We start from the raw sequence: 57671 nt of genomic DNA, 5'->3' as shown, positions 1-57671 counted from the left end.
GACATAGTCGCGCGAGTACAACTGCTTAACTCTTTAGGTTATAACGTGATGGTGTCAGACTATACTCGTTATTTCTCGTTACGAGCTTATTTCCGTCAATACACCAAGATGCAAATAGGCATTGTGGTGGGTATGGTAAATATCAAACAGATTTTTGATGAAGCCAGCTATAAAGGTGTTGAAGGCGGAATAATGGAAGGCTTCGGAAAACTGTTTCCGGACAATACCCGCATGTATATCTATCCAGAGATAGATGAAAATGGCGAACTCAATGACTTCACCTTGGTAAAAGTTCCAGAGCATCTACGCTTCCTTTATCGACATCTACTGGAAAATGGTTTCCTTGCCGGAATTGAATGCAGTGATAGCGAATTATTTTCAATCTATTCCCGAGATTTATTGAGGCAACTACCCTTAGGTCGCGGGGAGTGGGAAAGTGCAGTTCCCGAAAGTGTTGCTGAGGAAATTATAGCGAATAAGTTTTTTGGTTACCGTGAACGTTAAAGTTTTAATCATTTGATAGGCATAAAAATGGCAGTTAATCTGCCATTTTTCACTTTTACTCCCTTGCCAATTTAACCACAATTTTCAAGTTGGCAAAATATTGCGCAAGATCAATAAAGCTCAAATGTAAAAAAACTAAACTGCAATAACTAAATGATTATTGCGAATTACACCATGAACTCAAAACGATTCTTCGACCCCAATTTACTTGAAAAATACAACACAAATGGGCCACGTTATACCTCCTACCCTACGGCATTGTCCTTTAGTGAATCTTTTTACAATGATGATTTAATCAAAGCGGTAAAGACTTCACCGAATACGGATCTGTCACTTTATATTCATATCCCCTTTTGTCACAGTCTATGTTACTACTGTGGATGCAACAAAGTTGTCACCCGCCACCCAGAAAAGGCGGAGGATTATATGTTTCATTTACTGGCTGAAATTACTCAGCGTCAGGAGTTGTTTAAGAAGCACGTAGTTCGTCAAATTCATTTAGGAGGAGGTACCCCAAGTTTCTTAAGCAAACAACAGCTTTCAAACTTAATAGCGGTATTGAAAAGTCACTTCAAACTTAGCGAAGACGTAGAGATTGGTATAGAAATAGACCCTAGAAACTTAACCTTAGATTACATTGACCACCTTGCTAATATTGGTTTTAACCGACTCAGTATCGGTGTTCAAGATATTGATCCCCAGGTGCAAAAAGCTATAAATAGGGTGCAATCTACAGAATTGATCGAACAAATTGTTGAACGAGCAAATAAAATTGGCTTTAACTCAGTTAATTTAGATCTGATTTATGGGCTTCCCCATCAAACCCCAGAACGATTTGAACGCACTGTTGATAAAGTAATTCAAATGGGTGTGCAAAGAATATCTCTGTTTAGTTATGCCCATTTACCGGAACGCTTTCCTGCCCAACGAAAACTGCGTGATGAGTGGCTGCCTAATGCAAATCAAAAACTGGAACTGATGAAGTTAGCAATTGAACGTTTTCTAGATGCAGGTTATAACATGATTGGTATGGATCATTTTGCTAAACCAAATGACGAACTAGCCAAGGCGCAAAAGCAACAAAAACTGCACCGTAATTTTCAAGGCTACACCACCCACGCAGATTGTGATCTACTTGGTTTTGGAGTGTCCGCAATCAGCAATATCGGCGATTGTTTCAGTCAAAACTACAAACAATTAGGCGAGTATTATCAAGGATTAAATGAAACCCATAGTGCGGTTCACAAAGGCGTCAAATTAAACCTTGATGACCAAATAAGAGGCTTCGTTATTAGCCAATTAATGTGTAACTTCTCCCTAGATAAATCCCAAGTGGAAAACCTGTATGACATCCAGTTTGACCATTATTTCAAGCACAGTTTGCGTGCTTTACAGCCATTTGAGGAAGATAATCTAATTGAAAACTCAGCCACGAAAATTGTCGTTAAAGACAAAGCTAGGCTACTGATCCGTAATATTTGTATGAGCTTTGATGCCTATATTAAGAATCAGCAAATAGGTCGCTATTCTCGGGTGATATAAAGCAATATAATCAAGGTAAGTCTTACAGTAAACCGGCCTTCTTAATACTCAAATACGTGTTTAGCACATTGGGTGTTAGGTGGGAAGCTGGTGCATTGATACAAATCACGCCTTCTCGTTTTAGCCGTTGAACATTACGATCTATGGACTTTTTAATTTTATGGGCTGACGCATATACAATGGCGTCCTCGAAAGTTTCTACAGAGTGATCATCTATCTGTTTATAGATGGGTTCTTCGATACTGATCACCGCAACTAAATGCTTGCCTTTGAGTAATTCTACCGCTTTAAGTAAATCGTCAAAATCTTCATCTCGCAGACAACTAACTAAGAGTATCAATGCCCGCTTAGGTTGTTTGACTAACAACTCCTGTGCTGCGCTTAGGTAATCACTGGCAATCTTTTGAGGATATAGGTCATAAAAATGCTGCATAACTTTACTAACATTTTGCGCACCACGCACATGACTTAACCAACGAGATTCGCTACCAAAACTTTGCAAACTTAGGTTATCGCCATTTTTTAATGCGGTGTATGACAACATGATCAGTGAATTAAGGGCATGGTCAAAATAACTCAGATCATCATCCTGCACGTGCATACGTCGGCCAGAGTCGAGCATAATAATGACATGCTGATTTTTTTCTTCCTGATACTCCCGTGAAATCAGTTTGTTAAATCGACTAGTGGCGCGCCAGTCTATTTGCTTGATACTTTCGCCTTCACGGTAATCTCGCAATTGCAGAAAATCCATGCCACTGCCGCGCTTATTAAACTTCTTTAACCCAGCCTGAGTGAGATTCACACTTCCATGTAAACCTGCCAAGTCTGAAATGGCGGTGAAATTAGGAAAGACTTTGTGTTCGCTAACATGTTCTATCCAGTACACAAAATCCCAAAAGCCCAACCTAGATTCGACTTTAATTTCAGTGGCGCTAATTTGCGAAGGTCCCCTTCTGCTGGGTGTGACCTGATATTCAAACTCAGCGATTTGACCAGGCTCTAAATGGCAGCGGTGAAAATTATTAGAACAATGCCAATGTTCAGGGACAATTTCACTGCATTGCAAATTCAAATTCCGATACCCGCGGTTGGCCATGGCAATGCTTACATTTTGCGGCATGTGCACCGATAAATTGTTAGGCACTTCTCTTTTCACCGCCACTTGGGGAGCATGACGGCTGATGATTAAGTCGTATCCCACTAATGCAATTGCAACTAAAGCCAACGCCATTGGTAAGCCAGAAAACTGCCCTAAACCATTAAAATAGATGACAATTGGCAATACCAAACCGATAACGCACAGTGTAGCGACCCATTTAAGTAATCGCTTTGAAGGGGCTAGCCTGATCAGTTTCATTGCCTTGGAGATGCCGCCTGTTGAATAATTTCCGAAAGCACTTGTTCTGCCGAAGAACCAGATATTTCTCGCTCTGCAGATAAGATTATGCGGTGTCGTAAAACCGGTAACAGCATGGCTTTTATATGATCCGGCGTCACAAACCCTTGGCCTTCACAAAGGGCTTTCACCTTAGCAGCCTGTACTAATGCAATACTCGCTCGAATTCCTGCTCCGTGGACAATTCCATCCCATTCTCGGGTTGCCCGCACTAACCCAACAGCATAATCCACCACTTTGTCATCAATCAGCACCCGACTAACCAGTTCTTTAAGCTCTAGTACATCCTGCTTGCTCAATACACTTTGAATTGCCGCGTTAACAATACCGGTTTGGTTTTCGGTATTGAGTTTGGTTAAGGTGATCTCGTCGTGATGTTCAGGATAACTAACCAACACCTTCAACATAAAACGATCCAACTCTGCCTCAGGCAAAGGGTAAGTCCCTTCATTGTCGATGGGGTTTTGGGTAGCCAATACCATAAAAGGCGTTTCAAGGGGCATACTCTGACCATCAATGGTTATTTGATATTCTTGCATAACTTCTAACAAGGCAGCCTGAGTTTTGGCCGGTGCTCGGTTAATTTCATCGGCCAATAATAAATGCGTAAATGCAGGCCCTTTACGCAATGTAAATTTCCCTGAGGCCATGTCTAACATGGAATGACCAGTGACATCGGCGGGCATCAAATCCGGTGTAAATTGCACCCGCTTATAGTCAAGGTCAATACTCTTTGCTAATGCTCTTATTAATAAGGTTTTCCCGAGTCCTGGTACACCTTCAAGTAATACATGTCCACCCGCCAAAAACGCAATAATCACTTGCTCTACTACGTCATTTTGGCCAATCAATAAGCGCTGAACATTACTTTTTAAGCCGTTGATTTGTGCATAGGCTTGATTCAGTGTTTGCTGATCAATTAGTGATTCATTTTGCCCTTCAACTATGGCTGGTTGTGGGGAGATCTCTGGTGATTGATTGGGATCTAATTCAGCGTCATTCATAACATTTTCCTGAGAGTCTGTAGACTCGCTATTCTTTGGGTAAATTGTGTTTCATTCATTTGTGTTTGACTAAACATCAACGAATTAATCGTATCTGTTGGCCAACCGCTTAACTGGGTCAATTGTTCAAGTAATTGTTGTCTTTCGGCACTTTTAGTTGCTGGTCGTTTTTTGTGTAAGGCCACAATAACGGAGTGACGAATTTCTTCGATTAACGCCTGTTGACGTTTATGTCGCCAATAAAATTCGCCCGCGGCTTTGATGTGCAATGAAAACGGTGTGCTAGTATCTTCCGATGTTCGAAAAATAGGTCCAAAACGCATGGACCAATGCCACATACTTAAAGCAAGCAGAACCGCTGCAAACCAAATAAAGTAGGGAGCAAATTCGTATAACAGGCTGAACCAATGGGGTAATTCACGACTAGAAAAAATGTAGACCTTAGATGAAGTACCGCCTAATTGCGCCAATAACTCCACATTGTCTTCATCACCGATTTGATAATTATTCCAAATATAGACATCAGTAAGCATGGTTATGAGGCCATCGCCCATTTCCATCTGAGCAAAAGTAGGACCGTTTATATCCCCTGCGGTATAAAAAATATTGGGATCCTCAGGTAACACCAAGCGATAACTAGTTTCGAGATTGACCATTAAAGGTTGCTCGTCAGGATTGATTATCTCTGTTGCCACAAACTGATATTCTGTTTCTTCTGATAACCAGTAAACACTGAGGTTTAATTGTTGAATCAGTGAATTAGCGCGAAACACATCGGCGTCCTGACTGGCGTTAAGGGCGATAACTAAATGGCCGCCAGAATTTACCCAGTCGAGTAATTGCTCAGCGATACTACTAGATAGGGCGATTTCACCTTCTGATAAAACAATAGTGTCGTCAGTATTGGGAAAAATCGCAGCGTCAGTGTTGGCGTACAACAAACGATAATCTTCAAGTAATTGTACATCTGTTCCTTGTTGTTCGAGAAACAACTTGGCCGCTAAAAAGGGTTGTTTACGGGCTTCTTCATTAAAGCCGATATCCGTTACTTTTTCGTAAGTTTCAAAGCCCTTATATATATACACACTGGCAATCAAAATGATCAGTGCCGATAAAATCCTGACTGTCCAGGTTTGTTTAGCTTCTACTGGCTGCAAGTTTGCACTGCTCATGAGCTCACCTCAGTTTCAGCAAACAAGGTTTTCCACTTATCACATAACCATTGCATGGTGGTTTTTTCAGGCCATTCATGTGCCCAAGCTAAATGAACCCAAGTGTCCACCAGTCGCTGCATAAACTCACTGCGCTCACCAACAACAGAGGCTTTAATTACCTCAAGACACTCCCGTTCGGTCATAGACTTGGTCAAAGGTAAGGCCTGCTTTTTACTGATTTCCAATAAACTGGTTATCAACATTAACGACATCAATTTCCGATAAGCCTGAGCATCGAATAAAAGATCCATTTCTGAGGCAACATCATCAGGCAAGGTATCCCCTTGATAGGCCTGACTAAACAGAGGCATTTCTAATTCCTCTACGGGGGCTTGTTTGGGGGATTGTTTAAAAAACCCTTTAATATTGTCTTTGGTCAGATAGACCAACAATAGCAGCACAACGCCAAACGCTAACCACATTAAAACTTCGGCAAAATTTGCAAAAAACAATAAACCAGCAGTTAACCATGCGGGTAAATCAGTAGATGAGTTCTGACTTTCCTTTTCTGTCTCATCGTCGTCATCCCAGCCTACCCATCGATAACCCGTTTCGGTTTTTTGACCATTAAACGGCGGCGCGTCCAATATTGCTTGTACCTTTGCTTCACTTTCAAATTCAATATTCTGTTGGTTGGCCGGATCTGTGTCCTCGCGTTGTAATTCTTGTTCGCTCTCGAACTGGGGCACTGAAACTTCCTGAGGATCACCTTCTGCCCAAGTTTCTGATACCGGTGAAAAACATAACATCAAGGCTAAAATACAACTGGCTGCGGTTCCCATTGCAGGTTTGGCAACTTTGTTCACGGCGCGCTTAAAACCAATCTCAATATCCCAACCTTCTAAAATCACTCTGCGATTTAAATAAGCGGCAAAGCTACCGGCGATATAAATAGGCCCTATGAGCAAATAAGCCAAGTAAGAAAATAGGTTAAAGGTCAACTCTATCCCCCAAGCATCACTTGAGATGGCCTGCCAATAATCAAACTCAACGCCAGCCGGAACAACGTAACTAATCAGTGCCACTAAACCGAAAATAATGATCAATTCCCAGCCCAAACAGATAAATGTCCACCAAGCGGTATTATCATCCGTAGTACGATGTAAGATGTTTAGGCGTTTACTTCGCGCCACACCATCTAAGCCTTCCAATTGTTGAATGGCTAAATCAAAGCCACGAGTGGGCGATAACCTTCGCCAGGTAATACTGGCAAACCACTGTTTTTTTAGGAGTTGCGGCCAAGCTTTAATGGCCTCTTTGGCTGTCACCCTTTGGCCAAACACTTGACGACTTAATATATGTAACAAGCCTCTTTCATATAGCGGTTTTAACCACCAAAAAGCCACGACTCCCCAAACAATATCTATGGCGCAAGCTAATACGAAAATGGGTAAGGTTACCACCAGCCAGAAACTGACCAGTGACGAATACCAACGCAGCGCCATGCGACAACCTAAGTCGAAGGATCGCCAACTGTTGCGAGGGCGAATTTCCAAGGTCATATTATCAATATTCACGATGCTTTCCCGCCCTGACGAGGGGTTCGCGGGAAGGTGTAGAGTAACACCCACACCCAACACACTGTGCCCACTGTGTACTTCACAGCATTGGGAACTAAGGTACTACTTGACCAAAAGGCTTCAATAAATGCCGCCACTACTAACATTAAAAACGCCCCAAAGATAATCGGAAACGTCACTTTCCCCGCGTGTTTTAAGGCTGCGGTACGAGACAACTGTCCAGGTCGGATAATATGCATGCCAATAACCCCACCAGCCGCTGCCGACAACACTATGGCGGTTAATTCAAAAGAACCATGGGTGATCACAAAGGAAAAAAACGTACTGGAGAACCCTACATTGACAATGTGCGCGCTCACTGCGCCAAAAAATATGGCGTTGAACATCAGATAATAAAGGGTGCCAAAGCCTAATAAAAATCCCCCCACAAAACACTGAAAGGCAATGGAGATATTATTTTTTATATAAAATCCAAACATTAAAAAGTCGCTATCCGAGTCTCTTTCGTTGCGATAATTTCCGGTACTTTCATCTATTCTCGATGCGGGGTCGTACATCTGTTCTAACTCGGTTACCTGAGAGTTTGGCATCACATTCCGCACAAATTCCGGTTCGATGATAGTGGCTGAAAACGTAATTAAGGCCAAACCGTAAAATAAGATATGGGCCCAAATAACATAGGGACGAATAAGCCGTAACTGGGCGGGAAAATCATACTTCACAAATTGCCAAAACGGTGCCCAAACGCGGTTACTGGGTTTGTATAAGCATTGCTGACCTTGCAGCAGAAGATCATTTAAGCGGGAAATTAAAGCCGGACTGTAAAGACGACTTTTGGCCACCGCTAAATCATGGGTGAGTTGTCTAAATGCATGGGGAAGATCAATATCGTATTCATGCAATTTATTGGGATCTTTTACCGCTTCTGCAAACGCTTCCCACTGCTTTTGACGCAATTGTATAAAATCATGTTGCTTCATGCTTTACCCACCAAATTAGCTGCGATGGATTTAAGTTGACTAACGGCTTCAGGGCCTTGCACATTAAGAATGGGAGATAAAATATTGGCCAATTCTTGCTGTCGCTGAGCACTCAGGGTTTTACTGCGTTCGGCAAATGCAATTATCGATTTTTGCATGTCAGCATCGAGTGTTAGTTCTATATTTTTTTGTTTTTCAAAACTAAAATAGCTGAGCCTTTGGGGGGCTTCGTGATAAACCACCATAGTCCCGCCAATATAATCCCCCACCCGTTTGTTGCGCTTAGAGAGAAGCAAGCAAGCTCCCCCCAACAAATAAAATGACGGTAGAAAATCTATCGCTCTAAATAGATTACGGATCAGCGAACCAGCAAAATTGATCGGCAAACCATTGTCATACACCACCGTTAATCCAAAGGATTTTTTGCCTGGTGTTTGGCCTTTAATCACTTCAAATATCACTGGGTAAAACCACTCAACTAAAAACATCACGATAAGCATTATCCCCACGCCAAAGTTACCGGCAAAGGTTAATGGGATTATGGCGGCAAGTACAATAACAACACGGATAAGAAAATCATATATGAAGGCTAAGGTGCGCACTCCAAGACCTGCTGGCGTGAGCTGTATATCGATACCTTCTGGGGTTTCTAAATTAATTTGATTATCTATTTTCACCACATCGACTCTTGTTTACTGCCAAAGATAAGACATAAATATTCCCACAAACACAAATCCCCAGTAGACAATACCCAGTAAAATAAACCCCCAATTGAGCAAGCTTAATTGACTATTTTGTCTCCCTTGAGGATCGTCACACACTTGGTTAATGTGCCCTTGAACGTACCAAATAGGCAGTATTTGTAGAGCAACTGTGGCAAAAAAAACCAATACAAAGGGGGCAAGTTGCTCATCAGTGGGCTCCCATTGATTGCTAAAAACAGACACTAAAATGGATAACAAATAGAGTGTTGCCATATAACCAGAAGCTTTGCTTTGAACACTTTTTGACTGCAAAGCGTCATTAACCTGGGCATACAGAGAGTGAACAAAAAACAGATTGAAAATGGCCCGCAAAATAGGGATACAGGGAAAATTAGCGTTGTCTTTTTGTAACTTCCAATTACGATAAAACCAGAATATAAGATAAAGGTTAAAGGTACAAAACGATAAGGTAATTAATTTACTGGAGGAAACTACATAAAAGGCATTGCGTTCAATGGCATTATCCAAACCTGAGCTAGCCAATTCCGCTTGAGGGGGGGCATACAGGCTTCCTTCTATATTGTTTTCTAACAAATTTAAACTTCCTTGTACTAACGGCATGACCAACTGAGCACTCGCTCGCCTTGCTTTGAGTATGCCATAAACATCTCTCAAATCCAGCAATTTAAAATGGGCACCTTAGCCTCAAGTTAACTGAATATAATGGGTAAAACACTTATACAATTGTGTCCCACTTAACACTGAAGCTGAGGGAAAGTGCAAGATTGGAATGAGATCACAGGGGGCAAAAAGAGTTTCTGTTCCCCGTTCATTTTCTAGTTCGTCTACATTGAGCACTTTGGCCAATGGCTGCCCTTTTTTGACTTCCACCCCAGGTTTAGCCAAATATTCCACTATGCCTCCCTGATGGGTATATAAGATTTTGTAATTGTTTAATGTCACCGCCACTCGCTGCATCTCTTTGGGGCTGTATTTAGCATCCACTAGGCAACCTTTGGCATTTAAATAAGACAAAATGCTTTGAGCATCATACAAACCTTCATCAAAACTAATGACTTCTTGTGACCCCATTTCTAAGGTAAAAGCTTCAACCTCAAATTGAATGGCACTCGACCTTTTTGCAGACAATAAATCTTGTAAGGTCCACCAATGACAGAAGGTCGCTTCATCTAATGCCCCAGCAAATTGATTGGGGATCAAGATAACATGTGGAATATTAAATAAAGTCGCTGAAGCCTTAGCATATTCAGGCACATAGATATGCCGAGTAGAAACGGGGCCATTGTGCAAATCAATGACAATATCGGCATCAAAGGCCAGTTGTTGGAGTTTCAAGTTAAGCTGCTGCGCCAGCCCTAGACCCCAAGTATCCGTTAACTTTTCATCAATTTTCTGTTTAATGGCCTGACGAAAGCGTGATTTGATGGCGTTTAAGGGTTCATCTTCCGCCACCGTATCCACAAAGTCAGTTACCAAGTCTTGATCAAAATAGTACCCTCGATTCCAATTTGTTCCATTAATGGGGTCAAATCGTCCTAAGGTATATTCACCCGCTTTGATATTGGTGCCCACTGGATTGCAGTTTGGCACTAGGGTGATTTCCCCACAAATATCAAGGTTTTTCAGGGTCTGAATTAAATGATAAATCACCACATTGCCCTGTACCTCAGCGCCATGAATTGAACTTTGCACATAAACTTTAGGCCCTGCCTTGCTACCTTTAAATCGGTACAAAGGCACATTCATATTTCTGCCCGAGGCATTTTGTGCAACTACAAGGTACTCTTTGGAAAACTGGTTCATTGACTAACTCTAACTTTCTATACAACACGTGTGATTACGTTAATTGAATCGCAACCGTTGTACAAATTAATATGCGTAATTGCTGAGATCCATATTGGTCTAAAATGGGTATTAGTTACTTTACATTTTTTATTACAAAATAAGGACTTTGGCTTTGAGCAATCCAATTAGCATCATGTGGTTTCGCCAGGACCTTCGCCTCAGGGATAACCCTGCACTGCGCAAGGCTTGCCAAAATGGCGACGTGCTCCCCGTTTATATTTATGATAATTGTAATGCCGAAAGTTTTACTCCAGGGGCGGCCAGCAAATGGTGGCTTCACCATTCATTGCACAGCTTAAATAAGTCCTTAGATGGAAAGTTACATATTGCTTGCGGTGATCCCCTAGAGATATTGCAAAACTTGATATCTGAAACTGGAGCTGAACAACTGGTTTGGAATCGTTGTTACCAGCCATGGCAAATCCACCGTGATAAACAGATAAAACAACAGTTACAAGAAGACGGTGTCACTGTGAATAGCTTTAATGGTTCCTTGTTATGGGAGCCATGGACGATTATGAACCAAAGCGGTACACCCTATAAAGTGTTCACCCCGTTTTACCGCAAAGGATGCTTAAAAGCGCCCTCTCCCCGTTCCGTGGAGGCCGCACCGAAACAAGCAACATTTATTTATCACAAGACACTGGATGCAGGAATAGACAGCCTTGAACTCTTGCCCAAGATCAACTGGTACAAACAAATGCAACAACAGTGGCAGCCAGGAGAAGAAGGCGCGGGAGTTGCGCTGAGCGACTTTTTAAACGAACCAGTAAACGAATACAAACAAGCCCGTGATGTGCCTAGCCTTAATGGCACCTCACATCTTTCGCCACATTTGCACTTCGGTGAAATATCTCCTAACCAAATTTGGTATGCCACTTTGCATAAGTTTGACGGCAGCATGGAAGATCCTCATATGGATTGTTTTTTAAGTGAAATTGGCTGGCGCGAATTTAGCTATTATTTGTTGTATCACTTTCCTACATTACCCAGTGAAAACTACAATGGAAAATTTAATCAATACCAGTGGCGAGGACGCAACAACAATTTAGAGGCTTGGCAGCAAGGGCAAACAGGTGTGCCTATTGTGGATGCTGGCATGCGTGAACTTTGGCAAACCGGTTACATGCATAACCGTGTGCGCATGATAGTAGGCTCCTACCTAGTAAAAAACTTACGAACACATTGGCATCATGGTGAAAGTTGGTTTTGGGATTGTTTGTTAGATGCAGATCTCGCCGCTAATAGCGCAAGTTGGCAATGGGTTGCGGGTTCCGGCGCGGACGCTTCGCCATTTTTTAGAATTTTTAACCCCGTCACCCAAGGGGAAAAGTTTGATACCGAAGGCGAATACGTCCGTCATTATTGTCCTGAACTAAAAGACCTACCGAACAAATATATCCACAAACCTTGGGATGCACCTAAGGAAGTTTTATCTAAAGCAGGGATCCGTCTTGGAGAAGACTACCCTCATCCGTTAGTGGATTTAAAAGAGTCACGCCAACAAGCTTTAGACGCCTATGAAGCCGTCAAAAATGCCTAAATTACCGAATTGAGATCAAGAGCATGGCAAATACCCTTAGATTAATTCTTGCAGACCAGCTCAGCATGTCTTTAGCTAGTTTGCGGGATTGTGACAAAAACAACGATTTAATTTTACTGGCGGAAGTAAAAACGGAAGCCAGTTACGTAAAGCATCATAAAAAGAAAATCGCTTTTTTATTTTCTGCTATGCGCCATTTTGCGCAACAACTGACAGACTCAGGTTATCAAGTTCGATATATCAAGTATGACGATCCAGACAACCAAGGATCGTTATTTAAAGAAGTAAAACGTGTTCTAGAGAATAGCAAAATTAAACAAATTGCCCTCACTTTTCCAGGAGAATACCGAGTACTGCAAGATTTTAAAAGCTGGCAAGAAAAGTTAGATGCTCCCGTCTCAATCATGGATGATGACCGATTTTTGAGTCATATCGATGATTTTTCCCAGTGGGCAAAAGATAAAAAACAACTGCGGATGGAGTTTTTCTATCGGCAAATGCGTCAATCCACCATGACGTTAATGGAAGCAGATCAACCCAGTGGCGGAAAATGGAACTATGACAGTGCTAACCGCAATGCAATGGATAAAGATGTCGAAATTCCCAGCCACAGCCAATTTGAACCAGACCAGATCACCCAAGAAGTATTAAAATTGGTGGAAACTGAGTTTACCGATCATTTTGGCAATTTAGATAATTTCCATTTTGCCACCACACGACAACAAGCATTAATGATATTGAAAGATTTTGTGGCGGAAAGATTATCCAACTTTGGCCAATATCAAGATGCCATGGTGCAAGGCAAACCTTGGTTATTCCATTCCCATATTAGCTTTTATTTAAACTGCGGTTTACTGCTACCTAGAGAGGTCATCGAACTGGCCGAGAATGCTTATCATAATGGTGATGCGCCGCTGAACTCTGTTGAGGGTTTTATTCGGCAAGTACTTGGTTGGCGGGAGTATGTGAGAGGGATTTATTGGCTAAAAATGCCCGATTACAAAAAACAAAATGCCCTCCATGCACAGCGACAGTTACCGGAATTTTTTTGGAGTGCAGACACTGATATGAATTGTTTACAACAATGTATCAGTGAAACCCGAGACAACGCCTATGCCCATCATATTCAGCGATTAATGATTTTAGGAAACTTTTTGCTGTTAAGTGGTGTGCATCCGGATGATGTTAACCAATGGTATTTGATCGTTTACGCCGATGCCTATGAATGGGTGGAAATGCCCAATGTTAGCGGCATGATTTTATACGCCGATGGAGGTTTGTTAGCCAGTAAACCCTATGCGGCAAGTGGCAGTTATATCAATAAAATGTCCGATTACTGCCAACATTGCCATTATAACGTTAAGCAGAAAAACGGCCCACAAGCCTGCCCGTTTAATTACCTATATTGGGACTTTTTGGACCGTAACCGAGACAAGCTCGCCACCAACCCAAGGTTAGGCATGCCCTACGCCACCTTAAACAGAATGAAAGATGAAAAATTACGGCATATTCGTCAAGACAGCGAAATATTCTTCAAGGCATTAGATAACAACCAGCCCGTGTAGCATGGCATTTATGCCGTGGGGTTGTAGCACGGCATTTATGCCGTGGGTTGTTTATACGTGGAAATGAAACATGTTATGCCATGGAAACGATGCCATAAACACACCAACGTAAACTTAACACCTAAGGTCAACCTAGGCTATTACGCGGGATACACTCCCGCACTGAACTTGATTAACGTTTTTTGTTGGACTTACCCGCCGCTTTATTGTGGGGCTGATTATCACTAAAGCGGGTTAACCCTTGCTGAGATTTAGCTTTTCCTTTGCCTTTGGCAAACGCTTTATTCCGCGACCGTTTGGCATAGTTATTATGAGCCTTCCCACTTAATTCATCTTTGCTTTCTGCGGGTACTAGATGTTTAGCTCCGTTTCCGATCAGGTGGGCTTTACCCATTTCTTTTAATGCTTTGCGGATTACTGGCCAGTTTGCAGGATCGTGATAACGTAAAAATGCACGATGTAAACGGCGGTGGATCTCGCCTTTTGGCACTGTGACTTGCTCACTTTTGTGATTTACTTTATGTATCGGGTTTTTACCCGTGTGATACATAGTAGTCGCGTTAGCCATGGGCGAAGGATAGAAGTTTTGTACCTGATCCAATTTGAAATTGTGCTCTTTAAGCCACATGGCTAAGCTCACCATATCCATATCTTCTGTGCCCGGGTGAGCAGAAATAAAATACGGGATCAGATACTGAATTTTGCCCGCTTCTTTGGTGTACTTATCGAACATTTCTTTAAAACGTTCGTAAGTGCCCATGCCGGGTTTCATCATCTTATCCAGTGGCGCTTTCTCAGTATGTTCAGGGGCTATTTTTAGGTAGCCTCCCACATGATGGGTAACCAGTTCTTTGACATAATTGGGATCTTCAATGGCCAAGTCATAACGAACGCCAGAAGCAATTAAAACTTTCTTCACCCCTTCAACTTTGCGGGCTTTTTTATACAGCTCCACTGTGGGCGTTTGGTCGGTATCTAGGTGACCACAAATATCTGGCCACACACAGGAGAGACGACGGCAAGTTTGTTCAGCTTTGGCACTTTTACAACGCAATTTATACATATTGGCTGTAGGACCGCCTAAATCGGAGATTACCCCGGTAAAACCTGGTACTTTGTCGCGAATTTGCTCGATTTCACGAATAATCGAATCTTCAGAGCGACTTTGGATCACCCGTCCTTCATGCTCGGTAATAGAACAGAATGTACAACCACCAAAACAACCACGCATGATATTCACCGACGTTTTAATCATGTCGTAAGCAGGAATTTTGGCTTTGCCATAACTAGGATGAGGCACACGGGCATAGGGTAAATCAAACACCGCGTCCATCTCTTCGGTTTCCAATGGAAATGCCGGCGGATTTATCCAAATAATACGATCGCCATGACGCTGAGCCAACGCGCGAGCGCAACCTGGGTTGGTTTCTTGATGTAATATCCGTGATGTATGAGCATAATGAGTTTTCTCAGCTCGCACCACATCATAAGGTGGCAACATCACATAAGTCTTTTCCCAAGGTTTTCTGCGCTGGGTTTTAGAGGTAAATGGTTGCACCACCACAGGTTTGGCTTTTTGAGCATCATCAATGACTTTGTTTTGCTCATCTTCAGCCACAGCACACTTATCTTCAATGTATTCATAAGGGCTAGGAATAGGGTCAATTTTGCCAATTACATCTACGTGCGTTGAATCAACACCTTGCCACTCAGGCAATGGTTCTTTGCGTATCACCGCAGTGCCGCGAATATCCTGCATATCTGCGATAGTCTCGCCTGCGGCAAATCGATGGGCCATTTCTAACAAAGGGCGTTCGGCATTACCAAACATCAACATGTCGGCTTTAGAATCAAACAGCACTGAACGTTTAACTTTGTCTGACCAATAATCGTAATGGGCTATGCGGCGCAAACTTGCTTCGATACCACCAATGACTACTGGCTTTTTGTAGGCTTCTTTACAACGTTGGGTATACACAGTAACGGCTCTATCAGGACGTTTTCCACCTTCATTATTTGGCGTGTAAGCATCGTCGTGACGTAATTTTCGATCCGCTGTGTAGCGGTTGATCATAGAGTCCATATTGCCCGCAGTTACACCAAAAAATAAGTTTGGTTCACCTAGTTTCATGAAGTCTTTTTTGCTGGTCCAGTCTGGTTGAGAAATTATCCCCACTCGGAACCCTTGGGATTCGAGTACGCGGCCGATTACCGCCATTCCAAAACTAGGATGATCAACATAGGCATCCCCGGTCACAATAATAATGTCACAGCTATCCCAGCCTAATTGATCCATTTCCTTTCGAGACATAGGCAGAAACGGCGCTGGACCAAAACATTCGGCCCAATATTTAGGATAGGAAAATAGCCCTTTTTCAGCTTTCATTCGCTGAACAGGCTGTCGCATAACAGTCATGTATTGTACCAAGAAGTTAAGGGTTTAAAATTTTGCGGAGTATACCAGAAAAAGCCTTTAGACAAGAACATTATCACTATTAAGTGGGTTAACCGAACAAGACAAAGTGTCAACAATACTGCTCACTATTTGAACATTTTGTATGTTTATGTTGCACAGCTGACTTTATAAGCAACGGAATACTTTCCTTATTCGTCATACTCATTTACTCCCTAGCAGGTTACTCATCACCTCCCTTGCTACTTATTCGCATCACGCTTGCTTTCTACTCGTCATCTCGCTTGCTCTCTACTCGTCGTCTCGCTTGCTCTTTACTCGTCATCCCGCTTCGCGATCACCTCAATACCAAAGCCGTTATCAATGACTTGTAATTCAATGGGTTGGCAACATATTTGGCAGTCGACGATTTGCTGTTGGTTGATATCGTTGGCTTCGTCGATTTCTAAATCGTTGATTGTCATACAGTACGGACATTCAAATTTACTGGCGACTGTGAGGCTCATGGTGACTCCTTGAGTTGTTAAGATATTATGGTTTACGGAAAAAACACTGAAAAAGTTTGAAAAACCACCCAACACTGACTGGATATACAGTAGTTTTTAAAATACACTAAAATAGTGTCCAATCAATATGATTATATGCTTTGATGAAAGAGCTCCCGAGCAAATATTATTTAACCCATTTTCATGAGTTTCTTGGGTTTATTACTGGCCCCTGTGCACATTTGCTCTCTACTGAAGATAGTGCCTTTATTGATAAATTTCATGCTCTTTGTGAAGACGCCCAATGTTTGTACGTTCGTGGGCTCAATCGAAAATCTCCCATCATTAAACGTACTTCACTGTTTTACGAAGAAATTAACCATCACCAATTGCATTTAGACACACTAATAGCAGAAGGTTTTTACACAGAAGTGAACCAGTGCCACTTTGCAGAGTTAACCAATAACCTCACCAAACCAGAATTAGCGCAAGTATTGCGTAATGCAGATATCAGTTTTAAAACCTCCCAAAGTAAAGCCGATTATTTACAGTTAGTGCAAGAATATTGTCAATTTGAAGACTTCTCCCCGTTGCTCGAAAACAACACGGTTATACACCGAGGGAAAGACCAGCACATACACTATTTTTTATTTTTGTTTTTTGGGGATCTCAACAGTAACTTATCCAAATTTTCCATGCGCGACCTCGGAATTATGCCGACGCAGCGAGGAGTAAGTACTGATAATGCACGATTCGACTTCATCGACGAAGCTAAGAGTGCGTTTTTCTATGCGCATCAGCGCCGCCAAGTGTCCACCCTAACCGCTAGTCAACAAGTTTCACTTGCCCAGCAATTTACCTCTTTTCCAGTGCCCCAAGGTACCCTTGCCAACGAATATTGTGACCGCTTTTTATTAAAATTAGGTAAAGCCATTCTCCCCCAAGATGTCTCCCTAGGGATCAACTTATTGGCAGCCTCTGCCGAGCCCCTAGCGCAAGAAAAAGTGATTCGTGAAAAATACAAATTAGGGGAAACAGACTGGGTAAAAAACCGCTTAGAGAGAATTATTGAAGAGCCAGAGTCAGAAGCCTTATTAACCTTTGCTGAAGACTTTTTAGCCCGTAAATTTCAACAAAAACGTACCAGTAGCCTCACCGATATGTTGCGGGAGCAATCCACTAAAGTTTTGATTGATGAGATGTACATGGACTCGGTGGAGCAAGGGGTAAAACTGTATTATCAGAAGCAGAAAAAACAGGCCTTTCGCACTGAAAATAGGCTGTGGCGTGCATTGTTTGGTTTAGTGTTTTGGCATGAGCTTTTTGAAATGGATAGCAATGCATTGGTCACTGAATTCGATTACAAACCCCAAGCTATCAGTCAAAATAATTTCTATCACCTTTACGAGCAAGATATTGAGACGCGCCTTTACCGAATGACCAGTGCCCAACTCACCTTCAAACAATTATCCAAAGTTATGCTCGAAAAATACGGTCGTCCTAACGGTATTTTTCGTTGGCACAAATCCTTGCTTGAGGTGTTAGCGGTATTTTTTGATCATGTGGATATCGAAGGCTTTAAAGACCATCTAAGAATGATGGCAAAAGACTTTAAAAACTATGCTGATGGTTATCCAGATATCATGGTGGTGGATGATAACGGATTGCGCTTTGAAGAAATAAAGGCGCCAGGTGATCAATTACGTAAAAATCAGCTATTAACCATCAAACAGCTTAGAAAATCAGGGTTTAAGGTGGCAGTGACCCAAGTTGAGTGGTTTTTAGATCCCCAACAACCCTATGCTGTAGTTGATATCGAAACCACTGGCGGACGGGCAAATCAACATAGGATTACTGAAATTGGCATAGCCAAAGTTATCAACGGCAAGGTCATTGATAGTTGGCAAACTCTGGTCAATCCCCAGCGTCATATTCCACAAAAAATCACTCAATTAACCGGAATTGATGATGAAATGGTTAGCGATGCCCCTTTATTTGTGGAAATAGCAGAAAACTTACGCAGCTATTTGTCTGATTGTGTTTTTGTTGCCCATAACGTGAATTTTGATTATGGGTTTATCCGCGCAGAATTTGAACGCCTCGATCAAAATTTTCGTATGCCTAAACTGTGTACCGTCCGCGAGATGCGCAAAGCAGTGCCGGGGCTGCCATCATATTCATTAGCCAATCTAACCCGACATTTTGGGATTGATATGAGCAGACATCACAGAGCCCTTTCAGATGCACAAGCCGCAGCAGAGCTGTTATTTATCATCAACGAAGTTCGCCATCAAAAAGCCAGTGATAACCAATCGCGGGGCTAAAGCACCCGCCTACAAAATACATGTAGCATGGGCTTTAGCCCATGGAGTTTGCCCTCAAACATCCCATTCACGGCATAAATACCGTGCTACAAAACCCTGTAGCATGGGCTTTAGCCCATGGAGTTTGCCCTCAAACATCCCATTCACGGCATAAATACCGTGCTACAACAACCTGTAGCATGGGCTTTAGCCCATGGAGTTTGCCCTCAAACATCCCGTTCACGGCATAAATACCGTGCTACAAAACCCTGTAGCATGGGCTTTAGCCCATGGTGTTTGCCCTCAAACATCCCATTCACGGCATAAATACCGTGCTACAACAACCTGTAGCATGGGCTTCAGCCCATGGAGTTTGCCCTCAAACATCCCGTTCACGGCATAAATACCGTGCTACAACAACCTGCAGCATGGGCTTCAGCCCATGGAGTTTGCCCTCAAACATCCCGTTCACGGCATAAATACCGTGCTACAAAACCCCGTGCAATTGACACTTAACTTTATCCATGCGTAAATCTGCGGCAAGATTGTTTATTTAACCTAAGATTATGATTAAAAAGCTCTTTCGTTTATCGCGGTTTGTGCACAAATGGGCAGGATTGTTTCTAGCATTACAAATTTTGTTGTGGATTTTAGGTGGCGTGATAATGAGTGTCATCCCCTTAGAAAAAGTGCACGGGGATCACCTAGCCAGTAAAAAACTGCACCACGTTATCGACAATCAACAGTATCTTTATTCTTTAGATACCCTCCGACTTAAGATTGCAGATCCAATTAATAGAATTTCTTATACCACTGTTTTAGGTGAGCCCTACTATGCGTTTCAAACAGCCTCTGGCGAGCGATTATTCCATGGGTTTAGCGGTGAATTAATGGCGACTATCAATGCCGATGTAGCCGCTTTAATCGCTAAACAGCATTACCTTGGTGACGGCAAGTTAGTTGAACAAAAGTTATTAGATAAAGCCCCCATGGAAGCGTCGCGAAATAAAGGGAAAGTTTGGCAATTAATATTTGACGACACTTGGAACACCACCTTATATGTGTCACCAACAAATGGAAAACTCACCACCATCAGAAGCGATTTGTGGCGTATTTTTGATTTCTTTTGGATGTTACATATTATGGATTATGATGAACGAGAAGATTTTAATAATCCATTATTAATCACCTTTTCCATTTCCGCGCTTGTGTTCACCCTCACAGGTATCATTTTGTTGTTTAAAAGTTTTAACATCATAGGCATTAGCAGAAGAAAAACCAAAAACCCGTAGCATGGGCTTTAGCCCATGGAGTTTGCCCTCAAACATCCCGTTCACGGCATAAATACCGTGCTACAAGGTCCTTTTCGCCCATGGAAAAGGAGCAGAACTAAAACCGCTCGGCGTGGAGAAACGGCGCCATGGCTAAGGTTAATGCTTGGGTGTAATTGCCGCCACGGGTTTCAAGGCCATTGGTTAATAAGCCTATGGCGCCACCTTTTTGTTTGACGTTACTGGTACCAAATAGTTGGTCCATTAAGGGGCCGAGTTCCTCCCCTTGTTGTAACTGTTGAAAAACCGATTCTGGTATAGGCAGATTGGCACTTCTGCCCACTTGTAATTTAGCGTCAGTCGAGACTACCACAAAAGCAAATGTAGCTGGGCCGTATGTAAAATTGTCGACACCTCCTTCCATAGCGGCATAAAAATCCGCATCAAAATGAGACTGACAAAAGTTAACTCGGTTAAATGCCCCTTGGTAGGTTTCTTTTTCTGACATAGGCTGTTCAGACACCAAAGAAGGTGCATCAACGCCCCGACATTCAATTTGTTTATGGGGATAAATCCTAGCCAAGGTATCTTTAAACGCCTTAACTTTTACCGGATTTTTTGAGCCAACTACGGCGACAATTGTTTCTTTTTCAAATTCCATTCACAGGGCCTAAAGGTTAGTCTGAATGCAGGGCTTCGATGGGGTTGAGTTTTGATGCTTTAATCGCTGGAAACACCCCAAAACCCACACCTACAATCATACAAATTGACAAGGATAAAAATATTGCTGGCATAGACCAACTCACAGCCCATCCAGAATAAAAACCGATGATCTCTGAAAGCACTAAACCAAAAAATACGCCTAACAGCCCACCCAACACAGAAATTGTAAAGCTTTCAGCAAGAAACTGTTGTTTAATATCAATTTGGCGAGCGCCCACGGCTCTCAGTAGACCAATTTCGGTGGTTCTTTCCATGACGTTGGCCAACATAATATTCATAATACCAATGCCACCCACTAACAAAGAAATCCCAGCGACACAGGCCATAACTATGTTAAATATCTCTTGAGTTTGTTTTTGCTGCTCCAACAACGCCGCGGGAATGATCAATTCATAATCCTGAACGCCACCATGGCGCATCTGCATTAATTCAGCAACGGCTTTGGAAGCCACAATGGGATTTGTGTTTTTTGCGATACTCAGCTTAATACTATCTAGTTCACTGGCTAAATTTCCACTTTTTAGCTTTTGTTCTGCCGTGGAGATAGGAATAAAAATCCGATAGCGATCACCGCCTATTTTTACCCCTTGGAACTCGTTTTTATTGCCCTCTGGTGGGGACAAAACACCCACAACATGTAACCAAATATGGTTAACTTTGACGTATTTTCCAAGCGCTTGCTGTTTGGGAAACAACTCGTTAGCAACATCAATACCCAATACGGCCACTTGGGCTAAACTGTCATTGTCATGCTGATCGGTAAAGCGTCCTGAGGTTAAGTGCATATTAGCATGTTTGTAATAACTGCTAGAGACACCTAATAATTGTGCGTCGGATTTTCCATAATCACTATAAATATCATGCACTTTTATATTTTTACTGGCACTGTAATCATCAACAAAAGGTAAGGTTTTCAGAGCTGCGTGAACATCCCCCATGTTCAATCCAAGACTTTCTTCGCGGATCTCGACCAATTCATCTTTATCATAATTTACGCTTTGCACGATGATGTTGTTGACCCCCATGGAGTCGATTAACTTAAGCGCTTCGTTTTCAGCACCTTTGCCTATGTTGAGCATGGCAATCACCGCCCCGACCCCAAAGATCATACCTAAGAGTGTCAAAAACGTACGTAATTTTTGTGCCGACAATTCAGCTATGGCATCGCCAATTAAGCTTAAATAACGCTTCATGATGACAACTCCGGTAGACTCAAGGCGATGATATCCCCTTCTTCTAAACCGCTTTCAACTTCCACAAAATACAAATTCTTTTGTTTAGTGGTAATAAGCCGCTGTTTGAAGGTCTGACCCGACTTGAGGTAAACATAGCTTTTACCATGTTGATGATGAATAGCTTGTAAAGGCACCACTAAAGCAGGCTTGGCATCCTGTACCAATATTTCCGCTTTAAGTTTTCGACCTGGCTGCATTAAGCTAATATCTTGTTGAGTTAACTCAATAACCAATTCGTAATAAGTAACAGGGTTGCCTCTTTGTATTGATCTTGGGTAACCTGAAACACTTTGCACTTTGCCCATAAAGGTTTTGTTTGGGTAGGCATCTAAAGTAACGCTCACTGCAATGCCCGATTTTAAACTAATAGCGTCTTTAGCCAATACAAATACCCGAGCTTGCATGTTATTTAGATTGGGGATTTTGGCAATTGCGCGACCAGGAAAAACCGTTTGCCCCACTGACGGCTTTTCCCCCATACGATCCCTCTCGTAGGTTAGTAATCCATCGTTAGGTGCAAAAACTTGTAACTGCGACAAAGCTTGTTGATGACGTAAATATTTAAGTTCATGGCCTCTGCGTTTAATTTCTAGCACGCCAACATTACTGTTATTTTGCTGCTCAACACTGTCCTTTTTCCAATCTAAAAACTCATCTTTAGCACCTAAAAAGTCACGATTTTGAAAGGAATCTATAATTTCGAGTTTGGAATAAACACGCAAATCATCAATGGCAAATTTATCTGCAAAATCAAATTCATAGTCAACAAATTCCTGCTCGGAGAGTATGTCGTTTTGTTGTTGATAACGTTCGGCTTCACTTTGAATTATGTCTTGACTAAACAACGCCATTCGTAATTCTTCTTCTTGGCTATCAACCAATAATTGTTCTGCATCAAATCGGGCTATAATATCGCCCTTTTTCACTTGGGTATTTTCATCTGCTAACCATGAAAGAACCATAGGCCGCCTACCTGGAGAGACTATTTTTTGTGCTTGAACGGCTTCAATTTCACCAAAACCACCAAGGGTAATTGCAAAGGATTTTGCATGCACTTCGAAGGTGGGTATTTGCGTTACTTCCTCCTCGCAGCCTGTTAAAAACAGCACACTCAACATAGTAAAACAGAATAGGAATCTCTTCATGTACGCTCCTTAATAAGCAATTGCACATTGGCCTTCATGCCTGGCCGCATCATATCTAAATCGAGCTTTTCAAGTTTAACCCAAGCATCGAATACCACTTTTAGATTGTGTTGAGAGCGATTTCGATAGGCTTGCCCAAGGGACGTTATAGTGCCAGCAAAAGGCTTTTCCGGATGGGCGTCCAAAATGACTTTTACCTGCTGTCCTACTTTGACAATTGATGAGTCCGATTCGTCAAATTCAACTTTCACTGCTAGTTTATCTAATGATGGTAAGGTTACTATTGGCCGCCCCATATAGACGGTTTCACCTACGGCAGGTTTGTTGTCGTTGTTATCCACTTGATAAACCACTAAGCCGTTTTTAGGCGCTTTTACGATTAACTTATCCAAGCTGTCCTGAATATTTTTGACTCTTAGCTGTAATTTTTTAATTCGCCCATTTTGCACCTCGCCATTGATCACCATTCGCTCTTTATGCTGGGCTAACTTCTGTATAGATTGTTGATATAAAACACGGTTTATTTCATATTCTGACACTTGTTTTAAACGTTCAACTTCCGAACGTGATGCATCGGTAATCGCCACTTTACGCTGAGAAATTTCCATATTCATTTTAGCTTCAGCCATGTTTAACTCGAGATCTTTTTGAGTTGCTTGCTCCTTAAGTTTACGCTTCTCAGACTCTTTTATTGCCGCCTCTAAATCACTCTGTTTACTAACTAAATCTTCAGTTAGCTTATCCCCATCGAACTTAACAACTATTTCGCCTTTTGTAATCAACGCATTTTCTGGTGCTAAATATTCAATTTTAAATTGCCACATTCGGCGAATACTTGGAGGCCCTACAGGCGCATCTTGCAACGACACTAACTCAGCCGGGGCAATAATCCCTTCGTTGATCTCTTCACTATCATCGTCGGCAATAATGGCTTCGGAGCACCCCCACAAAGAATATACGCTTAGCCAAATGACACACCATATTAAACTTGAATTTTTCATACTATCGCTCATCAATCGCTGGTTGAGGAATGTCAATACGCACACTCATACCGGGCAGCAAAGTGAGGTCAGGAACATCCACAAATTGAAAAATAACGGGATAATAAACGCTGTTACTCCACTGCACTTTCTTTTCTGTTTGAGTCGACAGGAAGGTAAGCTTGCCTTTGAATTTTTTGCTGGGATAAGCATCTAACACTAGCTCAACATTTTTATTAGCCTTTACATGCTCAATATCGATTTCATGGACCCAACTTTCAATTTGGAAATCATCAGTGGCTTGCACATCAATAATGTTCCAAGAAGCACGAGCGTTCATTCCGGCCGCCATTTTCTCCCCCGTCCATGGATGAATAGCGTAGCTTATCGGTCCTTTAAAGTTGGCAGTAACACTCATTTTTTCCATTTGACTGCTTTGATAGCGTATTTCATCTTCGATTAAACGTATTTGAATTCGCTGCTTTTCAACGCCTGTTTGCAAAGCACTTTCAGCTAGTTTGAGATTCTCGTTAGCTTTAATAAGCTCCATCTCGGTCCTTTGCAAGGTTAACTCAAACTTACCTTTATCTAGCTGACTAACTTGTGACTCTGGCACATTGGCCTCAATTTTCGCTTGCTCCACCCGCATTTGAGCAATCGTTAACGCGCCTTTTGCTTCTAAATACCCCTGCTCTAATTCCATTTTTATTTGCGTCAATTCTAACTGTTCAGTTTCGAGTATCTCTTCATTGGCTTCCAATTGACTTTGAATTAAGGAACCATCAAACACTGCGATCAAATCACCGGCTTCCACAACCTTGCCTTCTTCTTCTAACCATTGGATCTGGATGTTCCAAGTCCGTCCCCGGGGTGCGGTAACAACTTGCTTTTTGGCCGAACTAATTTTACCCGTTAATAATAATGATTCACCCGATGCCAGAGCAAAGTGGTTAAACGACAATAGAATAAAAAAGCCCACAAATAGTTGAAAGTGGCTTAACTTAACAGCAAAAACAGACATATTAATCTTCATTAATGATCCGCCCATCTTTCATTCTGATCACCCGTTGAGCGTAAGTAGCAATATCCTCTTCATGGGTAACCATCACGATAGTTTGCCCAGCTTGATGTAACTCTGTCAGTAACGCCATAATTTCAAGGGAGGTTTTGCTATCTAAGTTTCCTGTAGGTTCATCAGCCAATATTACTTTAGGCTGATTGATCAGCGCACGGGCAATGGCTACTCGCTGTCTTTGACCACCAGACATTTCAAAGGGCTTGTGATGTTTTCGCTGACTTATCCCCACTCTGTCGATGAGAGATAACGCCCGTTGCATAGCTTCTTCTTCACTGGTATCAGCGTAGCGCAAAGGTAAGAGTACGTTTCCTATGGCATCTAATTTGGGGAGTAAGTGAAAGGTCTGAAAGATAAATCCGATGTGGCTATTGCGGATAGCTGATAATGTATCATCATCGAGCTTGGCAACGTCTTGTCCCGCTAGTAAGTATTGACCTTGATTGGGTGTATCTAAACACCCAAGCACATTCATTAAGGTAGATTTTCCTGAACCTGAACTGCCCATTACGGCCACAAATTCATTTTCCTTAATCGTCAGGGATACTCCATCTAGGGCGGTGACGATCTCCTCTCCGTTTTGAAACTGTCTTTTAACATCAATGAGTTGCAACATTGTTTAGTTTGGTTCCTAGTAATGTGCTAGTGATTAAGTCACTTAGGCTAAATTAAAGTGAAAATTGGCGTATTTTCACTTTAACTGCATTCATATCTCATCATTTAATAATAGCTATTGGCTAACTAACCAGTTGTAATTCAGCGAATTGTCGATAAACACTGTTACCTTGCATCAATTCCTGATGGCTACCTATAGCTACCACTTCGCCTCTATCCATGACCACAATCCGGTCGGCATTTACCACTGTAGATAATCGATGGGCGATAATCAAAGTCGTTTTACCATCCATTAATTTATCCAGAGCAAGTTTGACCAATTGTTCGTTGCTGGCGTCCAACGCACTAGTGGCTTCATCGAGTAGTAATATAGGCCGATCAGCGAGAATGGCTCTGGCAATAGCAATACGCTGTTTTTGCCCACCTGATAATCTAACACCTCTTTCTCCTAAATCCGTAAAATATCCGTCTTGTAACTCACTAATGAATTTATCTGCCCTTGCCGCTTTTGCAGCCTCAATCACCTCTTCCATACTCGCATTAGGCCGTCCGTAACGAATATTCTCTAGGGCATTGGTCGCGAATATAACGGACTCTTGGGACACTAACGCAAATTGTTTACGTAAAACGTCAGGTGATAACATCTGACTATTAATTCCGTCAATTTGAATACTGCCACTGTTTATATCGTAGAACCTAAGTAAAAGTTGGAACAAGGTAGACTTCCCAGCGCCACTTGGGCCAACTAAGGCTACCCGCTCTCCCGCTTGAATGCGTAAATTCAGCTGTTTAAGAACCGGCAGCTGTTGCGCAGTTGGGTAAGCAAAATTAACATCTAAAATATCTAAGCGTCCGCTAATTACCTCAGGCAGTATCTCTGGATTCGCAGGCGCTTCAACCAAAGGACGGGTACTTAACAACTCTAACAAACGCTCACTGGCCCCAGCTGCTTTTTGAATCTCTCCTATCACTTCACTAATAGTAGCAACGGCACCACCGGCCATCACGGCATAAAACATAAATGCAGTCAGTTCACCAGCACTAACCCCTGCACTGAGCACTTCTTTTGCCCCTAACCATGCAACGATAGTAATAGCAGTGATACTGATCCCCATCACCAAGGAAATCATTAATGCCCGGTATTTGATTCGATGACTTGCTGCTAACATTACCGCTTCAATGCGTTCACCAAATAAACTGCGGTCGATATCTTCGTGGGTATACGCCTGTACGGTTTGAATTTCATGTAAACTTTCGTCTACATATGCTCCCATATCGGCCACTCGGTCTTGACTGTTACGGGCATAGATCCGCACCCGTTCTCCTAGGAATTTTATTGGTAGTAACACTAAAGGCACCGCAATCAAAACGTATAAAGTCAATAGTGGACTGGTTATAAACATCAGTAACATTGAACCAATAAAGGTAATAGAGGCACGTAAAGCCATGGAAAGCCCCATGCCTACGACTGTTTGTAGTACTGTCGTATCTGCGGTAAAACGGGAAATGACTTCACCAGTGCGAGTGGATTCAAAAAAACCTGGAGATAGATTCAGAAGGTGAAAATAGACTTGCTTGCGAATATCGGCACTAACCCGTTCACCGAGCCATATCATTAAATAAAATCTAAAAAATGCAGCGATACTGCCCACCAAAGCAATGCCTAAAACAGCAAACACCATTTGATTTAATTTATCACTGTTATTGGCTAGGAAGCCTTCATCTACAACGACTTTTACCCCTTGCCCCAGCATTAACCAAGACACTGCGCCTATCACTAACGCCAAAATCGCCAACACCACTTTTCGACGGTAGGGTTTGAGTTGACTAAAAATCCAGTGAATTAACTGGCGAGTTTCGATTTTTTCAGACGACATGGGCACTCATTTAATTGAAGTTTTGTTTATCCTACTCAAACTAGCCTGAGTTGTAATGATAATTCAGTCCAAATGCCTTTAAAAACAGTGGAATTGACTTCCCACCTAGGGTTTCAGGTTAGTAAAATATGCGGTTCGATTATTACTGTCCCTGAGCTTTCAATTTGCCTTGTAGCTGAGTGGCTAAAGCTTGGCAATCCTCCACCGCTAAGTAGACTTTATCAAAGGGCTCGTTGAGCATCCCCATCATCGAAAAACAACTGATATCTCGATCTAAGCTGAGCAGAACATTAGCCCTTTTACCTCTGCCTAGAAATAAACCAATGAGCATAAAAACAAGATGCAAAGCTGAACCTAGCAATCGCGGCACTGAGGGAAAAGATTAAAATTATCTTCCAAGGCTTTTGCTTACCTACCTTGATGAGCATCTACCCATATAAAACTGGCAAAACTAAGAAATAAATAAGCACGAAACTAGCGGTTATAATACGCTCAAGCTCGTTGTCTATTTGTTGAGGAAAAAATAAAAGCTTAGTTAATAGCCTGAACCAATAATAGACTCTGGGGCACTTAGAAATGTTTCAAACCTTTGATCTATTTCCCACCTGATCCCCGACTGTTCAATTTGTTCTAAGGCTTCATTGAATTGATCGATCTGCTGCTGTGCATTTTTTAACTGACGAGAAACAATATAAAATAAAGGGACATTAGCCACCGGGATTTGTAATATATTGACTTTTCTTAGGCTTTCAAACAGCTCGGTGTTTTTTTCACTTTCCAAGTAACCATTAATAAAACCCAAATCACTCCAGCCTTTTGCGACTTGCAGTACACATCCCCCGGCATTTGTCGCATTGTGAATAACCAACTGATACTTTTCAATTAGCTCTCGTTGTTCGCGACTCAAACTGTAGCCATATGGCAAACATAAGCGGGCTTCTTGTAGTTCAGTTAACGACTTAACAACCTTATTTTTGTTGGTATATATTCTTACAGGGATTAGATTAATAGGATTTGAATAGATAAAGGACTCTGCGCGCTGTTCAGTATATACATATGGAAATGTTCCAGCATAATGCCCGTCAGCCGTCCATTTATAACCTCTTTGCCATGGCAGTATATCAATATCAACCTGTTTACCCATTTGTTGAAATACAGCTTCGACTATTGATACCGACCAGCCGTTATTCATTGCCTTAGGATCAACATAAGGGTAATAGTTAGACCCCGTGGTTAATGCTATTTTTTTATTCAATTGTGACGGCAAATTAGCTTGTTGCCCAATTCCAAAACTTGAATAAGCTGATAAAAAAATAGTGATTAAACCAACAACAATATATCTACCCATTCGCACATTCCCTGCGACTTTCGCTATTTACAACGTTGTTTCAATCAAAGGTAATAGGTGAACAGAATATAATAAAATGAAGTGCAATTGAAATTTTAGAAATAAAATACCCGAAAAATATATGTAGCATGGCCTTTAGGCCATGGATTAGCGGGTTTAAACACCCGCCAACACATCCTGTAGCATGGCCTTTAGGCCATGGATTAGCGGGTTCAAACACCCGCCAACACATCCTGTAGCATGGCCTTTAGGCCATGGATTAGCGGGTTCAAACACCCGCCTACACATCCTGTAGCATGGCCTTTAGGCCATGGATTAGCGGGTTCAAACACCCGCCTACACATCCTGTAGCACGGGCTTTAGCCCGTGGCCATCAGATCATGGTTCTAACTCGCAATTTTAAGAATACATTTCCACTGCAACAGCAGTTGCTTCACCGCCGCCGATACACAATGAGGCAATCCCTTTCTTCATACCTTTATTTTGTAGAGCATGAAGAAGAGTCACAATCACTCGCGCGCCAGAAGCACCAATTGGATGACCTAGGGCACAAGCACCGCCGTTAATATTCACTTTGTTGCTGTCTAACCCTAATTTATTAATGGCTAACATGGTCACCATGGCAAAAGCTTCATTGATTTCAAATAAATCAACATCCTCTTTTGTCCAACCGGTTTTAGCGAATAGCTTTTCCATGGCTCCAACGGGCGCTACGGTAAAGTCTTCAGGTTTAATAGAATGAGTGGCATGTCCGACAATCTTTGCCAAAGGTGCTAAACCCAGCTCTTGCGCTTTAGATTCAGTCATAATCATCAATGCCGCCGCACCATCCGATATTGAGCTCGAATTAGCCGCAGTGACTGTTCCATCTTTTTTAAATGCAGGGCGAAGTTTAGGAATTTTGTCCGGCATGGCATTACCTGGACCTTCGTCGGTATCTACGACGATGTCACCTTTACGGGTTTTTACCGTGACAGGGGTAATTTCATTTTTAAAAGCACCACTTTCAATGGCCTTTGATGCTTTGGTTAACGAAGAAAGTGCAAATTCATCCATTTGTTCGCGGGTAATTGATTCTGCATCAGCTGTATCTTGAGCAAAGCAACCCATAGCCTTTCCATCATAGGCATTTTCTAGACCATCCAACATCATATGATCAAGCACTTGGCCGTGTCCCATTCGATAACCAGCACGGGCTTTAGGCAAAATGTAAGGGGCATTGCTCATGCTTTCCATGCCACCGGCGATAACCACTTGTGCCGAACCTGAAGTAACCAGATCATTAGCTAACATAACGGCTTTCATGCCAGAGCCACACACTTTGTTGATGGTTAGGGCACCAGTACTCAATGGTAAACCCGCTTTTAAGGTCGCTTGTCGAGCGGGTGCTTGGCCTAAACCTGCCGGTAACACACAACCCATTATGACTTCATTGATGAGATTTTTATCGACATCACCTAAAGCAGCCTTAATTGCAGCGGCACCTAATTCAGTTGAATCTACTGCAGATAAGCTACCCATAAAACCGCCCATGGCAGTACGTTTAGCCGATACAATTACAATAGGATCATTGCTCATTTTTATAACCTCTTATGCTGAATTAGCAGCATAAAAGACCCTGAGAACAAGACTTTTAATGGCTGCCAAAGATTTACCTTTAAAAATTGTAAAAGCAAATTAGAGCAATAATACCGAGAGATCAATGATCTTTGTCATATTAGTCGCTATAACTTTGGTATTATTTGACTCTATGCAACAGATGCTAAATTTGCCGTCTCAATCAATAACTCGATATACTCATCAGTGAAAAATCGGCCTAAATACACTTGTACAAAAATTGGATATTGATGAAACAACATATTGCGACACCATTGAGTGATTATATTGAGTATTCTGTAGAGGATATGCTTAAACGCTCAGAAGACTTCTACGAAAATATAAAACGCCGTCATAGCGTCCGTCAGTTTAGTGACCGTGATGTGCCCCAATCCATTATTGAAAATTGTATAAAAGCAGCAGGCACTGCACCAAGTGGCGCTAACCACCAACCTTGGCATTTTGTAGCTATTCATTCAGCAGACGTAAAAAAACAAGTTCGAGAACAAGCCGAACAACATGAACAGGGGTTTTATGCAGGTCGAGCTGGGGAAGAATGGCTTGATGCCCTAAAACCTCTAGGTACAGATGCACAAAAACCTTATTTAGAGCATGCCCCTTGGTTAATCGCCATTTTTAGTCAGAAAAAAGGAGGTGTCTCAGCAGGTGAAAAACACACCAATTACTATGTACATGAATCTGTGGGCATTGCCACGGGGATGTTAATTACCGCATTACATCATGCCGGATTAGTGACCCTAACCCATACCCCAAAACCCATGTCTTTTTTATCGAAAATTTGTAACCGTCCAGACGATGAGCGCCCTTATATGCTGCTTATAACTGGCTACCCTGAAGAATCTGCCACTGTGCCTAAACACGCACAAAATAAAAAAGCACTCTCAGAAATTAGCAGCTTTTTATAACTTGCAATTAAGTAAATAGCGCTTATAAACGATACTATAAAAGTAGCCAAAAGGACCAACAGAATGAAAAAATTGATTGCCCTGTTACTCGCGTCACTGACTATATCTGCTTGCAGTGAAAATGAAGTGGGTGATGTGTCATTGGGTGTATTCACTACCAAAGACATTAAGTTAGACGCCTTACAAGATCCCATAGTGACAGGGGTTACTTGTCATATATCTAGTATTGAGGCTAATTTGGATTTATCCGATCCTTCCGATAGCTCCATAGCGTGTCGGCAAACCGGTGAAATTACCGCGGAAATGATAAATCAAATTGATAAGTCTGATTCCGGTGAGGTGGTATTTAAAAAATCTAAAAGCATTTTCTTTAAAAACATGAAAGTAAGACGTATTTTTGATCCCCAGTCGCAAACTTTGATGTACCTTTCTTATTCAACCAAAGAAACCTCTGGTAGTTACAAACACAGTTTATCTACAGTGCCTTTATGGGGGACGGCAGCCTTTCCTAAACAACTGCCAAGTAATTAACTAATCAATAAAAAATTCTATTTAAAGACCTCCCCCAAAATACGAATTACACTATTTGGGGGCGTTTAGTCCCTGTATTAAATCATCAAAAACTAATTCATCATCACAGAAATTAGCATTTTCATGCTCAAAACCAACAGCACCCATATTAAGATCCGTCCAAAAATACCCGCCTTAGTAAACTTTTTATCATCAGCAGATTTTTCAGCGGTTTCTGTCGGTGTTGAATTATTCGTTGCTTTAGCACTTTGGGACTTGATGGTTTGTGGCTCTACCGGATTCTCACTGGTTAAACGCAGTTTATCACCATCGACACTTTTCACCTTCATTAAAATATCTTTATGTTCACAATACACAGATACTTCAATTTGCGGAACGCCTTTGCTAGTCGGCGAAATATCGCTGATATCATAGGTCCCTAAAAATATCCCTTTGCTCAGTGTTTCGCTATTCCCACGGAACATATTGAGCGATACCACAGTTTGATTGTCTTCTGAGGTAGAAAAAGTATGCGAAACCGAGTTCACCAAATTAGCCCCCTTGAAAACCAAAGGCGTTAAGGTGCTTCCCAATGTTTCTATGCCGATATTTTCTTGGGCGATACCCTGCCTAATGGCAGGGCTGTTCTTTTCTAACACAATGACGATAGAGCCATCTTGAGTCACAGTGCTCTTGCTTTTATGGGCTTGCTTCGGTAATAAACTAAGGAATAAACTGCCGCGCAAATGGCTTTCACCACCAAACGGCAAACCAATGCCGTTTAAGCGAATAGCTTGTCCTTTTTTATAGCCTTCAGGAACTTTCAATTTAAATTGTCTATCTATGGCATTGAACGGTATCTGATTTCCGGAAAATAACTCTTCTTCATCAACCGTTATAGAAGCATGTAGATCTTGCCCCTGAATGTTAAACACCGGATGAGGTTCAATGGCTATCACCACATACAAATCACCAGGACCTTGCCCAAAGCCGGTGACATTGCCTTCCCCTCGTAAACGAATACGATCAGCGGTCATTACTCCCTGAGGTATTTTAACCCGTAACTTCTGCTCTTTTTTCACTACCCCGTGACCACCACATACAGAACAACTGGAATTCACCGCTCCTGAGGCAACACAGGTTTCGCAAGAAATCATTTTACTAACATTAATATCCACCACATTTTCCTGCGCGGAACTTTCCAATGTATAAGCTAGGGTATGATTGATATCTTTTGAAATCTTATCTACGGTCGGTCCTTGGGTTGAACCAGTATCTTTTTTAGTACCTGAATTTGTGCCTGCTTCAAGACGCCAACCATTGCGCGTTGCTTCCTCAACAACATATTGTCGAACTGTGGACTCGTCCGCACCAAAACTTATGCCTTTACTAATCAGTAAGGCCATTTCCGTCTCGCTTATTATCCCATCAGAACCCGCCAGTTCTAACATATCCTCTAACGGTGCTAAGGGGTTTCCTTGAGGCTTAACGTCATTATCATCAATTTCTACACTGGCTAATAAACGAGCCTTAACTTCTCCCATTGTTTGCGGACGTTCTAAGGGTTTAAACTTCAAACAATCATCAATTAAGGTGAGCAATTTAGTGGAATAGCCTAAATCGGAAAAGCTGGTCGCTGCTTTAAGGGGATCCTCTCGGCCGCTGACAATTGCCAAAATCCGACTTTCAGCTTTAATACCGCCGGTTCCGGTAACAATTCGGTACATAAGGGCACCAAAGGCATGGATATCCACTGTGGGTTTAGCTTCCCCAGTACCTTCAATTTGCTCCATAGGTGCATAAAAATCAGAATAAGGCGCTTGGGATTGGGATGCCAATGCAAAGTTTTGTTTAGCGGCACCAAAATCAATTAATACTGGCGAGCCATCTGAGCGACGAATAAAGACATTAGCGGGTTTAATATCGCGATGTAAAACTCCCTGTTGATGCACATAGGCCAAACCATCGGCCATGGGAATTAAAAAGTGGAGTAACTGCTCTTGGGAATATCGTTGACCTTGGGCTTCCAAACTTAGCATCAATTCATCTAGGGCTAAACCATCTTCAAAATCCATCACCAAATAAGCCGTACCATTGGCGGTGAACAAGTCACGACAGCGCACTACATTTTGGTGGCGCAATTTGACTAAGGTACGCCCCTCCTCCATAAACCGTCGTAAACAGTCACTGTATACTTCTTGTTTAGACGCCCCGTGGGGAAGCACTGTCATACCTTGTCGACTAGCAAGTTCCACAGGCAAAAATTCTTTAATTACCACTTGTTCATTCAAATGGGCATGGTGGGCTTTATACACCACACCAAAGCCACCTTGGCCTAACACGGACTCGATAACATAGTGATTTAACGGGCTGCCTTGAGGCAATGCTAAAATATTTTCATCCATTAATAACTACACCCTAACGTTCCCGTTTTTATCATTTCATATTCCACTAATTTGATATGTTTTTGCAGTAAATTACGAGTTTTCGCGACTTTTCACTACTGTTAACGACTTTTTATTTTGCATGTTTGCATTCACTGTTATGCCAACAAACGTTTATCAATCCTATTCGTCACCTTAAAGGCTGCATTTGTATCTATACTAAAAACGTTTTTATCATAAAATAAAACCAACTTAGCTACAGTATATAGTTTCATACATAATTCAAATTGTGTTCATCTTAATTCTTTCGGGAGATCAAAAGGTTGGTGAACACTGTGCGATATGTGCTTAATCACCCTACCAAGAATATCCTTTGTTGGTTAACCTATTTTGCGAGTCGGTATGACCTTGTTTTGCGGCTTTTTGGTACCACTCAACTGCCTTTGACATTGACTTCTCCACGCCTCGGCCAAATTCGTAACTTAGACCTAAATCGTATTGACCCCATTGGTTACCCTGTTCGGCCGCTTTTCGATACCAATAGACAGCCTCCGCATTGGAAACCGCTACGCCGTCGCCCCTTTCGTACTGAATTCCTAAACTAACTTGAGCACCGGCATGTCCTTGATCAGCAGCTTTGCGGTACCATTCAGTAGCTTTTGTCTGTGACTGTGTCACACCTTTACCGTCTCGATACAAATTACCCAAGTTATGTTGAGCACTTGCATGATTTTGTTCAGCGGATTTACGAATCCAATACACGGCCTTCGAGAGGGATTGAGTTACACCGTCACCGTCTCGGTACAAAACACCCATGTTATTCTGTCCATACTCGCTTCCCAGCTCCGCCGATTTTAAATACCATTTCGCAGCCTCAGAAAATGATTTGTCTACTCCATAACCATTTTCATACATATATCCTAAGTTATTTGCTGAATCAGCATGATCTTGTACGGCAGAGCGTTTGTACCAATACACAGAATGCGCATATGACACCGGAATATCGGCATTCTCGCCGGTACGATAGTCGTTACCTAATACAAACTGCTCCTTAGGGTCTGAGGGATTTAAGCCCTCTTTGCTCAATTGTCGCAATGCCGCCTCAGCTTGCGACCGATAAGTGCCAGAAGGATATCGCTCCAAAAATCCATCATAATCCATTGCGGTATTCGCGGCTTTTGCTTTATTCCAAGCTTTCTTCTCTGCCGCATCACTTTGGCGTTGTTTGGCAACTCTTTCGAATTGGTCGATTCTGTTTTGCGCCGAGGTGCGGTAGCGCCCTTCCGTTTGCATATCGAGATAATGTTGGTAAGAAGTACGGGAGTTTAATTTTGCAGCGGCTTGCCATGCTCTATCATCCTCTTCTTTTTTATCTTTTTCCGCTTGCTGCTGAGCCAGTAATTCTGCTTGTTGCTGCTTTTCTTTATCTAACTCACGTTGTTTATGTGCTAGATAACGCTCGTGTCTTGCTAATTCGTCTTGCTTTTCTTGATAAGCCGTATAACCAAAATAGCCCCCACCAGATACCAGAATTAGCACCACTAGAATGGCAAACCACTTCAAACCACCGGATGATTCAACTTCATCATTGGCAGGCCAAACAGGCTTTTTTTCGTCAACTGGTTTAGGAGCCTCGGGTGTGGGCTTTGGGGATTCTGTTGCCGTCGCTTTCGGCTGTTTGACGGTGGGTGGTTCGTCGGGCTTGGGTTGTTCAAGTGCACTTTCGAAACGCCAACCGTGTTTAGTTGCTTTTAAAACCACATATTGTTGCGCTTCAACAGGATCAATGGTCAAGATCACGGCCTTATCTAAAATCAGTTTCATCTCAGCTTCACTGATCTCACCATCACTGCCCGCAAGCATAATTAAGTCGTCTAGTTTTGCCAGTAAATTCTGTGGCTTTTCTGGCTCTCCCTCTACTTTGTTCGAGCTTTTTAGTAATCGACCTTTCACTTCTTGCATAGATTGCGGACGATCCATTGCTCTAAATTGCAGACAATCATCCACTAAATTTAACAATGATTGGCTAAACTCTCCTTTTTGCAGTTTACTCGCTGGCACTAATGGATCAGGCTTGCCCATGGCAAATGCTAAAGTACGGCTCTCTGCCTTAGTGCCCTTCTCCCCCGTTACAATTCGATAGATTAATGCCCCAAACGCGTGGATGTCGATGGTAGGTTTGGCCTCTCCTCCTCCTTCAATTTGCTCCATGGGCGCATAAAACTCTGTATAAGGCGCTTGGGATTGCGAAGCTAACGCAAAGTTTTGTTTAGCCGCGCCAAAGTCAATTAAAACTGGGGAGCCGTCACTGCGACGAATAAAAATATTAGCCGGCTTTATATCGCGATGCAGTACGCCTTTGCTATGAATATAATTTAAGCCATCAGCTAGTGGCAGTAAAAAATGCATCAATTGTTCTTGGGAGTAATGTTGACCTTGGGATTCTAAGCTATTGATGAGTTCATCTAGAGCTAATCCGTCTTCAAAGTCCATAACTAAATAAGCTGTACCATTAGATGTAAACAAATCACGACATCGAACTACATTAGGATGGCGTAACTTTACCAAAGTACGCCCCTCTTCCATGAAACGTCTTAAACAATCACCATATACGTCTTGTTTGGAGGTCCCGTGAGGGGTGACGGTTTCCCCTTGGCGGCTTGCTAATTCAACTGGCAAAAACTCTTTAATGACCACTTCTTCGTCTAAATGAGCATGATGAGCTTTATACACCACACCAAATCCACCTTGTCCAAGCACGGATTCAATTACATAGTGATTAATTTCAGTTCCAGTTGGAAGCGCTAGTATGTTTTCCATATTCAATGCTCTTATTATTTGTAAAATCGACGACTAATTATGGTTAGTAATTTTCATCAAGATTTGATTTTCTGTCTAACATCTTTCGTTAATTAAAGCCTAACTTTGGCTTCATTCTGGTCAATATTCACTTCAATTTTAAAGTCTGCCAAAAACAAAATACTGCCATTTTTAATTTCCTGTTCGGAGTGTTTTTCAATAGATTCAAGCTTGTTATTTTTCTGCAAAAATGACCCGTAAGACGAACCTAAATCTTGAAAATACCAATGTCCCTCTTTAAACAAAAACTTACCATGGGTGCCTGAAACGGAATCGTGAGGGATCACCAGTGAACAACTTTCATTGCGGCCAATTTCCCCCCCTTCACCTAGGGCTTTTTCACTGTCTAGTTGAAAACGTCCTTTAGCCGTTAACAAGGTTAAAGTAGATGAGCCCTTTGGTTGTTTCCCTGTGTCTTGAGACGAAGATGGTTGTTTCTTAGATAAACCGCAAGGCAAGTCAGCGAGAACAATTTTGTCACCTATATCTATTCTTATCTCTTGGTGTTTATTAACTTTTTCACCATTAATAAAGGTACCGTAACTCGAACCTAAATCTTCTATATGCAATTGTTTATTACTTAAAAACAAACGAATATGAAAACTGGAGACCGATGGGTGATCAATAGATATAGTTGCCGACTCGGCACGACCTACAGTGACTCCTTTACCCGATAAAGCTGCATTTGCTAGTGGGTAAGCCTTTCTGTTGACCACTAAAAATCCATAATTCCCGGTAGCAACTGGAGTTGACTTAGGCTCTTTATGTTGGCGACCTTTGGAAGGCTCAGAGCCTGTATTGATGTTGTAAGGTGCATATTTTGGACTCTCAGGTTTGCCCGGACGAGAGCGTTTGAGTACGATAAACAAAATCATCAACAGCAAGAATAAACATCCCCCAGCCAAAAACAGCACTTCTGTCGGTAATTTAGAACTAACATCAGACGTTGTATCTGGTTTAGGGTCAAGCTTTGGATCCGGCTTAGGATCGGGTTTTGGATCAGGTTGGGGATCGGGTTTAGGATCGGGTTTAGGTGCAGGTGCTGGCGGCACATTTTTAGTCCAACGCCCTTTCACTCCGACGGCATCAAAGGCCATGTGCACTGCGGTTCTTTCTTCGCTATATTTACCGTAAATAATCTCAGCTGATCTGGCAAATGCATAACGGGCATCTTCAAAATCAGAGGTTTGTGTCAAAATCTTTGTCGCAGCATACTGCCATATTTGGAGTGCTTTTTTCATTCCGATTTTAGGCACGTTGTCGCTACCTAGGCGACGGTGCGCCCCACCTTCAGATAACAAATAAAAAGCATGGTTAATAATTGATGAATTAATATGTACACCACCATGATCTTTGCTACCAGTATAGCGTTCACTATAGTGATCAGGCATGCCTTGAACACGCATGGGATGACTAAAGTCGCGTATAACTTCACTTCCTAACTTTAGCTTCCAATCACTAGAGGCGGGGGCGTGCAAGCGTTTATTTTTCCAACTTACAAACCCTATACCAATAGCATCGCCAATGGCTTCGTTTAGTGCTCCCGATTGCTGTTGATAAACCAGTCCTGCACCATATGCGACAATACCGTGTGTAAGTTCGTGCATAATGACTTCCGGGTTTTGCAATAAGGGAGCATGGATTTGCATTAGCCCCAGAGTGTCACTCAGTTCCGTCCAAAATGCATTAGTTGTATTGTTACCAGCACAGCTCAAACTTTCTTCATAAAATTGCTGCCCAACAAATGCTAAAACTTGCACTTTGTTATTCCTATCAATACCCGGGTGACCAAATTGGTCTTCCATATAGGCATTGGCTTCGTCCAACATAGTCGCTAATTTGCGTTCATTGGTGGTACTTGCCATAGATGGAGATTCTGCAGGAGGATAAGTTTGAATATACCCGCTTTCGGCCATTATCAGTAATTGCACAATGGTAGTTGGGGACTGGTAACCCACCGCGCTGCACATTTCATCGACATCAATTAGTCCATAACTAAAATCAAGATGATTGGGTATTGTCTGCAAAACCTTCCCAGCACTGGAGATAACCAGCGTATACAAATAATCTAAATTGTCTTTTTGGAATTTGCCTTTTACTACGGCCGCAGATACCAACTCTTTTGCGCTTTTAAAATAGACAGGTTTAAGTGTTGGCTTGTCCTGATATTCAATTTCTAAGTTAGCTAAAGTGGTGTTCACAGTATGTTCTAAGCTTGTCAAAACTGGCGGTGGTGGTGCAGGTAAGTCTGTGGTGACTAAATGCGCACTAATAGGTTGCCCTTGAGACAATATCACCACTGATTGATGGGTAAACACATCAATATTATTTAATTGTTGTTGAATGCGATAGACACTGTAGCCGTTGTCTTCAAAGGTACTTTGTAGCACTTGTATTTGTGCCGCATCCGACATTCCTAAAAGTTGTTTATTACCCTTTACCCAATTGCTGAAAGCATGTTCTGATTGAATGGGTGCCTTTACCGGTTCAAAAGACCTTTCTATGCGAGGTGCTTGCAATATTATGCCACCAGCAAGAGAGTCACCTTCTAAACCTTCATGGGCGGTGCTGCAGAAGCTAATAAAAACAGCAATTAAGGTTAAGTATCTCACAACTTATGGTCCTTAATGACTAACGTGTTTAGACACTAGACGTAGTGACTCACAGCTTTTATCTAGCAAAAACAAATCGAACGCCTGTCCTGTTTCTGTGACGATAATGTCAGCTAACCAAAAATAACCAGAGCTGGCGGCATCAATGTAAAGCAAAGGTTCAGATTGACCTTTTTCAATTGCTTTTCCTTGTTGTTCTTGTGCATTCTGATATTGACTAAAGCAACTCATAAAATCGTGGGTAGGCGCGTCAGGAACATTAGGTAAATTACTGACTTTGCCAGCGATGACTTCGATACCTGAACTGGTTTTTTGGTAACGCAATACCGCACCGTAAACAGGTGTGTTTTTGACTTTTAATTGCACAGTGATGATTTCTGTATATTGATCTTTCATCTCATCAATTTTGTCTAATTTACTGTCTTTGGAGACCCTACCATCTTGGCTTAAACGCGCTTCAAGTTTCGCAATGGGATCTTCTCCAAGTGCTACGTCTAATGACAAACTCGGTGCAGAATCTAAATTTGCATTTAAGTCGGCAGGCCCAGAGACGTCACCTTGCTCATCCATAGCTGCATCTGGCACTACCTCATCACTATTGACAAAGTTTTTCAGCGCGGATGATGACGATTCTAGATTATTCGAATCCTCAGCATCAGGTAAGGAGCCATCAGCTTGTGGTAAAGAGCCCTCAGCGTCGGAAAAAGCATCATCAGCGTCGGATAAAGCATCTTCAGCATCGGATAAAGCTCTTTCAAGGGTATGTTTAGCATCACTTAGCGGCGCTTTTAAATCTTCCGAAATAGGCGGTTCTACTTGCTCTAAGATTTCACCCACATCCCCCACTGTTTTTTCTACTTGCTCAATAATCTGTTCCCCAACTTCCGCTGGTTTTTGCGCTTCTCCGGCCACGTTATACTCGAGCTCAGAGCTAGGGTTAGTAATGACAGGCGCAGGGAAATCATCGCCGCTAGAGGACGAATCGAGCTGCTCTTCAACTGATAACGCTGGTTCAGCCGAACAACAGTTTTGCATGTAATTACGATAGGTAAAATACAGCAACACTATCAACATAAATGCTACCAGCCCTAAAACAATTACTTTCCAATTGAGTAACGGTTTAGCGTCATCTTGTGCAACAGTTTTAGATAGTGACGAGGCTGGCGTATTATTGGGAGATGAATTTTGAGGCAAACCCTCACTTGCTTCGGCATTTGCAGCAGCTGTAATTGGCACCGCTTTAGATTTATCTAGTTGGGATAACACCACTGTGGTGTTGTCTTGACCGGGTTTTGTTTGCAAGGTTTCGTCAATTCGATTGGCGAAGATGTACTCTCGATTGTCATTTTTGATTAATTCTAAAGTCTCATCATTGTCGAATATTTCCCAAAAGCCATCGGTACACAGAACAAAATATTCGCCTGCATTTAACTGCCATTGATTAATTTCACAATGGGCACTTTCACTGCCATCTAGGCAATTTAACAGTTGGGTTTGGCTGGGGTGGGTTGCCAACTCATCTTCACTAATTTCACCCATTAAAAATTTGGCGTAAGCCAATGAGTGATCTTTACTTTGTTTGACTTTACCGGAGTGATCATATTGGTAAATTCGCGAGTCTCCGGCATGAGCAGAGACTAACTCGCCGTTTAATTGCAGTAACGCCGTTAAGGTTGCGGCTGTGGATGTACCTTGTTCACAGGTTTGTTTAATGGCCAAATTACATTCATCAGCAAAAGTATTTAAAAAATCTTCGCCATTTGCAAACTCTTCGCGTTTTTGCCAAAAAACACCACTTTTGTCAGCAATAATTTCGGCAGCTAATTCACCTTGTTTAGTCCCCCCCACGCCATCAGCAACGACAATTAAAATATCACTGTTATCTTCACTTAAATGATAAGCATAACGGTCTTGATTATACTTTCTGCCTGCTTGTTCAGATTTTTCAAAAATAATACGGTTATTAGACATTTATAATTCCCTTGCAAGCCTATCTATAGTGACAACGCGGCTTTAAATTCGCTGATATTTTGATATCGATGTTCTGGTTGTAGTTGCGTTGCATAAAACAATGCATTGGCAAGATCTTCTCCACAGCAGTGGGATACCTGTTCTAACAACATTAAAATTGGATCACTGCCATCGGTGCCCGATTGGGTGTACCGGTCAAAAGCTTTAATTGGCCGTTGTCCAGTTAATAATTCGATGATCATTACCCCTAGGGCATGGATATCAGTCCATGGGCCGATGGGGAAAATATTATATTCTTGCTCCAATGCAGCATAAGACTGGGTATTTTGAGCTTGTTGACTCACATAACCACCAGCAACTTTTACTGCGCCAAAATCTATTAATATCGGATGTAGTTGTGAACCAGAACGCAAAAATACGTTGCTGGCTTTCATATCTCTGTGCACTAAATTTTGTTGGTGCAAATAGTCTAGGCCAGCTAAAACGCCAGGCAATACCGCACTAACCTGCTGCCAGGTAAATGGCTGATTATGGTGTTCAATTTGCTGTACATAACTTTCCCATAAGGTATTACCAATCTCTTGGTGCATAACCATATAGGCGGTACCTGCTTCATAAAAGCAATCGTAGACATAGACAATGTTGTCATGATCTAAGGTCAGCAGAGTTTCACATTCATGTTTGAACTGCTGTAAAGCGGTTTCATATACTTGCACTAAATCGGCCATAAATGGTTTAACCACGCCGTCAACGCGATGGGCAATTTGATTGGGTAGATATTCTTTAATCACGACCCGATATTCAAGTGAGGCATGTTGAGCCAGATACACCACACCAAACCCCCCGCTCCCCAGCACGTCTTCAATCACATAACGATGTATTCGATTGCCAGGTTGCAGTGCTCGCGTCATGTTACTTCTCTCGTGCTACTTAGGCATGAGCGCTATGAGTAACGCCGCAGTTAGAGAGCCATCGGAAGCATCTAAATAATTACCTAAACCAGATTTCACCAACTCTTGATAAAACTCTTTTTCGTGATCCTCATCACCAGAGTAGCGCACTGAAACACTGTATTTGTCGTTCGCAAAGTTTTGAACTTTGCTCATCAAAGGTCGAGATTCACCTGAGTGAGCTTCGTCATCGGTGATAATAAAAATCACTCGGCGCTGAGCTTCTGAGCGCCACTTGGTTTCCGAGGCCTCTTCAAATCCGGCATACACAGATTCCCCGTTGTCGCCTGGGTTGAACCCTTTGCCTTTACCTAAGTCTAGATTCACTTGATCTAAGTAAGACTTTAAGACCGTAATATCTTTAGTTAAAGTAAGGGGAAATTGCGATACGGGTCGATCAAAGTTTTTATCACCAAAAGCGACTATTCGCATAGCCGCTGAATCAGATAACATCTCAATGATGCGGGCAATATTGCCAATTTCAGCGCGCAATCCATTAATTTCTTGCCCCATACTGCCGGTCACATCGAGGACAACAACCAAGTCTAGTGTTTGCATTTTTTGAAAACCTGATGGGGCTGGAGCGGGAACAGGATCGGGTTTTGGCGTGCTCGGCGGTGGACACACTTTTACTTCTGGGCACGTTTGTGGCGCAGAGGTAGGAATTTTCGACACATTCCCAAAGAACGGAAGTGAAATAACGGCAAGTAAAATAAATGCCCCCATTCCAGAAGCAAACAAATCTAAAGCCGACATGCTAAAGATATTGACTTCCCTACTTTTGAGCTTCATATATCGATTTCCCTTTTAACTACTTCATCGACAATGTATAGCACTGCCGATTAAGTAAATTCAAAGTACAGTTACTTTAAACGTTATCGTGCTTAAGCGAAGTTCCATGCCATTGGACAGTTCCATCGGTTGACCTGGAGTAAGTGGCACCTCATTTATCCAGCTTCCATTTTGACTCCCCATGTCTTCCACATAGATTTTGTTTTCGTGCAATCGAATCATTAAGTGCTTTCTAGAAATTTCGTTTTCACCCAAAACGTAATCCACTTGCGCGCTCTCGCGACCTATCACTTGGCCTTCACTTTGAGCTAGAGCTTTACCATTTATTTTGATTCTGACACTGTCACCTTTGATAGTGGTGCCATCGAACAAAATGTCGTTAAAGGATTTTTCCATTTCTGCGATTTTACCCGCAAGATTATCTTTTTCTTGAGCCAATCCAGTGGCCTCTTTTACTTTATTCTGCAATTCGTCAGTTTGCGCTTGCATCGCCTCTTTGCGCTTACGCATAAGAATCACAAACAATAACAACATGACTAACAACAGCACCCCACCACCTAACATGATGTAAGTTTTTTGCTGTTCCGATTTAAGTTGTTTTTGCGCTTCTAATTCTGCAGCTTGCTCTGCTTTTTTCTTTTCCTCTTCTAACGCTAAACGTTCCTCTTCGGCCTTTTTAATGGCTTCATCGGTTTGCTTTTGTTTCTCCAAATTTTCAGCTTCAATGCGAGCGGCTTCATCTTTTGCTTCTTGCAAAACTTTTTCAGCTTCTGCTTGTGCTTCTTGAGCTTTCTTTTCTGCTTCTTCTAATTTGGCTTTCGCAGCCAAATCTGCATCCTCTTTTTCCTTTTGAGCAAGCTCGGCGAGCTTAGCTGCTTCTTCTGCATCTTTTGCCGCTTTGTCGGCTTTCGCTTTAGCTTGCTCAACATCAGAAAGACACACTTCGTCGGCAACCGTAAAACTGATCTTATTTTCAGTCAAAAAGGACTTCAGAGTATCAGTAGACAAGGCGTATGCGATATTTTCAGGGGCTTTCATTCCAGCAAATAAGGCCGTTTCAAAGATACTAACGCCCACTAACTGGTGGCAATTATTCAGCAACGGTGCTGCCCACTGGCCTTCCTTGTATAGTGCGGTGTGAACATAGATGTCACCTTGTGATAGGTTTTTTACTGGCTCTAAACGCTGAACAATTGAAGCAGTTTCTGAAGAATCGGTTTTTAGAATCAATTGCTCGCCAAGGGTTTGAACTTCTTTGCCCAAAGTAATAGGTTCCCCTGTTACATTACTGGCAGACAAAATCGCTAAGCGTTTATCATTATTTTCGACAATAACAGTTGCCAGTATTTTAGCTGCAGGAGTTACCGAGTTATCGACAATAAACAGCGATTTCGCACCATCAATAACCTCAGCGTCGGTGACAAACTGGTGGTCATTCACTTTGGTTGCTAGGGCGGATATGGTTTTACCATTTTTGCGTTCTATTTCAACTTGATAGACGTATTCTGCAGCAGCAGAAAAAATCGTCGAACTAAAACCCAATGTCAGTAGTGCAATCAATTTAGGTGACAAAAACATGCCGATTTCCTTACGTATTTTATTCTGTTGTTTCTTCCGAGTCGGCTTCCTGAGAAACCTTCAGTACCATGACAGTGGCATTGTCTTGGTAATCCTTATCGAGACTATCTACATAGCTAACAATGTGTTCCGCCAATATCTGTGGATCGGATTGATTAAACCGATGACAGATGGCTGCGATATCTTGTTCTGGAATACTTTCGATTCCATCGCTGGCCAAAAGCACAATATCGCCCACTTTTAATGCAATACTATTAATATCAACCATGTCGACGTCGTAACCCATAACAGCCGAAGTTAACTGGTTGCGTTGGGGATGAACGGCAACATCTTGTTCGGTCATCACACCTTCTTCGACCAACTGCATTAATTCAGATTTTTTTGAATGATCTTGATTAATTCGTTGTAGGGAATTTTCTCTACAAAGCCACAAGGGGCTATCACCAACACTGATAAAATCTAGGTGTTCGCCAGTAAACGCAGCAGCTATTAAGGTTCCCCCCATGCCATTGCATTCGGGATTCTCAACAATGTAGTCAGCTAGATGTTGATTTGTGGCATTTAAGCTTAGCTGCAAACGTGTTTCCATTTGCTGCTCTTCACTGTTGCAAAACGCATCATTGAAAGCTTGAAGAATTTGTTGACTAGCAACTTCCCCGTGTACTGCCCCACCCATACCATCCGATAACACTGTTAATGCAAATCCATTGGGCCAAACCAATTTGGTAACACCGTCTTGCTGATAGTCTCGTTTGCCAACGGTTTGAGCCCATCCTACGGAGATTTGTAGCATCATTATTCCCAATTAAAGTTTTGGTCACAAAACGCCACAAACCTTAGGGTCGTTGCGCCAACTTTTAATAGGCTTCCTGTCTGCAATACAGTTTGCCCTGCGACAATTTGCCCATTCACACGATTCAAACTGGAACCATTGCCAGGAGCGACAATAAATTCTCGGTTTTCATCATCATAAATAACCAACAATTGCTGTTTAGAAGTAATTGAGGTATCACCAAAGTTCAAGGTGATACGTTCAGTGGGAGAGCGCGAAATAGCACTTTGACCTGGCCCTACTACCACACTTTTACCTTTTCCAGGACCGTCAACCACTACTAACCATCCACATACAAAAGACTCTGCGCTAGCATTAGATGAGTTCCCACCCGCATTAGCTGCAGCGCCCGCCCCCCCGAAGTTAATTGAGGTTTTAGGCTCTTCTACTACAGGTTTGGCTGCCGGCTGCTGTCCTGTAGGTGGCACTGTACCTTGTTCTGAGCTAGCAGTTGGATTGTTAGCTCCTGGAATATTCGCTGGTCGAGTTGGCGGCTCTGGTGAAACGGCCACTCCACCAGGACGCATTGCCGGACCTGAGGATTTCATGTGATTGAATAAGTCGACACTAGGCGGTTGTGTTGCCCCTTCTTTAGGCCCACCAGATTGACCACCAAACTGACCTTGTGGCGGTTTAGTTCCACCATCAGGTGCCGAATGAGTTGGTTTGTCATCACTTTTAACGAAACTGGACTCTATTTCCACTGGTTTCCCGTCTGGACCACGTCTAAAGCTCATGGTGAATTCTCCTTAATTTTAATCTGCCGCGATTAAGCGGTTCACTAATCTGTCTAAACAATATTGACCAACTAGGTTTAACGCTTTTTCTTCGCGTCCTTGGGCCAAATGCATAAAAAATACTAAAGCAGCTGACATGATTAACGCTAATAAAGTAGTGTTAAACGCAACCCCTAGTTTGATTGTAATCACTGCAACCCAATCTTTGATGGCGTCAGAATCAGATAAAGGTGGCATATCACCAGCACTAGACAATGCCATGGCAATACCGATAACAGTGCCGATGAAACCTAGCGTAGGGATCAGCCAAACCAGATAGCGCACCATGGTGTACTTAAGGTCGACTTCGTGCTGCATTAATTCCAATGAGGAATTCATAAGATTGTTAGCTTGTTCAGTGCTTCTGGAAAGTTGAAACTGTAGAATAATTCGTTTGATTAAGCGTTGCAGGTAAAAACGACTGCCGAGATTATCGGCTTTAATGGCTTGGTAAATGGGGCCTAAATCTTTAGGGCGATACAGCGCATCTTCATCATCACTGATTAAACCTCGGTTTATCTGGTTAATTTCTTGAGTAGCTCTTTGCCAACGAACCCAGATTTCACCTGCACATATAAAGAAAAACAACCACATGACATTTTGAATAGTGAAAGGATAAGAAGGACCGCTGCGGTCAAAAAGAATATCCGCCAAACGCATTTCTGTGCTGGTACTAGGTTGCTTTTCTGTTAGTACAAATCCAACAATAATGATTACAAATGCAATGAATGACATTGCTAGCAACACAACCAGACGATAGTAAGACTCTTCTTTCTCCAAACTGGTCATATACCACGGCTCCTGCTCTTTATTTGATATGCGATCATGATTTCCATTATGCGAAGTTTCGTTTCACCCACAACGATATAATCGTTAGCAGTTAACGTTACGACGTCAAACTGAAGCCATTGATTCCCTTCCCAATAAAATGACCCATATGATGATCCACAATCCCTGACCTCAATAAAGTCTAGGTTATTGAATGTTAATTGTAAGTGGTTACGAGAAACACTTGGATCGTTTACATGAACGTCATTTGTTTGCGCGCAACGACCCACACTAATAACAGTGTCACTAGTAAACATATGAAAAATTATGCACTTTTATACAATGAATATTGGGTTCCAAAATTCATATTAGCGGTAGTTTAAAAGTCGAACAAGCATTAATTTAATGAAGAGCAACAAATACTTAAACGATGGAAAGCTAAAAGTGTTTTTCCTTTAAAGACAATGATATAAGAATTGATATGAGGATTTTTATGAGAGGGAAAGAATTTTACACCAAGCTGCGACTAATCATTTTGCAAACAGACATATATTTACGGGACGCAACATAAAAATCGCACACCGCTAAATTTATTTCCTTTGTTGATTCGCTTTTCCGCGAAAGCCTGATAGAAAAGTGGCGATAATTACGCTGATAAGAGAAATGTAAAACGCGAACGTTATAGTGCTCATTAGCGCAGGAGTCTGTTCAGCATTAATTTTACTCTCGCCAAGATAATAGTGCACTAATAAGTTGACTGTACTCATCCCTACTAGGTTACCCACAGTACGCGCCAAATTTAAGGTTGCCGAAGCAACACCTAATTCGCTTTCTTGCACTGCTCCCATGATAGCATTGTTATTGGGAGACGAAAATAAACCAAAGCCAATGCCAATCAGCAGCAGAGAGCCACCTATGTAAGTCGTACCTGTCGCCGTTGTCATTTGTGATAGCACCAAAAATCCGCAGGCAACAATAGCACAACCGAAAGTCGCTAAAAATCGAGGCTGAACTTTATCAGAAAGTCGGCCTGACATGGGTGCTAAAAAGGCCATAGCTAAAGCTTGTAACAATAAGATTTGACCCGCTTCTGCGGGACTGTAACCTTGTACGACTTGTAAGTACAAACTCAGCAGAAACGCTAAGGGGAAATTACTACCATACATCAGCAGTGATGTAATCAATGACATGGAAAAGACTCTACTTTCCCGAAACATTTGTACTCGAATTAAGGGGGTATGATGCTGACTTTGGTGGTAAACAAATAAAATCATTGTGAGTGCTGAAAAAATCAACAGTAAAAAGCCATGGAGTTTAGGAAGGGAACTAAAACCGAATACTAGTGAAGTAGAAGAAACAGCAAAAATAAAACTTCCTCGCCAATCAAATGAAGCTATGTACTCATTTTTCCACTCGCCGTGCAGTCCCCATTTAATTAGTCCTAAGAGGATCATAATTAACGGAAGTTGAAATAAAAACACCGCTCTCCAATTCCACATTTCAGTGAGTAAGCCGCCAATTGCTGGCGCTAGCGTTAAGCCGATATAAACACAAGCTGCAGCCAAACCAAGGGCTGCTCCGCGCTTATGGGAAGGGGTTACTGAGGTTAGAATAGCCACCCCGGTACCAAAAATCATCGCCGAAGCCGCACCTTGAACAAAGCGCCAAAACAGTACCCACTCCACTTGTTGGCCTAAAGCACACATTAACGATGTAAAAGCGTTTAACGCCAAACCAATGGTATATATACGTTTTCGGCCGTAATTGTCAGCCAATTTGCCACATGGCAACATGAAAACCACGCTACTAAGCAAAAAAAGCGTAGGTAACCAACTCACCATTTTCGCGTTTGCGTTCAAGTCTGCAGCTAAATTGGGGATTGCGACATTAACCGACGCTATGCCCAATGGTCCAATAAAAGAGCCAAGACAAACAACTATGAGGGCGACTGTGGTTACGGGGAGCTTGTTCAAAAACTTAGTTTACCTACTGCAAAAAAATCGTAAAAAAGATCATACTGTACATCCATGACTTGTACAGTGATTCTAAGATCCATTTAATATAATGCCTTAGTAAACAATATAGCCAACACAGGAGAATATTAAATCGGCTTCTGCTGTTGGCCTGCCTTAGTATTTACAATAGTATGAGCTGTAGCACTTTAATAATTCAACACGCATTTGTTTTGCTGAAATAGAGATAAATTTTATATGGATTACAACCACGAACACAAGGCAGGCCGAATCGGCTGGATAAGAGCCGTTGTTTTAGGCGCAAATGATGGCATAGTCTCAACAGCAAGTCTGATAGTGGGTATCGCCGCTTCTCAAGTGGCCCCGGAACATTTATTTATTGTGGGTTTGGCAGCATTGGTAGCCGGAGCTATGTCGATGGCCGCAGGAGAATTTGTATCTGTAAGTTCACAAACTGACATAGAGCACGCCGAAATCTCGTTAGAACAGAAACATATTGATAGAAACTGGGTGGCAGAAGAAAAAGAGCTTGCCAACATCTATGTAGAACGTGGTTTAGAAGGTGATTTAGCTATGCAAGTTGCCAAGCAGCTGATGGCTAAAGATGCCATAGGTAGTCATGTTAGAGATGAACTAGGTATTACTGAACAATCCCAAGGCAACCCTTTTCAAGCCGCGCTGTTTTCAGCACTGTCATTTACCGCAGGAGCACTTTTACCTTTATTAACCGTGTTAGTGGTCAATGGTCCTTTGTTGATCCCTTCAATAGTGATCGTTTCATTGTTGTCCTTGGTATTATTAGGAAGCGTGTCTGCTAAAATTGGTGGTGCCTCCATCTTAAAAGGTTCACTTCGCGTGCTTATTTGGGGCTCATTGGCTATGGCGGTATCCATTGCTGTTGGTAATATTTTTCAGGTCTCTGGGTAAGAAACACTGCACAACAGTCAACGCACTCTACTCGCCAAAGGTATTGAATGAAAAAGATCCTATGTTTAATTTTGATTGGCTTACTGATAAATGCCTGCTCAAACAACAGTTGGCGTACGGCAAGTAGAGAATCTGCGGGGATTGCACCTAAGCCCGAACTAATTAAAGATGCGGTTATTGAAGTCTATGCTGCAGATGCATACAGCTGGCGTGGTTGGTTTGCTGTACATACTTGGATCGCTATAAAAACAGAAGATGCGGCGGACTACACGGTATATGAGGTGGTTGGTTGGCGCGTCAAAAGTGGACTGCCCGCGTTACACAGATACCAAACACCTATTCCCGATCGATTTTGGTATGGCGCAAAACCTGAAAAGCTGCTTTCCATTCAAGGTGAAAAAGCCAATGCACTGATCCCCAAAATATCAGCAGCTATCGAACGCTACCCTTGGGCAAATGAATATACTGTTTTTCCTGGCCCCAACAGCAATACCTTTCCTGCTTGGATTGCCCTGCAAGTACCCGAATTAGAGCTGAGTATGCCATTTAATGCCATTGGCAGTGGGTATGCCGATTGAATACCCCCAAATCCTCCAAACTATAAGCTAGTGTGAAGTTCGGTGTTTGTGACATATTGTTGTACTTTAGATAATAGAGCTTCTCGCGAAAAAGGTTTTCCCAAATGAGCGGTAAATCCCAGCCTTTCATAATGGGCGACTTCTTCAGCAAAGACGTTCGCCGTTAACGCGATAACAGGTAAATCAATCCATTGTTTATTCTTACGTAGTGTTTTCAGGGCACTACAACCATCCATTATCGGCATCTGAATGTCCATTAAAACTAAATCAAAATTCTGCCGAGCAAGCAAATCTAGGGACTCTTGACCATTGTTAGCAACGGTCACAACCACATGACTTTGCTCTAAAATGCTTTTAGCAATTTGCTGGTTAATCAGGTTATCCTCTACCAGTAAAATGCGTCTATTGGTTAGATTTTTTTTGCAGTCAATTTGTGGGACTTCTATGCGTTGTTCCTTGGCAAGAGGAAGCTGCAACATAAAACTAAATTCAGTTCCCTTTGCTAACTCACTTTTCACCTTGATAGTAGACCCCATGGCTTCAACTAGTTGTTTGACAATGGAAAGCCCTAAACCTGTTCCACCGTACTTTCGCGTTATACTTTCATCAACCTGAGTAAACTTATTAAACAAGTTTTTTAATGACTTATCTTCAATTCCGACTCCCGTATCAAGCACCGATATTTTTACTTTTGCCAAATCATCATTTGTTACCAATTTAACCGTTACATCCACACTTCCGGTATGCGTAAACTTGACTGCATTTGAGGTCAAATTCATTAATATTTGCATAACCCGAGTTGGGTCGCCCATTACCCTAATATTCTGCTTACCCAAAATTTTAGTATGTAACTCAATATTTTTATTATCAGCCTGACTCGAAAATAAATTTTCAACTTGAGTGAGAATATCTTCAAAACAAAAGTGGTGATTTTCTAGTTTAAAGTGGCCAGATTCAATCTTAGATAAATCGAGAACATCGTTAACTATTTGCATTAAAAGTTTCGCAGAAAAGTTAGCCCGATTTAAGTATTCGGTTTGTTGTTTGTCTAACTGAGTATGCAAACACAAATCTAACAACCCTAGAACGCCGTTTATTGGCGTGCGGATCTCATGTGACATATTAGCTAAAAATTGAGATTTAGTTTGGTTTGCCTGTTCTGCTAGTGCTCTTGCTCGTTGGGCTTTTAATTCTAAATTTTTACTTTTAGTAATATCATTGTAGAAAATAAGCACACCAATCAAGTCTTGCTTTTTAGAATGCAGGGCTAGGTGCGTTACCTCTTTATATTTAACTTGGGCATCTTCTTGAGCCGTGTTTTCTTGGCTTTGTTTTTCCTGATTTTCTTTTTCTTGATAATGAATATTAGTTTCATCGCCATAGAGGATGCGTCGATCGATATTTACGATCTTTTTGGCGTGCTCTTCATTGCTGATATCAAAATCAGTTTTTCCTTTCAATTGATTGATATTTTCTACTTTAGCGTCGTCAATAAAGGCATGGTTTGCACCTAAATATCGTAATTGTTTATCTTTCCATGAAATCCCATAGGGTAAGTGATTAATAACCGTTTGAAAGATAGCCTCTGAGTGTTCAATTTTATTGGTTTGACTATCAATAGTAGTTTGTTTATCTAATAATAAAGTTTGTAAATAATGTAAAAAGTGCTGAATCAAAAACAAAACAATACTAATTATAAATGCGTAAGTCAGTAATGCTGTAATCCAAGCAGTTACACTTAAACTGTAAGCGCTTTGTCTTACTGTAAACTCAAATTCACTTAGCCACATTAGGTTCATGTAATAAAATAAAAACAAACCACCAGAGATCGCAATAGCAACCGCCACTCTCATACTGAGCATGAAACTACTAAATATAGACGCAGCCATAATCAGGTATATTCCATTCCCGGCTAGACCAAATGTGCGAATTCCTGCAAATCCCATAATAAAAAATAGGCAGGTAACTAAACTCGCTTTTATATTGTTGCTTAAGCGGGTTCGAAACAAATAAAAACTCAATAGCACACAGGTGCTGGCAATATGCACCCACATCACCGGCAGAAAACCAATTTCAGGGATACGAGAAAGGGAACCAGCTAACGCAACACCGGCAAATGCCATGGTAGCCATCAAAACGGTATTTGTTAGTTTCTCACGAATATATTCAATGGAACTATCTTGAGACTCTACAGACATAGAGATTTATTAGCTTTTATAATAATTGGACAATATTATGTTGTGTCGTAACCTTATTAAAACCTTGTCTGTACTTAAAGTGTATTAGACTTTTGTATAATAACCGATCTAGGATTTAGCGAATAAGGTTTATATAAGGTACTTATCGATTTGAGCTTAGCAAATTCAAAACTGTCCAAGAAAGCGTCCACCAACGCTAACCTAATTAGCAGCAGCCGAGTTTTATATTAGGTGTATGCAAGGGAAATTAGTCAACGGCGATTAGACGTTGACTAAACACAATACGTAACCCACGGTATAAGCCGCCAATAGGTGCACGATATATTTACTGTAACTAACAAAAGTCAGTTCCTTCACACGACTCATGGCCACAATCCCTGCCGCTGAACCTATCACCAACATTGATCCCCCCACGCCAACGGCATAGGTAAGGGATAACCATTGAATATTGGTTAACTCCGGCTGGGCTTTAAGTAAGGCTGCGGTTAATGGTACGTTATCTAAAAAGGCTGACAAGATCCCCACCAAGTAGTTGGAATAATCAGGATCCACCATAAAGTAGATATTTGTCATCCAAATTAATACCCCGATTTCTTTAAGAGAACCAACTATCAACAGTATCCCTAGGAAGAACATTAAAGTATCAAATTGAATTTTACGTACATAATCCAATAAATGAATTTCGTACTTAAATTTATTCACCATTCCACCAATTAGGAACATCACCGACAAGCCTAATAAAAAGGTCAAAACCGGCGGGATTTCAAACAATAAATTAAACAGCATGGTGCAACATATGGTGCTAAAAAATAGCCCAGCGATAACAAAATCTAAGGATTTAAACTTTTCACTGCCAATGGTGGCTTCTACTCTGCGGTTTTTGCCAAAGCTCATCAAAATTGCCAACACAATCACCCCAGACACAGCGGGTAAAACTAAGCCTAACAATTCAACTATCGAGACATGTTTTTCACTGAAGATCATCAGTGTCGTCACATCCCCAGTTATCAAAACAACCCCACCGGAGTTCACGGCAAATATAATTAAAACACAGAGTTTTACTTTTTCTCCCACGTTCAATTTGAACGCTAGGATCACACTGATGGATACGAGAGTGGCGGTAATATTGTCGCATAACATCGACAATACAAGCGCAAACAACGCCAACAGCAAGGTCAACTTCCTTAAAGACAATTCACCAGGTAAAAGTCGATTAACCATAGCGCCAATCAACCCTCTGGCATTAAGGTAAGCCACAAAAGTCATAGTTGCCATGAGAAACAGCCACAGTTTGGCTATTTCGAGTAAATTTTCGTTCAACGCATTTTCAATTTCAGCCTGCCCAGAACCATGCCCTCGAATGAACAATAAGCACCATACTAAACACCCTAAAAACAGGGTAGTTTTTGCTTTATTGATATGGGTAACTTCTTCAAAGACGATGGATAACAAGGCCAAAATAGCCAAGCCAATAATGGATATTTCAAACATATCGAACATGATGTGCGTTCCAGAATACTAATAGTAGAATATGCGACCCATTGCAGGACACTAAAGTAACGCCGGAATTATAACGTAAATGAGCAACTGGGTACTATTTTTTTAGAAAATGTTGAGTAATTATTTCAAGCATAAAGAGTATTTTATGATTGGATAGTTGGCGGTAGTCAAAATACGGACACACGACAATACGCTGGCTTAGGTCAATGGCAAATTCTTGGTTAATCCACTCAAGAGTATTGGGTAAGTTTAACGACTTTGCATAGGTGCGCCCCATAATAATGTGCAATGTATCGGATTGTTCAAATTTAGGTGGCGTAAACCACAAGGCGGTATGACTGCCAGGTTGCAACAGCTCTTCATCACGATATTGTTGCCAAGTCGAACAACGCTGGTCAACTCCATTAAAATGTCCCAACAACGGGAATAGCAACTTGGCATACACATTAAATACCTTTCGCCAACCGTTACCGCAAGCTTGCCCAATGGCATAGATTTCACCTTTTTGAAGAGGGTATAGGCCTTGTTGCTGTGCTTCAAAGGAAAAGCTCGGGCGATTTTGGATATACACATTAATGTGTGCGTTTTTATCGCCCAAGCCACTTATCTTTCTAAATTCTTTATCTGCCATGAAACCTAATAGTGAAGTTAACAATATTAATGAAGCAGTTTACGCTACTTAATTACGGGGCACGATAACTATAAGTTTTGTCAGAATAATAAAATCGAAAAGGCAAACGCTCCAGCCAGCGTACTCTTTCCTTCTCCATATTTTACAAATCTTACTATCGATGCTGTTTATGACTCACCTTTAGTTAACTTAACGGGATCAAGTAAATCCGTTAATTCTTCTTTTGAAATATCCGTATTTTCAGCTGCTACATCTATAATAGGACGGTTTTCTTTGTAGGCTTTTTTAGCAATTTCCGCGGCTTTGGCGTAGCCGATGATGGGATTTAGCGCAGTGACTAAAATTGGGTTTTTATGCAGAGGTTTTTCAAGGTTCTGTTGATTCACCTCAAAATCACGAATGGCATTATCTGCCAATGAAATTGCTCCGTTGGATAGCAACTCAATACTCGACAATAAATTTAACGCAATCATGGGTAACATTACGTTTAATTCAAAATTTCCTGATTGGCCACCAATAGTAATAGCAGCATCATTGCCGATAACTTGTGCCGACAACATCGCCACCGCCTCAGGTATCACCGGGTTAACTTTACCCGGCATAATCGATGAGCCTGGTTGTAAAGCAGGTAGCGCAATTTCACCGAGTCCTGCCAGCGGCCCTGAATTCATCCAACGTAGATCGTTAGCGATCTTCATAAAACTCACAGCTGTAGACTTACATATACCAGATAAACTCACCGCCGTATCTTGTGCCGCGATACCAGCAAAGAAGTTTTCCGCTTTAACAAAAGACAACCCAGTTTCTTTACTTAGAATGTCAGTAAATTGTTCGGCGAATTGAGGATGAGAATTAATCCCTGTGCCCACTGCCGTGCCACCTAAAACCAATGATTGAATGGATGGTTGAATACTGTTGAGATAGGCAATTTGTTGTCTTATCTGTGCCGACCAAGCAGACATACTTTGATCCATTCTAATCGGCATAGCATCCATTAAGTGAGTTCGTCCAGTTTTACAATAACCACTCAGGCTTGCTGATTTTTCATCAATGGTTTTTGCTAAGTGGGTTAAAGCAGGTTTAAGCTCATTATGAATTGCTAAAGAGGCGCTAACATGGATACAGGTTGGGATAACATCATTACTGCTTTGTCCGAAGTTAACATGGTCATTAGGATGAATCTGCATATTGGATTGTGCGGACGCAAGGTTGGCAATTACCTCATTAGCATTCATGTTAGTGCTTGTACCAGACCCAGTTTGAAATACATCAACGGGAAAATGCTGCATGAGGTTTTTATCGTCTAATAAGGTGCTACAGGCTAGTTTAATTGCATCGGCGGTAGCCTTATCGATCCCCTTAAGATTAACGTTTACCGTGGCAGCAGCTGACTTTATCTGAATCAGCGCTCGAATAAAGGCTTCGGGCATAGGAATGTGACTGATTTTGAAGTTATTAATTGCTCTTTGAGTTTGCGCGCCATATAACGCGTTTTTAGGAACTTCAAGTTCGCCCATACTATCTTTTTCGATTCTAACTTCAGTCATGTTTACCCCTTTTCTATAAAAAATACGTTCCTAATAAAGATAATTCATACTTAAAACGTCGTGTTTCTGCCCTTTGCCCATCGGTACAATCAAACTTCTCCACCTGATTTAGTGGTTTATAAATATTATCCAAACACAAATAACGCCAGTGAAAGCTAATACTAGTATCACAAATGGTATCTAACAAAGTGTTCAATACCCGTTTTAAAATAGCTCTTTTCACTTTATCAGTATTTTCGGCAGCCAAACGCTCTTCAACCATATCTAAATAATGATAAAGAGTATGAGGGTTATCTGGCTGCAACCCATGCCGTATGGTCAACTCTAGCGTGCCAAATGCCAATTCTTTATTCACAGAAACATCCTAAGATTAGCTGCATTTCTCATAAACCCAAATAGTAATAATTCTCATTATCATCACAGGTAAATAAATTGTCAACCTACACTTTATG

General features: G+C 41.8%; 47 protein-coding genes (1 of these 47 only partly in view). 10 read left to right on the top strand and 37 right to left on the bottom strand.

The features are described 5' to 3' along the window. Positions 1-504, top strand: partial view of a TonB-dependent receptor gene (locus AB6T38_RS15235; protein ID WP_372548117.1) — the 3' end only. The gene continues 912 nt to the left of window position 1, outside the view; the window shows 504 of its 1416 coding nt (coding positions 913-1416); its start codon lies off the left edge, out of view; it ends in the stop codon at positions 502-504. 174 nt (positions 505-678) lie between these two features. After that, positions 679-2046, top strand: coding sequence for an oxygen-independent coproporphyrinogen III oxidase (hemN, locus tag AB6T38_RS15230; protein ID WP_372548116.1), 1368 nt, complete (start codon positions 679-681; stop codon positions 2044-2046). A gap of 22 nt (positions 2047-2068) precedes the next feature. Here the strand turns inward: hemN and AB6T38_RS15225 are convergent, their stop codons facing one another. From AB6T38_RS15225 to AB6T38_RS15190, 8 genes are read right to left on the bottom strand one after another with little or no spacing between them, the layout of a single operon-like run. After that, complete coding sequence (locus tag AB6T38_RS15225) at positions 2069-3406, bottom strand: DUF58 domain-containing protein (RefSeq protein WP_372548115.1); 1338 nt, start codon at positions 3404-3406, stop codon at positions 2069-2071. Continuing rightward, positions 3403-4449: an AAA family ATPase gene (locus AB6T38_RS15220; RefSeq protein ID WP_372548114.1), complete on the bottom strand. Its 1047-nt coding sequence runs from the start codon at positions 4447-4449 to the stop codon at positions 3403-3405. Before AB6T38_RS15220 ends, AB6T38_RS15225 begins: the two co-directional genes overlap by 4 nt. Further along, positions 4446-5621, bottom strand: a complete 1176-nt coding sequence (locus tag AB6T38_RS15215) for a DUF4350 domain-containing protein (RefSeq protein WP_372548113.1) — start codon at positions 5619-5621, stop codon at positions 4446-4448. The genes AB6T38_RS15220 and AB6T38_RS15215 overlap by 4 nt, the downstream gene beginning before the upstream one ends. After that, a complete protein-coding gene (locus tag AB6T38_RS15210) occupies positions 5618-7180 on the bottom strand; it encodes a hypothetical protein (protein WP_372548112.1) in 1563 nt (520 codons plus the stop codon). Before AB6T38_RS15210 ends, AB6T38_RS15215 begins: the two co-directional genes overlap by 4 nt. Next, a complete protein-coding gene (locus AB6T38_RS15205) occupies positions 7177-8163 on the bottom strand; it encodes a stage II sporulation protein M (protein ID WP_372548111.1) in 987 nt (328 codons plus the stop codon). The genes AB6T38_RS15210 and AB6T38_RS15205 overlap by 4 nt, the downstream gene beginning before the upstream one ends. Next, positions 8160-8840 (bottom strand): RDD family protein, encoded by a 681-nt coding sequence (locus AB6T38_RS15200; protein ID WP_372548110.1) that lies wholly within the window; start codon positions 8838-8840, stop codon positions 8160-8162. Before AB6T38_RS15200 ends, AB6T38_RS15205 begins: the two co-directional genes overlap by 4 nt. Positions 8841-8855: 15 nt before the next feature. Further along, the gene (locus AB6T38_RS15195; protein ID WP_372548109.1) at positions 8856-9551 is read right to left on the bottom strand and encodes a hypothetical protein; all 696 of its coding nucleotides are present in this window, start codon (positions 9549-9551) and stop codon (positions 8856-8858) included. Between the two features lie 21 nt (positions 9552-9572). Next, a complete protein-coding gene (locus tag AB6T38_RS15190; RefSeq protein ID WP_372548108.1) occupies positions 9573-10691 on the bottom strand; it encodes a succinylglutamate desuccinylase/aspartoacylase family protein in 1119 nt (372 codons plus the stop codon). 154 nt (positions 10692-10845) lie between these two features. On the opposite strand from AB6T38_RS15190, the gene AB6T38_RS15185 reads away from it, so the two are divergent. Both AB6T38_RS15185 and AB6T38_RS15180 read left to right on the top strand, forming a co-directional pair. Next, complete coding sequence (locus tag AB6T38_RS15185; protein WP_372548107.1) at positions 10846-12276, top strand: deoxyribodipyrimidine photo-lyase; 1431 nt, start codon at positions 10846-10848, stop codon at positions 12274-12276. Positions 12277-12299: 23 nt separating this feature from the next. Then, a complete protein-coding gene (locus AB6T38_RS15180) occupies positions 12300-13841 on the top strand; it encodes a cryptochrome/photolyase family protein (RefSeq protein WP_372548106.1) in 1542 nt (513 codons plus the stop codon). 172 nt (positions 13842-14013) lie between these two features. Here the strand turns inward: AB6T38_RS15180 and AB6T38_RS15175 are convergent, their stop codons facing one another. Both AB6T38_RS15175 and AB6T38_RS15170 read right to left on the bottom strand, forming a co-directional pair. Next, a complete protein-coding gene (locus AB6T38_RS15175; RefSeq protein ID WP_372548105.1) occupies positions 14014-16257 on the bottom strand; it encodes a YgiQ family radical SAM protein in 2244 nt (747 codons plus the stop codon). Between the two features lie 311 nt (positions 16258-16568). After that, a complete protein-coding gene (locus tag AB6T38_RS15170; protein ID WP_348490001.1) occupies positions 16569-16760 on the bottom strand; it encodes a CPXCG motif-containing cysteine-rich protein in 192 nt (63 codons plus the stop codon). A 143-nt stretch (positions 16761-16903) separates the two neighbouring features. On the opposite strand from AB6T38_RS15170, the gene AB6T38_RS15165 reads away from it, so the two are divergent. Beyond that, on the top strand, positions 16904-19063 hold the full coding sequence (locus AB6T38_RS15165) for an exonuclease domain-containing protein (protein WP_372548104.1): 2160 nt from the start codon (positions 16904-16906) through the stop codon (positions 19061-19063). Between the two features lie 644 nt (positions 19064-19707). Further along, complete coding sequence (locus AB6T38_RS15160) at positions 19708-20334, top strand: hypothetical protein (protein ID WP_372548103.1); 627 nt, start codon at positions 19708-19710, stop codon at positions 20332-20334. A 97-nt stretch (positions 20335-20431) separates the two neighbouring features. Here the strand turns inward: AB6T38_RS15160 and yjjX are convergent, their stop codons facing one another. From yjjX to AB6T38_RS15110, 10 genes are all read right to left on the bottom strand, one after another. Next, entirely contained in the window at positions 20432-20974 is a 543-nt protein-coding gene (gene yjjX, locus AB6T38_RS15155; protein ID WP_372548102.1) for an inosine/xanthosine triphosphatase, read from the bottom strand. A gap of 16 nt (positions 20975-20990) precedes the next feature. Continuing rightward, complete coding sequence (locus AB6T38_RS15150; RefSeq protein WP_372548101.1) at positions 20991-22229, bottom strand: ABC transporter permease; 1239 nt, start codon at positions 22227-22229, stop codon at positions 20991-20993. Beyond that, positions 22226-23416, bottom strand: a complete 1191-nt coding sequence (locus AB6T38_RS15145; protein WP_372548099.1) for an efflux RND transporter periplasmic adaptor subunit — start codon at positions 23414-23416, stop codon at positions 22226-22228. The genes AB6T38_RS15150 and AB6T38_RS15145 overlap by 4 nt, the downstream gene beginning before the upstream one ends. Then, positions 23413-24417 (bottom strand): HlyD family secretion protein, encoded by a 1005-nt coding sequence (locus tag AB6T38_RS15140; protein ID WP_372548098.1) that lies wholly within the window; start codon positions 24415-24417, stop codon positions 23413-23415. Before AB6T38_RS15140 ends, AB6T38_RS15145 begins: the two co-directional genes overlap by 4 nt. Before the next feature lies 1 nt (position 24418). Next, a complete protein-coding gene (locus AB6T38_RS15135) occupies positions 24419-25429 on the bottom strand; it encodes an HlyD family secretion protein (protein ID WP_372548097.1) in 1011 nt (336 codons plus the stop codon). After that, the gene (locus tag AB6T38_RS15130) at positions 25419-26087 is read right to left on the bottom strand and encodes an ABC transporter ATP-binding protein (protein WP_348489993.1); all 669 of its coding nucleotides are present in this window, start codon (positions 26085-26087) and stop codon (positions 25419-25421) included. The genes AB6T38_RS15135 and AB6T38_RS15130 overlap by 11 nt, the downstream gene beginning before the upstream one ends. Before the next feature lie 121 nt (positions 26088-26208). Next, entirely contained in the window at positions 26209-27963 is a 1755-nt protein-coding gene (locus AB6T38_RS15125; RefSeq protein ID WP_372548096.1) for an ABC transporter transmembrane domain-containing protein, read from the bottom strand. A 142-nt stretch (positions 27964-28105) separates the two neighbouring features. After that, a complete protein-coding gene (locus AB6T38_RS15120; protein WP_372548095.1) occupies positions 28106-28309 on the bottom strand; it encodes a hypothetical protein in 204 nt (67 codons plus the stop codon). Between the two features lie 189 nt (positions 28310-28498). Beyond that, entirely contained in the window at positions 28499-29311 is an 813-nt protein-coding gene (locus AB6T38_RS15115) for a substrate-binding periplasmic protein (protein WP_372548094.1), read from the bottom strand. A gap of 399 nt (positions 29312-29710) precedes the next feature. Continuing rightward, complete coding sequence (locus AB6T38_RS15110; protein ID WP_372548093.1) at positions 29711-30889, bottom strand: acetyl-CoA C-acyltransferase; 1179 nt, start codon at positions 30887-30889, stop codon at positions 29711-29713. Between the two features lie 269 nt (positions 30890-31158). Between AB6T38_RS15110 and AB6T38_RS15105 the strand changes: the two genes are divergently transcribed. Next, positions 31159-31833 (top strand): nitroreductase family protein, encoded by a 675-nt coding sequence (locus AB6T38_RS15105; RefSeq protein ID WP_372548092.1) that lies wholly within the window; start codon positions 31159-31161, stop codon positions 31831-31833. A gap of 63 nt (positions 31834-31896) precedes the next feature. Then, a complete protein-coding gene (locus AB6T38_RS15100) occupies positions 31897-32364 on the top strand; it encodes a CreA family protein (RefSeq protein WP_372548091.1) in 468 nt (155 codons plus the stop codon). A gap of 92 nt (positions 32365-32456) precedes the next feature. Here AB6T38_RS15100 and AB6T38_RS15095 read toward each other — a convergent pair whose 3' ends face one another. The 12 genes from AB6T38_RS15095 to AB6T38_RS15040 form a co-directional block, all read right to left on the bottom strand. Then, the gene (locus AB6T38_RS15095; protein WP_372548090.1) at positions 32457-34748 is read right to left on the bottom strand and encodes a DnaJ C-terminal domain-containing protein; all 2292 of its coding nucleotides are present in this window, start codon (positions 34746-34748) and stop codon (positions 32457-32459) included. 336 nt (positions 34749-35084) lie between these two features. Then, a complete protein-coding gene (locus tag AB6T38_RS15090; protein ID WP_372548089.1) occupies positions 35085-37547 on the bottom strand; it encodes a protein kinase in 2463 nt (820 codons plus the stop codon). Positions 37548-37639: 92 nt separating this feature from the next. Next, a complete protein-coding gene (locus tag AB6T38_RS15085) occupies positions 37640-40198 on the bottom strand; it encodes a M4 family metallopeptidase (RefSeq protein WP_372548088.1) in 2559 nt (852 codons plus the stop codon). 12 nt (positions 40199-40210) lie between these two features. Further along, positions 40211-42169 (bottom strand): PP2C family serine/threonine-protein phosphatase, encoded by a 1959-nt coding sequence (locus AB6T38_RS15080; RefSeq protein ID WP_372548087.1) that lies wholly within the window; start codon positions 42167-42169, stop codon positions 40211-40213. Positions 42170-42192: 23 nt separating this feature from the next. Then, positions 42193-43080: a serine/threonine protein kinase gene (locus tag AB6T38_RS15075; protein WP_372548086.1), complete on the bottom strand. Its 888-nt coding sequence runs from the start codon at positions 43078-43080 to the stop codon at positions 42193-42195. Positions 43081-43095: 15 nt separating this feature from the next. Next, positions 43096-43911 (bottom strand): VWA domain-containing protein, encoded by an 816-nt coding sequence (locus tag AB6T38_RS15070; RefSeq protein WP_372548085.1) that lies wholly within the window; start codon positions 43909-43911, stop codon positions 43096-43098. A 60-nt stretch (positions 43912-43971) separates the two neighbouring features. Continuing rightward, positions 43972-45489: an FHA domain-containing protein gene (locus tag AB6T38_RS15065; RefSeq protein WP_372548084.1), complete on the bottom strand. Its 1518-nt coding sequence runs from the start codon at positions 45487-45489 to the stop codon at positions 43972-43974. Between the two features lie 19 nt (positions 45490-45508). Then, a complete protein-coding gene (locus tag AB6T38_RS15060) occupies positions 45509-46282 on the bottom strand; it encodes a protein phosphatase 2C domain-containing protein (protein WP_348489979.1) in 774 nt (257 codons plus the stop codon). Positions 46283-46284: 2 nt separating this feature from the next. Next, positions 46285-47058, bottom strand: coding sequence for an FHA domain-containing protein (locus AB6T38_RS15055; protein WP_372548083.1), 774 nt, complete (start codon positions 47056-47058; stop codon positions 46285-46287). Positions 47059-47076: 18 nt separating this feature from the next. Continuing rightward, the gene (locus tag AB6T38_RS15050; protein ID WP_372548082.1) at positions 47077-47886 is read right to left on the bottom strand and encodes a MotA/TolQ/ExbB proton channel family protein; all 810 of its coding nucleotides are present in this window, start codon (positions 47884-47886) and stop codon (positions 47077-47079) included. Further along, positions 47883-48182: an FHA domain-containing protein gene (locus AB6T38_RS15045; RefSeq protein ID WP_372548081.1), complete on the bottom strand. Its 300-nt coding sequence runs from the start codon at positions 48180-48182 to the stop codon at positions 47883-47885. The genes AB6T38_RS15050 and AB6T38_RS15045 overlap by 4 nt, the downstream gene beginning before the upstream one ends. Positions 48183-48455: 273 nt before the next feature. Beyond that, entirely contained in the window at positions 48456-49838 is a 1383-nt protein-coding gene (locus AB6T38_RS15040) for an MFS transporter (RefSeq protein WP_372548080.1), read from the bottom strand. A 237-nt stretch (positions 49839-50075) separates the two neighbouring features. On the opposite strand from AB6T38_RS15040, the gene AB6T38_RS15035 reads away from it, so the two are divergent. Continuing rightward, entirely contained in the window at positions 50076-50765 is a 690-nt protein-coding gene (locus AB6T38_RS15035; RefSeq protein ID WP_372548079.1) for a VIT family protein, read from the top strand. Between the two features lie 47 nt (positions 50766-50812). Further along, positions 50813-51343 (top strand): DUF3750 domain-containing protein, encoded by a 531-nt coding sequence (locus tag AB6T38_RS15030; RefSeq protein WP_372548078.1) that lies wholly within the window; start codon positions 50813-50815, stop codon positions 51341-51343. Positions 51344-51363: 20 nt separating this feature from the next. On the opposite strand, the gene AB6T38_RS15025 is transcribed toward AB6T38_RS15030, so the two are convergent. The 5 genes from AB6T38_RS15025 to AB6T38_RS15005 all read right to left on the bottom strand — a co-directional run bounded on the left by AB6T38_RS15025 (position 51364) and on the right by AB6T38_RS15005 (position 57574). Then, a complete protein-coding gene (locus AB6T38_RS15025; protein ID WP_372548077.1) occupies positions 51364-53541 on the bottom strand; it encodes an ATP-binding protein in 2178 nt (725 codons plus the stop codon). A gap of 261 nt (positions 53542-53802) precedes the next feature. Next, positions 53803-55032: a sodium:proton antiporter NhaD gene (gene nhaD, locus AB6T38_RS15020; RefSeq protein WP_372548138.1), complete on the bottom strand. Its 1230-nt coding sequence runs from the start codon at positions 55030-55032 to the stop codon at positions 53803-53805. Between the two features lie 103 nt (positions 55033-55135). Then, on the bottom strand, positions 55136-55672 hold the full coding sequence (locus AB6T38_RS15015) for a hypothetical protein (RefSeq protein ID WP_372548076.1): 537 nt from the start codon (positions 55670-55672) through the stop codon (positions 55136-55138). 167 nt (positions 55673-55839) lie between these two features. Beyond that, positions 55840-57219 (bottom strand): class II fumarate hydratase, encoded by a 1380-nt coding sequence (locus AB6T38_RS15010; RefSeq protein WP_372548075.1) that lies wholly within the window; start codon positions 57217-57219, stop codon positions 55840-55842. A 13-nt stretch (positions 57220-57232) separates the two neighbouring features. Then, complete coding sequence (locus tag AB6T38_RS15005; protein WP_372548074.1) at positions 57233-57574, bottom strand: hypothetical protein; 342 nt, start codon at positions 57572-57574, stop codon at positions 57233-57235. Positions 57575-57671: the final 97 nt, after the last annotated feature.

The sequence above is a fragment of the Aliiglaciecola sp. SL4 genome, from assembly GCF_041538045.1.
Taxonomy (GTDB): domain Bacteria; phylum Pseudomonadota; class Gammaproteobacteria; order Enterobacterales; family Alteromonadaceae; genus Aliiglaciecola.
Note: the sequence above shows the minus strand (reverse complement) of the source record. Positions and strands in the feature narration are given on the sequence as shown.

What these genes read in the sequence shown, in the direction of transcription:
- hemN (WP_372548116.1), top strand. Translation starts at nt 679, where the DNA reads ATGAACTCAAAACGATTCTTCGACCCCAATTTACTTGAAAAATACAAC.
- AB6T38_RS15225 (WP_372548115.1), bottom strand. Translation starts at nt 3,406, where the DNA reads ATGAAACTGATCAGGCTAGCCCCTTCAAAGCGATTACTTAAATGGGTC.
- AB6T38_RS15220 (WP_372548114.1), bottom strand. Translation starts at nt 4,449, where the DNA reads ATGAATGACGCTGAATTAGATCCCAATCAATCACCAGAGATCTCCCCA.
- AB6T38_RS15215 (WP_372548113.1), bottom strand. Translation starts at nt 5,621, where the DNA reads ATGAGCAGTGCAAACTTGCAGCCAGTAGAAGCTAAACAAACCTGGACA.
- AB6T38_RS15205 (WP_372548111.1), bottom strand. Translation starts at nt 8,163, where the DNA reads ATGAAGCAACATGATTTTATACAATTGCGTCAAAAGCAGTGGGAAGCG.
- AB6T38_RS15190 (WP_372548108.1), bottom strand. Translation starts at nt 10,691, where the DNA reads ATGAACCAGTTTTCCAAAGAGTACCTTGTAGTTGCACAAAATGCCTCG.
- AB6T38_RS15180 (WP_372548106.1), top strand. Translation starts at nt 12,300, where the DNA reads ATGGCAAATACCCTTAGATTAATTCTTGCAGACCAGCTCAGCATGTCT.
- AB6T38_RS15175 (WP_372548105.1), bottom strand. Translation starts at nt 16,257, where the DNA reads ATGACTGTTATGCGACAGCCTGTTCAGCGAATGAAAGCTGAAAAAGGG.
- AB6T38_RS15170 (WP_348490001.1), bottom strand. Translation starts at nt 16,760, where the DNA reads ATGAGCCTCACAGTCGCCAGTAAATTTGAATGTCCGTACTGTATGACA.
- AB6T38_RS15165 (WP_372548104.1), top strand. Translation starts at nt 16,904, where the DNA reads ATGAAAGAGCTCCCGAGCAAATATTATTTAACCCATTTTCATGAGTTT.
- AB6T38_RS15160 (WP_372548103.1), top strand. Translation starts at nt 19,708, where the DNA reads ATGAGTGTCATCCCCTTAGAAAAAGTGCACGGGGATCACCTAGCCAGT.
- yjjX (WP_372548102.1), bottom strand. Translation starts at nt 20,974, where the DNA reads ATGGAATTTGAAAAAGAAACAATTGTCGCCGTAGTTGGCTCAAAAAAT.
- AB6T38_RS15150 (WP_372548101.1), bottom strand. Translation starts at nt 22,229, where the DNA reads ATGAAGCGTTATTTAAGCTTAATTGGCGATGCCATAGCTGAATTGTCG.
- AB6T38_RS15145 (WP_372548099.1), bottom strand. Translation starts at nt 23,416, where the DNA reads ATGAAGAGATTCCTATTCTGTTTTACTATGTTGAGTGTGCTGTTTTTA.
- AB6T38_RS15140 (WP_372548098.1), bottom strand. Translation starts at nt 24,417, where the DNA reads ATGAAAAATTCAAGTTTAATATGGTGTGTCATTTGGCTAAGCGTATAT.
- AB6T38_RS15135 (WP_372548097.1), bottom strand. Translation starts at nt 25,429, where the DNA reads ATGAAGATTAATATGTCTGTTTTTGCTGTTAAGTTAAGCCACTTTCAA.
- AB6T38_RS15130 (WP_348489993.1), bottom strand. Translation starts at nt 26,087, where the DNA reads ATGTTGCAACTCATTGATGTTAAAAGACAGTTTCAAAACGGAGAGGAG.
- AB6T38_RS15125 (WP_372548096.1), bottom strand. Translation starts at nt 27,963, where the DNA reads ATGTCGTCTGAAAAAATCGAAACTCGCCAGTTAATTCACTGGATTTTT.
- AB6T38_RS15115 (WP_372548094.1), bottom strand. Translation starts at nt 29,311, where the DNA reads ATGGGTAGATATATTGTTGTTGGTTTAATCACTATTTTTTTATCAGCT.
- AB6T38_RS15110 (WP_372548093.1), bottom strand. Translation starts at nt 30,889, where the DNA reads ATGAGCAATGATCCTATTGTAATTGTATCGGCTAAACGTACTGCCATG.
- AB6T38_RS15105 (WP_372548092.1), top strand. Translation starts at nt 31,159, where the DNA reads ATGAAACAACATATTGCGACACCATTGAGTGATTATATTGAGTATTCT.
- AB6T38_RS15100 (WP_372548091.1), top strand. Translation starts at nt 31,897, where the DNA reads ATGAAAAAATTGATTGCCCTGTTACTCGCGTCACTGACTATATCTGCT.
- AB6T38_RS15095 (WP_372548090.1), bottom strand. Translation starts at nt 34,748, where the DNA reads ATGGATGAAAATATTTTAGCATTGCCTCAAGGCAGCCCGTTAAATCAC.
- AB6T38_RS15090 (WP_372548089.1), bottom strand. Translation starts at nt 37,547, where the DNA reads ATGGAAAACATACTAGCGCTTCCAACTGGAACTGAAATTAATCACTAT.
- AB6T38_RS15080 (WP_372548087.1), bottom strand. Translation starts at nt 42,169, where the DNA reads ATGTCTAATAACCGTATTATTTTTGAAAAATCTGAACAAGCAGGCAGA.
- AB6T38_RS15075 (WP_372548086.1), bottom strand. Translation starts at nt 43,080, where the DNA reads ATGACGCGAGCACTGCAACCTGGCAATCGAATACATCGTTATGTGATT.
- AB6T38_RS15070 (WP_372548085.1), bottom strand. Translation starts at nt 43,911, where the DNA reads ATGAAGCTCAAAAGTAGGGAAGTCAATATCTTTAGCATGTCGGCTTTA.
- AB6T38_RS15065 (WP_372548084.1), bottom strand. Translation starts at nt 45,489, where the DNA reads ATGTTTTTGTCACCTAAATTGATTGCACTACTGACATTGGGTTTTAGT.
- AB6T38_RS15060 (WP_348489979.1), bottom strand. Translation starts at nt 46,282, where the DNA reads ATGCTACAAATCTCCGTAGGATGGGCTCAAACCGTTGGCAAACGAGAC.
- AB6T38_RS15055 (WP_372548083.1), bottom strand. Translation starts at nt 47,058, where the DNA reads ATGAGCTTTAGACGTGGTCCAGACGGGAAACCAGTGGAAATAGAGTCC.
- AB6T38_RS15050 (WP_372548082.1), bottom strand. Translation starts at nt 47,886, where the DNA reads ATGACCAGTTTGGAGAAAGAAGAGTCTTACTATCGTCTGGTTGTGTTG.
- AB6T38_RS15045 (WP_372548081.1), bottom strand. Translation starts at nt 48,182, where the DNA reads ATGTTTACTAGTGACACTGTTATTAGTGTGGGTCGTTGCGCGCAAACA.
- AB6T38_RS15035 (WP_372548079.1), top strand. Translation starts at nt 50,076, where the DNA reads ATGGATTACAACCACGAACACAAGGCAGGCCGAATCGGCTGGATAAGA.
- AB6T38_RS15030 (WP_372548078.1), top strand. Translation starts at nt 50,813, where the DNA reads ATGAAAAAGATCCTATGTTTAATTTTGATTGGCTTACTGATAAATGCC.
- AB6T38_RS15025 (WP_372548077.1), bottom strand. Translation starts at nt 53,541, where the DNA reads ATGTCTGTAGAGTCTCAAGATAGTTCCATTGAATATATTCGTGAGAAA.
- nhaD (WP_372548138.1), bottom strand. Translation starts at nt 55,032, where the DNA reads ATGTTTGAAATATCCATTATTGGCTTGGCTATTTTGGCCTTGTTATCC.
- AB6T38_RS15015 (WP_372548076.1), bottom strand. Translation starts at nt 55,672, where the DNA reads ATGGCAGATAAAGAATTTAGAAAGATAAGTGGCTTGGGCGATAAAAAC.
- AB6T38_RS15010 (WP_372548075.1), bottom strand. Translation starts at nt 57,219, where the DNA reads ATGACTGAAGTTAGAATCGAAAAAGATAGTATGGGCGAACTTGAAGTT.